This is a genomic window from Saccharothrix violaceirubra (assembly GCF_014203755.1).
Classification (GTDB): domain Bacteria; phylum Actinomycetota; class Actinomycetes; order Mycobacteriales; family Pseudonocardiaceae; genus Actinosynnema; species Actinosynnema violaceirubrum.
Genome location: NZ_JACHJS010000001.1, coordinates 7,272,624 through 7,326,754 on the forward strand (window position 1 = coordinate 7,272,624; position 54,131 = coordinate 7,326,754).

Annotated in this window: 67 protein-coding genes (2 of these 67 cut by a window edge); 44 read left to right on the forward strand and 23 right to left on the reverse strand. The window is 71.1% G+C overall.

All coding sequences use genetic code 11. The annotated features are described in order from the left end of the window. From F4559_RS33795 to F4559_RS33815, 6 genes are all read left to right on the forward strand, one after another. A protein-coding gene (locus F4559_RS33795) for an XRE family transcriptional regulator (RefSeq protein ID WP_184675114.1) crosses the window boundary here: on the forward strand, positions 1-295 show its 3' portion. Its footprint begins 833 nt before the window's first position; 295 of the gene's 1,128 nt are visible here — the last part of the coding sequence; its start codon lies off the left edge, out of view; the stop codon is at positions 293-295. Positions 296-348: 53 nt separating this feature from the next. Beyond that, positions 349-1,038, forward strand: coding sequence for a TtfA family protein (locus tag F4559_RS34660; protein WP_312865958.1), 690 nt, complete (start codon positions 349-351; stop codon positions 1,036-1,038). Beyond that, entirely contained in the window at positions 1,035-1,814 is a 780-nt protein-coding gene (locus F4559_RS34665) for an SDR family NAD(P)-dependent oxidoreductase (RefSeq protein WP_312865959.1), read from the forward strand. Before F4559_RS34660 ends, F4559_RS34665 begins: the two co-directional genes overlap by 4 nt. Before the next feature lie 63 nt (positions 1,815-1,877). Beyond that, positions 1,878-2,231: a hypothetical protein gene (locus F4559_RS33805; protein WP_184675116.1), complete on the forward strand. Its 354-nt coding sequence runs from the start codon at positions 1,878-1,880 to the stop codon at positions 2,229-2,231. Continuing rightward, positions 2,228-3,112: a WXG100 family type VII secretion target gene (locus F4559_RS33810; protein WP_184675117.1), complete on the forward strand. Its 885-nt coding sequence runs from the start codon at positions 2,228-2,230 to the stop codon at positions 3,110-3,112. The genes F4559_RS33805 and F4559_RS33810 overlap by 4 nt, the downstream gene beginning before the upstream one ends. Further along, positions 3,109-3,531 carry a hypothetical protein gene (locus tag F4559_RS33815; RefSeq protein WP_184675118.1) on the forward strand — a complete coding sequence of 141 codons (423 nt, stop codon included), beginning with the start codon at positions 3,109-3,111 and terminating at the stop codon, positions 3,529-3,531. The genes F4559_RS33810 and F4559_RS33815 overlap by 4 nt, the downstream gene beginning before the upstream one ends. 1 nt (position 3,532) lies before the next feature. On the opposite strand, the gene F4559_RS33820 is transcribed toward F4559_RS33815, so the two are convergent. After that, the gene (locus F4559_RS33820; RefSeq protein WP_184675119.1) at positions 3,533-4,090 is read right to left on the reverse strand and encodes a hypothetical protein; all 558 of its coding nucleotides are present in this window, start codon (positions 4,088-4,090) and stop codon (positions 3,533-3,535) included. Between the two features lie 41 nt (positions 4,091-4,131). Here F4559_RS33820 and pyrE point away from each other — a divergent pair, with 41 nt between their 5' ends. From pyrE to F4559_RS33845, 5 genes are read left to right on the forward strand one after another with little or no spacing between them, the layout of a single operon-like run. Continuing rightward, entirely contained in the window at positions 4,132-4,698 is a 567-nt protein-coding gene (gene pyrE / locus F4559_RS33825; RefSeq protein ID WP_184675120.1) for an orotate phosphoribosyltransferase, read from the forward strand. Position 4,699: 1 nt separating this feature from the next. Then, complete coding sequence (locus tag F4559_RS33830) at positions 4,700-5,392, forward strand: hypothetical protein (RefSeq protein ID WP_184675121.1); 693 nt, start codon at positions 4,700-4,702, stop codon at positions 5,390-5,392. Between the two features lie 58 nt (positions 5,393-5,450). Beyond that, positions 5,451-5,822, forward strand: coding sequence for a DUF2784 domain-containing protein (locus tag F4559_RS33835; protein WP_184675122.1), 372 nt, complete (start codon positions 5,451-5,453; stop codon positions 5,820-5,822). Positions 5,823-5,833: 11 nt separating this feature from the next. Further along, a complete protein-coding gene (locus tag F4559_RS33840; RefSeq protein WP_184675123.1) occupies positions 5,834-6,532 on the forward strand; it encodes a TrmH family RNA methyltransferase in 699 nt (232 codons plus the stop codon). Positions 6,533-6,566: 34 nt separating this feature from the next. Continuing rightward, positions 6,567-7,622: a glycoside hydrolase family 76 protein gene (locus tag F4559_RS33845; RefSeq protein WP_221448750.1), complete on the forward strand. Its 1,056-nt coding sequence runs from the start codon at positions 6,567-6,569 to the stop codon at positions 7,620-7,622. Here F4559_RS33845 and F4559_RS33850 read toward each other — a convergent pair. Beyond that, the gene (locus F4559_RS33850) at positions 7,619-8,986 is read right to left on the reverse strand and encodes an FAD-binding oxidoreductase (RefSeq protein ID WP_184675125.1); all 1,368 of its coding nucleotides are present in this window, start codon (positions 8,984-8,986) and stop codon (positions 7,619-7,621) included. The two genes, F4559_RS33845 and F4559_RS33850, sit on opposite strands and share 4 nt — an antisense overlap. 102 nt (positions 8,987-9,088) lie before the next feature. Between F4559_RS33850 and F4559_RS33855 the strand changes: the two genes are divergently transcribed. Continuing rightward, positions 9,089-9,763 (forward strand): DedA family protein, encoded by a 675-nt coding sequence (locus F4559_RS33855; RefSeq protein WP_184675126.1) that lies wholly within the window; start codon positions 9,089-9,091, stop codon positions 9,761-9,763. Here F4559_RS33855 and F4559_RS33860 read toward each other — a convergent pair. Together F4559_RS33860 and F4559_RS33865 are read right to left on the reverse strand one after the other, a co-directional pair. Continuing rightward, positions 9,760-10,353, reverse strand: coding sequence for a nucleoside/nucleotide kinase family protein (locus tag F4559_RS33860; RefSeq protein WP_184675127.1), 594 nt, complete (start codon positions 10,351-10,353; stop codon positions 9,760-9,762). The two genes, F4559_RS33855 and F4559_RS33860, sit on opposite strands and share 4 nt — an antisense overlap. Continuing rightward, complete coding sequence (locus tag F4559_RS33865) at positions 10,350-11,150, reverse strand: PfkB family carbohydrate kinase (RefSeq protein WP_184675128.1); 801 nt, start codon at positions 11,148-11,150, stop codon at positions 10,350-10,352. Before F4559_RS33865 ends, F4559_RS33860 begins: the two co-directional genes overlap by 4 nt. An 80-nt stretch (positions 11,151-11,230) precedes the next feature. Here F4559_RS33865 and F4559_RS33870 point away from each other — a divergent pair, with 80 nt between their 5' ends. Further along, on the forward strand, positions 11,231-12,178 hold the full coding sequence (locus F4559_RS33870; protein WP_184675129.1) for a LacI family DNA-binding transcriptional regulator: 948 nt from the start codon (positions 11,231-11,233) through the stop codon (positions 12,176-12,178). Between the two features lie 72 nt (positions 12,179-12,250). Here the strand turns inward: F4559_RS33870 and F4559_RS33875 are convergent, their stop codons facing one another. The 6 genes from F4559_RS33875 to F4559_RS33900 all read right to left on the reverse strand — a co-directional run bounded on the left by F4559_RS33875 (position 12,251) and on the right by F4559_RS33900 (position 17,229). Beyond that, the gene (locus F4559_RS33875) at positions 12,251-13,408 is read right to left on the reverse strand and encodes a glycoside hydrolase family 18 protein (RefSeq protein ID WP_312865960.1); all 1,158 of its coding nucleotides are present in this window, start codon (positions 13,406-13,408) and stop codon (positions 12,251-12,253) included. 43 nt (positions 13,409-13,451) lie between these two features. Beyond that, a complete protein-coding gene (locus F4559_RS33880) occupies positions 13,452-14,159 on the reverse strand; it encodes a DedA family protein (RefSeq protein WP_376774699.1) in 708 nt (235 codons plus the stop codon). 12 nt (positions 14,160-14,171) lie between these two features. Further along, complete coding sequence (locus F4559_RS33885; protein ID WP_184675132.1) at positions 14,172-14,360, reverse strand: hypothetical protein; 189 nt, start codon at positions 14,358-14,360, stop codon at positions 14,172-14,174. A 5-nt stretch (positions 14,361-14,365) separates the two neighbouring features. Next, a complete protein-coding gene (nagA, locus tag F4559_RS33890) occupies positions 14,366-15,523 on the reverse strand; it encodes an N-acetylglucosamine-6-phosphate deacetylase (protein ID WP_184675141.1) in 1,158 nt (385 codons plus the stop codon). Then, positions 15,520-16,428 (reverse strand): ROK family protein, encoded by a 909-nt coding sequence (locus F4559_RS33895; protein WP_312865961.1) that lies wholly within the window; start codon positions 16,426-16,428, stop codon positions 15,520-15,522. Before F4559_RS33895 ends, nagA begins: the two co-directional genes overlap by 4 nt. Before the next feature lie 225 nt (positions 16,429-16,653). Then, a complete protein-coding gene (locus F4559_RS33900) occupies positions 16,654-17,229 on the reverse strand; it encodes a SigE family RNA polymerase sigma factor (RefSeq protein WP_184675143.1) in 576 nt (191 codons plus the stop codon). A gap of 68 nt (positions 17,230-17,297) precedes the next feature. Here F4559_RS33900 and F4559_RS33905 point away from each other — a divergent pair, with 68 nt between their 5' ends. Then, positions 17,298-17,579, forward strand: a complete 282-nt coding sequence (locus F4559_RS33905; RefSeq protein WP_184675145.1) for a YciI family protein — start codon at positions 17,298-17,300, stop codon at positions 17,577-17,579. A gap of 129 nt (positions 17,580-17,708) precedes the next feature. Here the strand turns inward: F4559_RS33905 and F4559_RS33910 are convergent, their stop codons facing one another. Next, entirely contained in the window at positions 17,709-18,635 is a 927-nt protein-coding gene (locus F4559_RS33910; protein ID WP_184675148.1) for an aldo/keto reductase, read from the reverse strand. Positions 18,636-18,744: 109 nt separating this feature from the next. On the opposite strand from F4559_RS33910, the gene F4559_RS33915 reads away from it, so the two are divergent. Further along, positions 18,745-19,566, forward strand: coding sequence for an LLM class F420-dependent oxidoreductase (locus F4559_RS33915; RefSeq protein WP_184675150.1), 822 nt, complete (start codon positions 18,745-18,747; stop codon positions 19,564-19,566). Here the strand turns inward: F4559_RS33915 and F4559_RS33920 are convergent. Continuing rightward, entirely contained in the window at positions 19,563-19,850 is a 288-nt protein-coding gene (locus F4559_RS33920) for a DUF427 domain-containing protein (RefSeq protein ID WP_184675152.1), read from the reverse strand. The two genes, F4559_RS33915 and F4559_RS33920, sit on opposite strands and share 4 nt — an antisense overlap. Positions 19,851-19,946: 96 nt before the next feature. Between F4559_RS33920 and fbaA the strand changes: the two genes are divergently transcribed. Continuing rightward, positions 19,947-20,981: a class II fructose-bisphosphate aldolase gene (gene fbaA, locus F4559_RS33925; RefSeq protein ID WP_184675154.1), complete on the forward strand. Its 1,035-nt coding sequence runs from the start codon at positions 19,947-19,949 to the stop codon at positions 20,979-20,981. A 192-nt stretch (positions 20,982-21,173) separates the two neighbouring features. On the opposite strand, the gene F4559_RS33930 is transcribed toward fbaA, so the two are convergent. Next, positions 21,174-22,307 carry a hypothetical protein gene (locus F4559_RS33930; protein WP_184675156.1) on the reverse strand — a complete coding sequence of 378 codons (1,134 nt, stop codon included), beginning with the start codon at positions 22,305-22,307 and terminating at the stop codon, positions 21,174-21,176. A 280-nt stretch (positions 22,308-22,587) separates the two neighbouring features. On the opposite strand from F4559_RS33930, the gene F4559_RS33935 reads away from it, so the two are divergent. Both F4559_RS33935 and F4559_RS33940 read left to right on the forward strand, forming a co-directional pair. Continuing rightward, a complete protein-coding gene (locus F4559_RS33935) occupies positions 22,588-22,995 on the forward strand; it encodes a DUF3151 domain-containing protein (RefSeq protein WP_184675158.1) in 408 nt (135 codons plus the stop codon). An 18-nt stretch (positions 22,996-23,013) separates the two neighbouring features. Further along, the gene (locus tag F4559_RS33940) at positions 23,014-24,090 is read left to right on the forward strand and encodes an FUSC family protein (protein WP_312865963.1); all 1,077 of its coding nucleotides are present in this window, start codon (positions 23,014-23,016) and stop codon (positions 24,088-24,090) included. A gap of 6 nt (positions 24,091-24,096) precedes the next feature. Here F4559_RS33940 and F4559_RS33945 read toward each other — a convergent pair whose 3' ends face one another. Continuing rightward, positions 24,097-24,717, reverse strand: coding sequence for an HNH endonuclease family protein (locus F4559_RS33945; RefSeq protein ID WP_184675163.1), 621 nt, complete (start codon positions 24,715-24,717; stop codon positions 24,097-24,099). Positions 24,718-24,827: 110 nt separating this feature from the next. Next, a complete protein-coding gene (locus F4559_RS33950; RefSeq protein WP_184675165.1) occupies positions 24,828-25,493 on the reverse strand; it encodes a hypothetical protein in 666 nt (221 codons plus the stop codon). Positions 25,494-25,561: 68 nt separating this feature from the next. On the opposite strand from F4559_RS33950, the gene F4559_RS33955 reads away from it, so the two are divergent. Together F4559_RS33955 and F4559_RS33960 are read left to right on the forward strand one after the other, a co-directional pair. After that, positions 25,562-26,854, forward strand: coding sequence for an adenylosuccinate synthase (locus F4559_RS33955; protein ID WP_184675168.1), 1,293 nt, complete (start codon positions 25,562-25,564; stop codon positions 26,852-26,854). An 82-nt stretch (positions 26,855-26,936) separates the two neighbouring features. Beyond that, entirely contained in the window at positions 26,937-28,028 is a 1,092-nt protein-coding gene (locus tag F4559_RS33960) for an LLM class flavin-dependent oxidoreductase (protein WP_184675170.1), read from the forward strand. A 31-nt stretch (positions 28,029-28,059) separates the two neighbouring features. On the opposite strand, the gene F4559_RS33965 is transcribed toward F4559_RS33960, so the two are convergent. After that, entirely contained in the window at positions 28,060-29,157 is a 1,098-nt protein-coding gene (locus F4559_RS33965) for a glycerophosphodiester phosphodiesterase (RefSeq protein ID WP_184675172.1), read from the reverse strand. A 185-nt stretch (positions 29,158-29,342) separates the two neighbouring features. Here F4559_RS33965 and F4559_RS33970 point away from each other — a divergent pair, with 185 nt between their 5' ends. The 15 genes from F4559_RS33970 (at position 29,343) to F4559_RS34040 (ending at position 42,332) form a co-directional block, all read left to right on the forward strand. Next, the gene (locus F4559_RS33970) at positions 29,343-31,262 is read left to right on the forward strand and encodes a TRAP transporter permease (RefSeq protein WP_312865965.1); all 1,920 of its coding nucleotides are present in this window, start codon (positions 29,343-29,345) and stop codon (positions 31,260-31,262) included. Then, positions 31,255-32,223, forward strand: coding sequence for a TAXI family TRAP transporter solute-binding subunit (locus tag F4559_RS33975; protein ID WP_184675176.1), 969 nt, complete (start codon positions 31,255-31,257; stop codon positions 32,221-32,223). Before F4559_RS33970 ends, F4559_RS33975 begins: the two co-directional genes overlap by 8 nt. Before the next feature lie 28 nt (positions 32,224-32,251). Further along, positions 32,252-33,505: a phosphoribosylamine--glycine ligase gene (purD, locus tag F4559_RS33980; protein WP_184675178.1), complete on the forward strand. Its 1,254-nt coding sequence runs from the start codon at positions 32,252-32,254 to the stop codon at positions 33,503-33,505. Positions 33,506-33,712: 207 nt separating this feature from the next. Beyond that, positions 33,713-34,303, forward strand: a complete 591-nt coding sequence (locus tag F4559_RS33985) for a DUF3558 domain-containing protein (RefSeq protein WP_184675180.1) — start codon at positions 33,713-33,715, stop codon at positions 34,301-34,303. Positions 34,304-34,374: 71 nt separating this feature from the next. Next, complete coding sequence (locus tag F4559_RS33990) at positions 34,375-34,953, forward strand: DUF3558 domain-containing protein (protein WP_184675181.1); 579 nt, start codon at positions 34,375-34,377, stop codon at positions 34,951-34,953. Between the two features lie 184 nt (positions 34,954-35,137). Beyond that, on the forward strand, positions 35,138-35,587 hold the full coding sequence (locus F4559_RS33995; protein ID WP_184675182.1) for a hypothetical protein: 450 nt from the start codon (positions 35,138-35,140) through the stop codon (positions 35,585-35,587). Next, a complete protein-coding gene (locus F4559_RS34000; protein WP_184675183.1) occupies positions 35,580-36,176 on the forward strand; it encodes a DUF3558 domain-containing protein in 597 nt (198 codons plus the stop codon). The genes F4559_RS33995 and F4559_RS34000 overlap by 8 nt, the downstream gene beginning before the upstream one ends. Before the next feature lie 96 nt (positions 36,177-36,272). Continuing rightward, positions 36,273-36,833, forward strand: coding sequence for a DUF3558 domain-containing protein (locus F4559_RS34005; RefSeq protein ID WP_184675184.1), 561 nt, complete (start codon positions 36,273-36,275; stop codon positions 36,831-36,833). A gap of 8 nt (positions 36,834-36,841) precedes the next feature. Next, a complete protein-coding gene (locus F4559_RS34010; protein ID WP_184675186.1) occupies positions 36,842-38,089 on the forward strand; it encodes a hypothetical protein in 1,248 nt (415 codons plus the stop codon). Positions 38,090-38,095: 6 nt separating this feature from the next. Continuing rightward, complete coding sequence (locus F4559_RS34015) at positions 38,096-38,857, forward strand: ESX secretion-associated protein EspG (protein ID WP_312865966.1); 762 nt, start codon at positions 38,096-38,098, stop codon at positions 38,855-38,857. Positions 38,858-38,928: 71 nt separating this feature from the next. Next, positions 38,929-39,456 (forward strand): ESX secretion-associated protein EspG, encoded by a 528-nt coding sequence (locus tag F4559_RS34020; protein ID WP_184675188.1) that lies wholly within the window; start codon positions 38,929-38,931, stop codon positions 39,454-39,456. Positions 39,457-39,507: 51 nt separating this feature from the next. Beyond that, positions 39,508-39,813 carry a hypothetical protein gene (locus F4559_RS34025; protein ID WP_184675190.1) on the forward strand — a complete coding sequence of 102 codons (306 nt, stop codon included), beginning with the start codon at positions 39,508-39,510 and terminating at the stop codon, positions 39,811-39,813. Position 39,814: 1 nt separating this feature from the next. Then, on the forward strand, positions 39,815-40,963 hold the full coding sequence (locus F4559_RS34030) for a transglycosylase SLT domain-containing protein (protein ID WP_184675192.1): 1,149 nt from the start codon (positions 39,815-39,817) through the stop codon (positions 40,961-40,963). Between the two features lie 10 nt (positions 40,964-40,973). Further along, positions 40,974-42,161, forward strand: coding sequence for a pyridoxal phosphate-dependent aminotransferase (locus F4559_RS34035; RefSeq protein WP_184675194.1), 1,188 nt, complete (start codon positions 40,974-40,976; stop codon positions 42,159-42,161). 6 nt (positions 42,162-42,167) lie between these two features. Further along, positions 42,168-42,332 carry a hypothetical protein gene (locus F4559_RS34040; protein WP_184675196.1) on the forward strand — a complete coding sequence of 55 codons (165 nt, stop codon included), beginning with the start codon at positions 42,168-42,170 and terminating at the stop codon, positions 42,330-42,332. Positions 42,333-42,362: 30 nt separating this feature from the next. Here the strand turns inward: F4559_RS34040 and F4559_RS34045 are convergent, their stop codons facing one another. After that, entirely contained in the window at positions 42,363-42,956 is a 594-nt protein-coding gene (locus F4559_RS34045) for an HAD family hydrolase (RefSeq protein ID WP_184675198.1), read from the reverse strand. After that, entirely contained in the window at positions 42,956-43,972 is a 1,017-nt protein-coding gene (locus tag F4559_RS34050; RefSeq protein WP_184675200.1) for a threonine aldolase family protein, read from the reverse strand. The genes F4559_RS34045 and F4559_RS34050 overlap by 1 nt, the downstream gene beginning before the upstream one ends. 145 nt (positions 43,973-44,117) lie before the next feature. Here F4559_RS34050 and F4559_RS34055 point away from each other — a divergent pair, with 145 nt between their 5' ends. Genes F4559_RS34055 through F4559_RS34085 form a run of 7 tightly spaced genes read left to right on the forward strand, consistent with a single transcriptional unit; the run spans position 44,118 to position 48,959 of the window. After that, positions 44,118-44,636, forward strand: coding sequence for a SigE family RNA polymerase sigma factor (locus tag F4559_RS34055; RefSeq protein WP_184675203.1), 519 nt, complete (start codon positions 44,118-44,120; stop codon positions 44,634-44,636). Between the two features lie 23 nt (positions 44,637-44,659). Beyond that, positions 44,660-45,367, forward strand: coding sequence for a hypothetical protein (locus F4559_RS34060; RefSeq protein ID WP_184675205.1), 708 nt, complete (start codon positions 44,660-44,662; stop codon positions 45,365-45,367). Positions 45,368-45,388: 21 nt separating this feature from the next. Continuing rightward, on the forward strand, positions 45,389-45,973 hold the full coding sequence (locus F4559_RS34065; RefSeq protein WP_184675206.1) for a TetR/AcrR family transcriptional regulator: 585 nt from the start codon (positions 45,389-45,391) through the stop codon (positions 45,971-45,973). Positions 45,974-46,008: 35 nt separating this feature from the next. Continuing rightward, on the forward strand, positions 46,009-46,536 hold the full coding sequence (locus F4559_RS34070; protein ID WP_184675208.1) for an RNA polymerase sigma factor: 528 nt from the start codon (positions 46,009-46,011) through the stop codon (positions 46,534-46,536). Beyond that, entirely contained in the window at positions 46,533-47,222 is a 690-nt protein-coding gene (locus F4559_RS34075; RefSeq protein WP_184675210.1) for a hypothetical protein, read from the forward strand. The genes F4559_RS34070 and F4559_RS34075 overlap by 4 nt, the downstream gene beginning before the upstream one ends. Positions 47,223-47,238: 16 nt before the next feature. Continuing rightward, positions 47,239-48,666 (forward strand): adenylosuccinate lyase, encoded by a 1,428-nt coding sequence (gene purB / locus F4559_RS34080; protein ID WP_184675212.1) that lies wholly within the window; start codon positions 47,239-47,241, stop codon positions 48,664-48,666. Positions 48,667-48,671: 5 nt separating this feature from the next. Continuing rightward, positions 48,672-48,959: a cyclic-phosphate processing receiver domain-containing protein gene (locus tag F4559_RS34085; RefSeq protein ID WP_184675214.1), complete on the forward strand. Its 288-nt coding sequence runs from the start codon at positions 48,672-48,674 to the stop codon at positions 48,957-48,959. 15 nt (positions 48,960-48,974) lie between these two features. On the opposite strand, the gene F4559_RS34090 is transcribed toward F4559_RS34085, so the two are convergent. Genes F4559_RS34090 through F4559_RS34105 form a run of 4 tightly spaced genes read right to left on the reverse strand, consistent with a single transcriptional unit; the run spans position 48,975 to position 51,824 of the window. Then, on the reverse strand, positions 48,975-49,370 hold the full coding sequence (locus tag F4559_RS34090; RefSeq protein ID WP_184675216.1) for a hypothetical protein: 396 nt from the start codon (positions 49,368-49,370) through the stop codon (positions 48,975-48,977). A 32-nt stretch (positions 49,371-49,402) separates the two neighbouring features. Further along, positions 49,403-50,149, reverse strand: coding sequence for an amino acid ABC transporter ATP-binding protein (locus tag F4559_RS34095; protein ID WP_184675218.1), 747 nt, complete (start codon positions 50,147-50,149; stop codon positions 49,403-49,405). Beyond that, a complete protein-coding gene (locus F4559_RS34100; RefSeq protein WP_312865969.1) occupies positions 50,146-50,976 on the reverse strand; it encodes an amino acid ABC transporter permease in 831 nt (276 codons plus the stop codon). Before F4559_RS34100 ends, F4559_RS34095 begins: the two co-directional genes overlap by 4 nt. Further along, positions 50,973-51,824: an ABC transporter substrate-binding protein gene (locus tag F4559_RS34105; protein ID WP_184675222.1), complete on the reverse strand. Its 852-nt coding sequence runs from the start codon at positions 51,822-51,824 to the stop codon at positions 50,973-50,975. The genes F4559_RS34100 and F4559_RS34105 overlap by 4 nt, the downstream gene beginning before the upstream one ends. Positions 51,825-51,888: 64 nt before the next feature. On the opposite strand from F4559_RS34105, the gene F4559_RS34110 reads away from it, so the two are divergent. Both F4559_RS34110 and F4559_RS34115 read left to right on the forward strand, forming a co-directional pair. Further along, on the forward strand, positions 51,889-52,770 hold the full coding sequence (locus tag F4559_RS34110; RefSeq protein WP_184675224.1) for a phosphoribosylaminoimidazolesuccinocarboxamide synthase: 882 nt from the start codon (positions 51,889-51,891) through the stop codon (positions 52,768-52,770). Positions 52,771-52,949: 179 nt separating this feature from the next. Next, on the forward strand, positions 52,950-53,657 hold the full coding sequence (locus tag F4559_RS34115) for a DUF2334 domain-containing protein (protein ID WP_184675226.1): 708 nt from the start codon (positions 52,950-52,952) through the stop codon (positions 53,655-53,657). On the opposite strand, the gene F4559_RS34120 is transcribed toward F4559_RS34115, so the two are convergent. Continuing rightward, positions 53,579-54,131: the 3' portion of an MBL fold metallo-hydrolase gene (locus tag F4559_RS34120; protein ID WP_184675228.1), read on the reverse strand. Its footprint extends 59 nt past the window's final position; 553 of the gene's 612 nt are visible here — the last part of the coding sequence; its start codon lies beyond the right edge, outside the window; its stop codon occupies positions 53,579-53,581. The genes F4559_RS34115 and F4559_RS34120 overlap by 79 nt on opposite strands.

Sequence of the window (54,131 nt, forward strand, 5' to 3'; positions counted from 1 at the left end):
CGACGGCGGGCTGTCCGCGCACGTCACGGGCGTCGCGGTCAACGCGCTCAGCCTCGGAGCCACGATCTGCACGGTCGTGGTGTTCGAGCCCGAGGTGTTCGACCGGTTGTTCCGGGATCGGGTCATCGACAACACCGAGGGACGGGTCGTCGAGGCGCTTCCGTTCGACGTGCCGACCGTCCGCCGCTTCCTCGACAGGGAGCCGCTGGGGGCGACCAGCGCGGCCTGTCTCGCCCTCGCCTGGGCGCATCGGGAGCGGTTGGTCGGCGGTAACGGGTTGGTGGCCGTCTCGTAGCGCGGCCGTGCTGATCTTCGATCCGGGCCGGTCTTGCCGCTACGCTCGCACCCGTGGGCATACCGGCGTGGGTCTGGTTCACCGTCGCCGCGGTCGCGGGCGTCGCGGGGTTCGCCCTGCTCGCCACCGACCGGGCGCAACGAACCGCGCGTAACCGCGAACGGCGGCGATGGGCCGCGTTGCGCGGCTGGCAGTTCGAGGAGACCGACCACGTGCTGCCCACCCGGTGGGAGAGCGGCGCGATCGCGTACTACGGCACGGGCACGGCCAAGGACGTCGTCGCCGGTTCGACCTTCACCGCCGACGGCCGCCGCCAGGTCTACGTGCTCGACCACGAGAACGGCGGCAAGGTCAACTCCGTGCTGGTCGGCGTGCGCTGCCGCCGCTCGGTGCCGGTGGTGGTCGAGCTGTGGCTGCCGACCGTGCCGTTCCAACGCGACCAGATGCCCGACCTGCTCGGACCGGTCGGCTCGCGGTACGCGTTCGTGGGCGACGTGCCCGCCGCGCGCAAGCTGATCACTCCCGACCTGGTCGACGCCGCCGAGGAGATCGGCGGCGACGTGACCGTGGTGTGGCTGGAGGACGACTGGGTCCTCGCCGCCGCCCCGCCCAACTCCTCGCCGACCCGCATCGAACGGCTGCTGCGCGACCTGGGCGAACTCGCCGACGTGGTCGACCCGTTCGACGCCGACTCCGAGCCGGAGGCCGAGATCCACCGCCCGCAGTTCGGCCGCAAGCAGTGACCCCGCCGACCGCCCTGATCACCGGCGCGACCGCGGGCATCGGTGCCGCGTTCGCCCGCCGCCTGGCCGCCGAGGGGCACGACCTCGTGCTCGTCGCCCGGGACGTGGCACGGCTGGAGGAGAACGCCGCCGCGTTGCGCGCGAAGCACGGCGTCCACGTGACCGTGCTGCCCGCCGACCTCTCGACGTCCGAGGGGCGCGGCGCGGTCGAGGCGCACCTGGCCGCCGAGACCCCCGACCTGCTGGTCAACAACGCGGGGTTCGCGCACGCCGGCGAGTTCGCGAAGACCCCGGTCGACGGGCTCCAGGCGCAGCTCGACGTCAACGTCACCAGCGTCCTGCGGCTGACCAGGGCCGTCCTGCCGGGCATGATCGCGCGCGGACGCGGCGACGTGGTCAACGTGTCCAGCGTGGCGAGCTTCCTGCCCGGCCGGGGGTCCACGTACAGCGCGGACAAGGCGTGGGTGACGTCGTTCTCCGAGGGCATGTACCAGGCCACCGAGGGCACGGGCGTGCGTGTGCTGGCGTTGTGCCCCGGTTTCGTGCGGACCGAGTTCCACGCGCGTGCCGGTATCGACATGACCGAAACCCCCGAGGCGCTGTGGCTCGACGCCGACGACGTCGTGCACCAGGCGCTCGCCGACCTGCGCGCGGGAAAACCGCTGTCCATCCCGGGTGCCCAGTACAAGGCGATCGTGACCGGCGCCAAGCTCATGCCCCGGGCGCTGCTGAGGTACCTGGCGTCCCGTGCGGTCGGCGGTCGAGGCCGTACCTGATCCACTGGAACCCGTAGGCTCCCCGCGCCGTCCGATACCGGCGACCGGACGAAGGGGAGGCCCATGGGCGAGCAGTTCAAGGTGGAGCCGGGGGAGTTGCGTGGTTACGCGGAGTTGTTGGACCGCAACGCGCAGCACTTCCTCACCATCAAGCAGCACGCGGTCACCAAGGGCGGCGACACCGCCGGGTTCACCGGCGTGCTCTCGCTGCTCCAGCCCGTGGTGACCGGCGTCGCGAACCTCTACGGCGAGACGCTCGACTTCGCCAACAGCATGATGAAGCGCGAGGCGGGCAGCCTGAACCAGGCCGCCGACTACTACGAGCAGGTCGAAGCCCTGGCGGGCAGCATCCTCGACCGCGTGTTCGCGCAACTCGCCGCCGCGTCCGACGCGCCGACCCTGGGAGACGGGCAGTGACCACGTACGCCGATGTCGAAGACCCCGCCGTCGGGCTCCGGGCCGCGGCCGAGGACCGGCCGGGTCGGCAGACGACCCGCGAGCTGATCGAGAAGGCGGGCTGGAAGATCCAGGGCGTCAACTGGATCTACGAGCAGGTCACCGGCGAGAACCTGATCGAGGCGCTGATCAGCCCGTTGCTCGGGGACCACGAGAAGATCGACGCGAACGCGAACGCGTGGGACCAGGTCGCCAAGGCTTTGGATTCCGTGCGGCACAACGTGGGCGCGGGCGTCGAGCAGCTTTCGCCGCACTGGGACGGGGACGCGGCTCAGTCGTTCGAGCGGCGGCTGAGCACCATGTGGGTCGTCGCGATCGAGGCCGACTCGCAGATCGCCCGGATCATCGGCAACAAGTTCCAGTCGGTGGCCAAGACCTGTCGTACGGCCACCGGGTTGGCGTTGTCCTTGTTGGACAAGCTGGTCACGAAGTTGATGGAAGCCGCCATGACCGCGTGGATCCCCGTGGTGGGGTGGGGGCGTGCGGTGTGGATGGTGTACGACGCGGTGCAGATCGCGGATGCCATCCGCAAGATCATCATCGCCATTCAGACGTTGATCGAGGGCGTCAAGGGCATGGTCGACGGCATCAAGGCCATGGGTACCGCGTTGATGAAGCTCAAGGACGTCCGGGACGTGAACGGGCTGCTCGACGTGCTCGACGGGTATCAGGACGGGAAGCAGAAGTTCGACAACGGTGTGTCGGCGGTCAAGTCCGGGGCCATCGGTACCGTGTGGAACGGGTACAAGTTGGGCAAGGCGGGCAGTGCGGCCAACGGTCGGTACCAGCCCGCGCCCGCACCGGCCCCGGCACCCGAACCGTCGTCCGGAGGTTCCCAGTGACGTTCCCCTACGACCAGGCGCGGCTGAACGCCCTGGTGGCCGAGGTCGACGCGCGCGACGCCGCCGTGCTGGAGACCGCGCGCCAGTCGAGTCAGGTCGCCATGCGGTCGCGTGGTCTGTCCGAGGCCGACCTCGCGGAGATCGACCGGGCGGCCAAGGCTCCGGGGGCGCCTCGTGAGCTGCGGGAACTGGCTCGGCGGGTGGACGCCGGCGAGCTGTCCTGGAAGGACATCGCGTCCGGCAAGGCCGCCGACGACGAGGGCGTGCAGGGCGCGTTGCGGACCGGCATCCCCGACCTCAAGCGGGCCTACACCGCGCTGGAGGAGGGACAGGACCCCGAGGACGTCGCTTCGGCGGGTCGCCCGCGCACGGCGTCGGAGGACGACGGTCCGAGCGACTTCACCGAGGACGCCTGGTAGGTCAGGCCGGGAAGTCCAGGACACCGCCACTCGTGTGGGCGGTGCCGGTGCCCCTGACGACGTCGAACGCCAACGCGGTCGCGATGGCCAGGGTGCGAACCGGTTCGGGGACCCCTGGCCGCACGCGGAGCAGGTCCTGCCGGACCCGGCGCCCGTCGCGCTTGGTGATCGAGCCCGTCGAGAAGCCGACGACGTCGCCGAAGTGGCAGAGTCGCTGCCCGGCGGCGTCGAGCAGCGCGTAGTGGGCGCGGCCTTCCTTGCGCAGCGAGCCGATCGGCCTGCCGTCCGGGTACGAAACCGTCGTCGGCGGCCTGCCCGGGCCTTTCCGGATGCGAAGGATCGGCTGTCGGCCCTGGGTCACCACGAGGTCGAAGGTCGTCCGTCCGGAGAAGCCGGTGGCGCGCAGCGCCTTCCGGAGCGGGCCGAGCAGGCCGCGATCGGTCACCTGCGCGACCTGCGCGCCGTGTTCGGTGTAGACGTCGATGCGGTAGCGGGTGCCGAAGAGGTGGCGGCCCGCGCCCCACGGTTGCTCGATCAGGAGGGTGTCCGGGAGGGTCACGGTGTGCCAGCGTACGGCCGCGTGTGACAGTCTTGGCACCCGTGCGAACAGATGCTGTTGTCGATTCCGGTGCCAAGGCCGAGTTGGCCCGGTTGGTGAGCGAGTTGGCCGTGGTGCACGGCAAGGTGACGCTGTCCTCGGGCGCCGAGGCCGACTACTACATCGACCTGCGTCGGGCCACGCTCCACCACGCCGCCGCGCCCCTGATCGGTCGCCTTTTGCGGCAGCTCACGGCCGACTGGGACTACGTCGCGACCGGCGGGCTCACGTTGGGTGCCGACCCGGTGGCGACCGCGATGATGCACGCCGCGTCGGCGGCCGGTGAGGTCCTCGACGCGTTTGTGGTGCGCAAGGAGGCCAAGGCGCACGGCATGCAGCGGCGCATCGAGGGCATCGAGGTCGCGGGTCAGCGGGTGCTCGCGGTCGAGGACACGTCGACGACGGGTGGCAGTGTGCTCACGGCCGTGTCGGCGCTGCGTGAAGCCGGTGCGACCGTGGTCGGCGTGGCCACCGTGGTCGATCGCGGCACGGTCGCGCGCGAGGTCATCGAAGCCGAAGGCCTGCCCTACCGGTACCTGCTCGACCTCTCCGACCTCGGTCTGGCATGACATGACCGCCGGGCTGCTCCTGCTGGTGGTGGTCTTGGCGATCCTCGGTGTCGGGGTCGCCGTGGGGTTGTCGCGCCGCAAGCGCAACCCGTTCACGAACCAGGCTTTCGTGAACGAGTGGGAGCAGCGGATGCGCGCGCTGGAAGCCTCCCTCGGCTGGCGGTTCGTCGCCGAGGACCAGGGCTTCCAGGAACGCGTGCCGCAGATCGGCCGCATGCTCGAAGCCGACCGGAGTCGGGTGAAGTTCCAGCTGGTCGGCTCGTGGCGGAACGTGCCGGTGCTCGCGGTCGAGGTTGTGTTGCGCACGGACAACGTCGTGACGCAGGAGTTCCGGACCTACTCGGTGGTCGTGGTGCCCCGGCCGATGCCCGGACCGTGGGTGTTGATCTCGCCGCGCGCGGACAGCGTGTGGGGTCTGTTCGAGCAGTTCGTGCCCTCCGGTGACGCCGAGTTCGACGCGCGCTACGAGGTGCGGCGCAAGAACCCGGCGTTCGCGGGTGCGCTGCTCGGGTCCGGGTTGACGCGGGCGTTGCTGGTGGACCCCCGGGCGGCGGGGGTGGCGTTGGCGTTCGACGAGCACAACCTCGCCGCCGCGGTGCCCGTGCCGCTGGTGCGGGCACCGCTCGGGCACCTGGCCGACCTGCTGCTCGACGTGTCCGCGCGGGTGCCGTGGCAAGGGCTGCCCCGGGGCTGAACAATCCGCGCGCGTGGGGCACGGGCCGCGCCTACCCTGGGTGTCAGGGAGGTCGCCGATGGTCACACGGTCGCTCGCCGAACTGGTCATGGTGCTGCACTTCGCCGTCCTGCTGTTCCTGGTGGTCGGGGGTTACCTGGCCTGGCGCCTGCCGAAGGTGCTGTACGCCCACGTGGCCATGGCCGCGTGGGCGGTTTTGATCGTGGCGTTCCCGGTGTCGTGCCCGTTGACGTCGTTGGAGAACACCCTGCGCGTGGCGAGTGGTGCGGAGCCGTTGGCGCGCGGCGGGTTCATCGACACCTACATCGACGGCGTGCTCTACCCGGAGTCGGCGGCGCCGTTGGTGCAGGTGCTGGTGGGGTTGGCCGTGCTCACGTCGTGGGTCGGGTGGTTCGCGCGGCGTGCGGCACCGGCTCGCGCCTGCGGGTGATCCAATAGGGCGTGAAGGTTCTGCTGGAAGGGTTCCACGCGGTCAAGCACGCCCTGCGGTTCGGTGCCCACGTCGACCCGTTGCTGGTCCTGGACCTGGACGCCACGCTCGACCTGGCCCGGTCGCACGCGCCCGACCTGGTCGACGAGTTCGCCGCACGGGCCGAGCCGGCGACGTCCGCCGGGTTCGCGCGCGTCCTGGGGCACGCCCGGTCGCACCCGACCGGGGTCGTGGGCGTGGCGGACCGGCCGTCGGCCGCGGACCCGCTCGTCGGGCGGTCGACGCCCGTGGTGCTGTTGGACAACCCGCGTAACCTGGGCAACTTCGGCGCGGTGATCCGGGTGGCGGCCGGGCTGGGCGCGGGCGGGGTTGTGTCGACGGGCGAGGTCGACCCGTGGCACCCGAACGTGGTGCGCGGGAGCGCGGGTCTGCACTTCGCGGTGCCGGTGGGCCGGGTCGCCGATGTCGGGCTGATCCGCGGCGAGGTGGTCGCGTTCGACGCCGGGGGCGCGGACCTGCGGGACGTCCGGCTGCCCGACGACGCGGTGCTGGCGTTCGGTTCCGAGCGGCACGGGCTGTCGCCGGCGGTGCGCGACCGGGCCGACCGCGTGGTGTCGCTGCCCATGCGCGAGCGGGTGTCGAGCTACAACCTGACCACCAGCGTGGCCATGGCGCTGTACCACTGGGAGCTGTTCCGAACGACTTCTTGACCGGTTCAGTCGGCATGCTGGTGGGGTGACGAAGCTGTTCGCCGCACGGGCCGGGGTCGCCGAACGGGCCGTCAGGTCGCGGCACCTGCGCCGGGTCTGGGGTATTCCGCACACGGCCCTCGGTGCGGTCGCGTGGCCGTCCGGCCCGCGCCGCGGATTCCACTACTGGTGGCAGGCGCACCTGCTGGACTGTCTGCTCGACGCCCAGCTCCGCGCGCCGTCGGCGGACCGGAAAGCGTTGGTGCGCCGGGTGATCCGGGGCATCCGCGTGCGCAACGTCGTCGGGTGGACCAACCGGTACTACGACGACGTCGCGTGGCTGGGTCTGGCGCTGCTGCGCGCCCAGTACGGGGCGCGGATCGCGAAACCGCACGTCGTCGAGCTGATCGCGCGACGCCTGCGGTCGGCGTGGACCGAACACGGCGGCGGCGGGATCTGGTGGCGCACGGACGACGACTTCAAGAACGTGCCCGCCAACGGCCCGGCGGCGATCCTGCTCGCGCGGCTGGCGTTGGAAAGCGGCGACGGCACGGATCTCGGCCGTGCCAAGTCCATGGTGGACTGGATCGAGGAGCACCTGCTCGACCCGGACACCGGACTGCTGTTCGACGGTCTGCACGTGCACCCGGACGGCTCGGTCCGCGAGGTCGAGCGGACGCTGTTCACCTACTGCCAGGGCGTGGTGCTCGGCGCGTGCGTGGAGATCGACCAGTTCGGCGGGCGGCGGATCTGGGGCGACCGGGCCGCGCGGATCATCGAGGCGGTGGACGAGCACCTCACGGTCGACGGCGTGGTGCGCGGGTGCGGTGGCGGCGACGGCGGGCTGTTCGGCGGGATTCTCGTGCGCTACCTGGCGCTGGCGGCCGTGCGGTTGGCACGGCCCGCGGCGCGGCGTGCGGCCGACCTGGTCCTGCGGTCGGCGGAAGCGTTGTGGGACAACAGGTCCATGGTCGTGTCCGGACCGCTGTTCGGTCCTGAGTGGACGGTTCCGGCCGACTCGTCCGGTGGCGGGGCCGAGCGCGACCTGTCCGTGCAGCTCGGTGCGTGGATGGCGTTGGAGGCGGCGGCCCTGGTGGAACGCAACTCCTAGGCCGGGAGCATCGACGTCGGGTTGAACAGGCCGGTCGGGTCCAGGGCGTGCTTGATGTCGCGGTGGACGCGCAGGCCCACCGGCCCCAGCTCGCGGGCCAGCCAGTCCTGCTTGATCTTGCCGACACCGTGCTCGCCGGTGATCGTGCCGCCCAGCTCCAGGCCCAGGTCGAGGATGCGGTCGAACGCCAGGCGCGCGGCGGCCTCCTGCGTGGCCGGGTCGTAGACGATCGTCGGGTGCATGTTGCCGTCCCCGGCGTGGCCCAGGACGGCGATGCGCAGGCCCGTGTCGTCGGCGATCCCCTCGCAGCCGACGATCAGGTCGGCGATGCGGTCACGCGGCACGCACACGTCGTCGGTCAGCCACGAGCCGTACGCCTCCAGCGCGGGCAGCACCGAACGGCGTGCGGTCAGCAGGTCACGGCCCTCCGCCGGGTCGTCCGTGCTGTGCACCAGTTCGGCACCGGCCGCCTCGCACGCCTTCGCCACGGCGGCCAGCTCCCGGAGGGCGGCCTCGCCACCGGCGTCGGACTGGCAGACGAGCAGCGCGGCACCACCGCCGAGATCGGTCCGCAGGTGGCGTTCCACCGCCTCGACGCACGTCCGGTCCATGATCTCCATCAGGGACGGGACCACCCCGGCGCGCACCACGCGGCCCACGGCGTCGCCCGCCTGACGCGTCGTCGTGAAGGTCGCCACGAGCGTCATCGGCGCCTGCGGCAGCGGGCGCAACGCCAGCGTGGCCCGCGTGATCACGCCCAGCGTGCCCTCGCTGCCGACGAACAGGCGGGTCAGGTCGTAGCCCGCCACGCCCTTCACCGTGCGGCGCCCGGTGCGCAGCAGTTCGCCGGTCGCGAGCACGACGTCCAGACCCAGCACCGAATCCGTGGTCACGCCGTACTTCACGCAGCACAGCCCGCCCGCGTTCGTCGCGAGATTTCCCCCGATCGTGCACCAGTCGTAGCTCGACGGGTCCGGCGGGTAGAACAGGCCGTGCCGCTCCACGGCTGTGCGCAGGTCGAGGTTGACCACGCCCGGCTCCACGACCGCGAGCCGGTTGTCCGGGTCGATCTCGACGATCCGGTCCATCCGCGTCGTCACCAGGACCACGCACCCGTCCACGGCGTTCGCCGCGCCCGACAACCCGCTGCCCGCGCCGCGCACCACGATCGGCACGCCCGCGTCCGCGCAGGTCCGCACCACCCGGCACACCTGCCCGGCGTCGGCGGGCAGCACGACCGCCGCGGGCTTCCCGGCCGGAGCCAGCGGCATCATGTCCCGCCGGTACGCGGCCGTGACGTCCTCGTCGGCGAGCACGGCGTCGTCACCGACGGCCGAACGCAGTCGTGCGAGCAGTGGCCGCATGTGTCCCAGCTAACCGCCGTCCACGGCCGGACGCCAAGCCTTACGCAGCCGTTAGTCCGGAGTCGCACTGCGGAGGAGGTGAGGCGACGTAGGCTTCACGGCGTGGTGCTGTCCGCAACGTCCGAAGCCGTCGGCTTCTTCTCGCTGGAGACCGCAGGCCCCCTGGCCGTGTGGGTGATCACGCTCAGCTTCCTGTTCTTCGAGTGTGCGTTCATCTTCGGGCTCTTCCTGCCCGGCGACTCCCTGCTGTTCGCGGCCGGTGTCGTGCTGGCCGCGCACGACGGCGAGCTGAGCGCGTGGCTGCTGTCGTTGGCTGCCTTGTTGATCGCCGTGGTCGGCAACCAGGTCGGCTACTACATCGGCCGGGGCACGGGCACGAAGTTCCTGGCCAGACGAGGGGGCCGGGTCCTCAACCGGCAGAACCTCGACAAGGCCCGCGACTTCCTCGACCGCCGGGGCTTCTGGGCGATCGTGCTGGCCCGCTGGATCCCGTGGGTGCGCACGTTGGCGCCGTTGATCGCGGGCGCCGCGCGGATGGACTCCCGGCGGTTCATGATCGCGACGACGGTCGGTGCGATCGCGTGGGTGCCGACGTTGGTGCTCGCCGGGTACTACGGCGCGGGCCTGCTCACCGCCGTGCCGTGGCTGGAGACCGCGGCCGTGGTGATCAGCGTGGCGTTCTTCATCGGCGGCACGGTGTACGGCCTGATCCGCTACCGCCAGGAGATGCGCAAGCCGGTCGAGGTCTACGAAGAGGCCACCGGGGAGTCGGCCTAGTCGACGACCAGGTCCGCGTGCGGGTGGGCGGCGACCAGCACGGCGTTGTCGTGGTCCACCCCGTGCAGGACGCGGTGCCGGGCGTTCTCGGGGGTGCGGCCGTAGCGGATGTGCCGCTCGACGAGCCTGGTCCGGCGGACCTCCTCGTCGGGGTTCAGGAACCAGGTCTCGTCCAGCAGTGCGCGCACCTCGTCCCAGACGAGCAGGTAGTTGCCCTCGGTGATCACCAGCGGCACGTCCGGGTGAACCGGTAGGGCGTTGGCGATCGGCTCCTCGATCTCCCGGCGGAACTCCGGGGCGTAGACCGTCCGCTGCCGGTCCCTGAGCCTGGACAGCAGGTGGGCGTAGCCGTTGGCGTCGAACGTGTCGGGTGCGCCTTTGCGGTCGGTGCGGCCGAGGCGTTCGAGTTCGCCCTGAGCCAGGTGGAAACCGTCCATCGGAACCAGGGCGGCACGGCCCTCCAGGGCGTCGACCAGGCGTTTCGCCAGGGTGGACTTGCCCGAGCCGGGAGCACCGGCGATGCCGAGCAGCCGTCGTTCCCCGGTGGCCGCCAGGGCGTTCGCGCGGGCGAGCAGGTCGTCGAAGATCATGTGCGGCGTACCTCCGCGAGCCAGTCGCCGCCGCGTACCCGGAGGGCGGCGATCGTGTTGGCGAAGATGATCGCCGCTGTCAGGTCGGCCCGGTCTGCCACCGCGAACGCGCCGTGCCACACGTCGCCGGCGCCGTTGGTGTCGTGGGCCTCGACCCGGTCGACCGGGACCTCGCCCCGGACGTTCCCCGTGGACCAGGTCACGGGGTCGGGGCCGTGGGTGCGGGTCACGACCTTCACGCCTCGGGCGTGGAGTTCTTCGGCGGTCAGAGGGAACTCGGCGCCGCACGCGGCGGTGTGCGTCAACGGCAGGATTTCCGCCAGGACGGGCTTCCAGCTCCCGGCGTCGAGGAGGACCGGGCTCCGGGCGGCTCGTGCGGCGGCCAGGGCCAGGGGCGCGAGGTGGCCGTCGAGCAGGACCGTGTCGGCCCGGTCGACCAGGGCGGTGGGGAACGGGCGGGTGGGCGTGAACGTGGCCGCGTTGCGGGAGACGACGGTGCGTTCGCCGTCGTGCTCGCGGACGACGACCGTGCTCAGCGCCGGACCGCCGGGGCCGGCGTCGTGGACCTCGACGTCGTCGAGGTGGGCGCGGGCGACGTCGCCGAGTTCGTCGCCGAGGGCGGTCAGGAGAATCGCCTCGTGGCCCAGCGCGGCGATGGTGCGTGCCGCGTTCGCCGCCGGTCCGCCCACGTCCAGGCGTACGTCCGCGGACTGGACTTTCCCGCCCGGAGCGGGGAAGTCGGCCACGCGGTGGATCACGTCGACGGTCGTCAGACCCACGCACAACACGGTCGTCATGCCCGGACCTCCGTCGACGGGTAGATTCCGAACGCAATCGCTTGCGCACGCTCCGAACGGGGACGGGTCCATTGGTCACCATGCGGGACGTCGCCCAGCTCGCGGGCGTCTCCATCACCACGGTCTCACACGTGATCAACGAGACGAGGTCGGTGGCCGCCGACACCCGTGCCCGCGTGCTCAAAGCCGTGGAGGAGACCGGGTACACGGGTGACGCGATCGCCCGGTCGCTGGTCACCGGCGGCACGAAGTCGTTGGGGCTCGCGGTGTCGCTGGTGTCCCACCCGTACTTCGCCGAGCTGATCGCGGCGATCGAGTCCGAAGCCACGCTCGCGGGGTACACGTTGGTGCTGATCGACACGCGCGGTGACGCCGAGTCGGAGCAGGCGGCGGTCCGGATGCTGCGCTCGCGGCGGGTGGACGGCGTGCTGCTGACGCCGACGTCCGGCTCGGCGGCGCTGCCCGAACTGCGCCGGCTCGGCGTGCCGACGGTGTTGGTGGACCGGTTGACCGTCGCCCAGGACACCGACCAGGTGGGACCGGAGAACGTGCAGGCCACGTCCACTTTGGTGCGGCACCTGGCGGAGTTGGGGCACCGCCGGATCGGCCTGGTGACCGGTCCCGCCGGACTGGCCACGACGGACGAACGGGTCCTGGGTTACCGGCTCGGGCTGGGACGGGCCGGGTTGGCGTGGGACGAGGACGTGGTGACCGGCGCGCTGGAGCCGTTGCTCGGACAGGTGAGTGCGGTCGTGGTGTCCGATCACCAGGTGTTGGCGGACGTCGTGCGGGCGGCCCGGTCCGGCGGCGTGCGCCTCGGGACGGATCTCGCGTTGGTGACCTACGACGAGGTCGAGTGGGCCGAACTCGTCGACCCGCCCCTGACGACCATGGCCCAACCCGTCGAGGAGATCGGCCGCACCGCCGTGCGCCTGCTGCTGTCGCGCATCACCGACCCCGACCAGGCCCCGCGCACCATCCGCCTGGCCCCCGAACTACGCCACCGCTCCTCCTGCGGCTGCCCCTGACCCGCGAGTTATGCGTTCAGACACCGCGAGTTGTGCACTCAGGCACCGCGAGTTGTGCGTTCGGGCACCCGTTCAGCGCGTGAAAGGGGCCGACATCGCGGTCAGGAGGGTGTGGTCCGCGTCGTCGTGGCCTAGTTCCCACATGAACGTGCCCAACAGGCCCCGGCGCTTGGCGTAGTCGGCGCGCAGCCCGATCGACCTCGGGTTCTCGTAACTCACGAAGCGGCGCTCGGCCGCGTTGTACAGCCACGGGCTCTTGGCCACCGGGTGCCAGTGCTCGGTCCAGCCGGGGGTCTTGCGCAGCGCCTCCACCTCGTCGCGGCCGTCCACCCAGAACGCGTTCACGACCGGCTGGTACAGGCCGTGGTCCGGGCCTTCCGACGCGACGGTGAAGCCCCGGCCGTAGAACGGGACGCCGAGCACGAGTTTGCGCGCGGGCACGTTGTGCCGCGTGTAGTAGTCCACCGCGCCGACCGTGCTGTTCCAGCGCTTGTCGGCCCGGGGCAGCGGATCTTCGCGCACCTGCTGGAACGGGGCGTTGAAGGTCGACACCTTGGAGAAGCCCGTGCCCTGGTCGTAGGTCATCAACGTGATGAAGTCCAGCTCACGGCCCAGCTCCTCGAGTTCGAAGCTCTTCGCCGGGTCGTACGGGCCGTCGGTCTGCAACCGGCCGGTCGGCAGCGCGGCCGTGACCAGGCGTTTGCCGAGCTGGCGGCGGAACTCGCGCACGAGCAGCGTCGCGTTGCGCCGGTCCTCGGGCCGGTCCGTGATCTCGGTCGGCCCGCCGTAGACCGGGAACTCCCAGTCGACGTCGACACCGTCGAACACGCCGGGTGCCTGCTCGAAGAATCGGTCCACGCACGACGCCACGAAGTCCCGTCGCGACTCGCGGGTCAGGGCCGCGTCGGAGAAGCCGCCCGCGCCCCAGCCGCCGATGGAGATCAGCGCGCGCAGGGACGGCTTGCGGCGCTTGAGGTCCACGATGTCCGCGAAGTCCTTGGCCGCCGTGGGCGCGTTGAGCACGCACTTGCCGTCCTCGATCGTCGAGAACGCGTAGAACAGGTGCGTGATCGGGGTGTCCGACGGGATCGCCGAGATCGGCTTGGACCCGCTGAACCAGTTGCCGTAGTACGCGCCCACCACGTGCCCGCGGGGAGGGGACGCCGTTGCGGGTACGGAGAGTCCGGTCACCACAAGCAGGGCCGCGCACGCGGCGAGCAGGAGTCGCACCCCTTCAGTGGTACAGACCACTGAAGGGACGTGGCACCGCCGATCAGTCGATGCGCTTGAACTGCTGCGTGATGTCGTCGGCCTCCTGGCGCACCAGGGACTTGCGCTCACGCCGCGCCTTGATGACCTCGAAGACGATCGGCAGCACCGAGATCAGCACGATCAGGATCGCCATCATCTCGATGTTCTCGTGCACGAACGGGATCTGGCCGAGGAAGTAGCCCAGCACCGTCATGCCGGTCGCCCACAGGACGCCGCCGATGGCCGAGTACGTGAAGAACGACTTGCGGTCCATCCGGCCCACCCCGGCCATGGCCGTGATGAACGTGCGCACGATCGGCACGAACCGCGCCAGGACGATCGCCCGCGCGCCGTACTTGTCGAAGAACTCGTGCGTCTTGTCGACGTACTCCTTCTTGAAGATCTTCGACTCGGGCTTGTTGAACAACGACGGTCCCGCGCGGTGCCCGAGCCAGTAGCCCACGACGTTCCCGAGGAACGCGCACACCGTGAGGATCACGCACACCAGCCACAGCGGGTAGTCGATGAAACCCTTGGCCACGAACAGGCCCGCCGTGAACAGCAGCGAGTCGCCGGGCAGGAAGAACCCGATCAACAGGCCGCACTCGGCGAAGATGATGAACGCGAGGCCGACGAGCACGTACGGGCCGAGCGCCTCGAGAATCTTCTCGGGGTTCAGCCAGTCCGGACCGAGGGCAATCGTGGAGGCGAGTGCGACCGTCACGGGCACAACGGTACAGGGTTACCGCAGCGTGACGACGGCGACGACCGTTCCGGCGGCCAGTCCGAGCAGGACGGCCAGCAGCAGGACCCACCCGCGGCTCATGCCCGGTTGGTCCGGTTCGTCCTGGGCAACGGGTGGGTGGAAGCCCGAGCTGGTGGCCTGCGCACGCAGCGCGCCGACCACCAGCCGTTCCTGCTCGTCAGACACGGGGGTCAGTCTTTCACCCACGCACCCCGGCTGAGCACCTCACGGGGCCGGAACTCCTCGTCCAGCACGACGATGTCGGCCGCCAGACCCGCCGCCAACCGCCCGGTCGCGTCCGCCAGGCCCAGCAGTTCCGCCGGGCGCGTGGCCGTGGCGTGGACGGCGTCCTCGACGGACAGGCCGCACGACGTGACCGCGTTGCGGAACGCCGAATCCATGGTCAACGTGCTGCCGGCCAGCGAACCGCCGCCCGCGAGCGTGGGCACGCCGTCCACGACGCGCACCTCCAGCCCGCCCACGTCGTACACGCCGTCGCCCACGCCCGCCGCCGCGATCGCGTCCGTCACCAGCACGGTCCGCCCGGAACCGGCATGACGGGCCGCCAGGCGCACGGCCGTCGGGTGCAGGTGCACCAGGTCGCAGATCAGCTCGACGGTCACGCGCTCGTCGTCCAGCAGCGCGCCGATCGGGCCGGGCTCGCGGTGGTGCAACGGGCGCATGCCGTTGAACAGGTGCGTGGCAACGGTCGCGCCCGCCTCGATCGCCGGACGGATCTGCGCCTCGGTGGCGTCCGTGTGCCCGATCGCGGCGAGGACATCGTTGTCGACCAGACGGCGGATCGCCTCGACGCCGTGCTCCAGCTCGGGCGCGACGGTCACCATCCGCACCGTGCCGCGCCCGGCGGTCAGGACCGTCTCGACGGACGCCTTGTCCGGCGGGCACAGGATGGCCGGGTCGTGCGCGCCGCAGCGGGCGGCCGACAGGAACGGCCCTTCGAGGTGGATGCCCGCCACCACGCCGTCCTCGACCAGCTCGGCCAGTGCCGACACCTGGTTCGCCAGTTCCGGGATCGGCCGGGACACCAGGCTCGCCAGCATCGTGGTCGTGCCGTGTCTGCGGTGCGCGCTCGCCGCCTTGCGCACCCGCTCGGGGTCCGCGCTCGTGAACGCCTCGCCGCCGCCGCCGTGGCAGTGGATGTCGACGAAACCGGGCACCACCCAGCCGTTCCCGATGTCCGTCGTGGGTCCATCCGGAGGCGTGCCCTCGCCGACGGCCACGATCAGGCCGTCGCGCACGGCGACCCACCCCCGCGCGAGGACTCCCTCAGGCGTGACGACCCGACCACCGGTCAGCGTCACGTCCACGGGTCCACCCCACGTGCTCATCTCTCCTCCAGCATGTCGATGGCCAGCAGCGCTGCGCCGAGGCATCCCGCCTCGTCCCCCAGCGCGGCCAGCCGCAAGTCAGGTTTCCGCTGGAAGGTGATCAACCCGTCCAGTCGGTCCCGCAGCGGCTCGGTGAGCAGGTCGCCCGCCAACGCCAAACCGCCGCCCAGCACGACCGCCTCCGGACCCAGCAGTGCCGCGACCAGGAGGATGCCCCGGGCCAGTGCGTCCACGGCCTCGTGCCACACCGCCCCGGCGTCGGCATCGCCCGCCCGGACCAGCGCGGCCACGTCGGCGGCACCCCGGACCGGCTTGCCGGTCCGCTCGGTGAACCGCCGGGCGATCGCGGCCGACGACGCGCGCGCCTCGACGCAGCCCGTCTGCCCGCAACCGCACGGGTCGCCGTGGCCGACGTCCACGTGCCCGATCTCGCCCGGTGCGCTGCGCACCCGGCCGTCGATCAGCAGCGCGCCCGCGATGCCGGTCCCGATCGGGATGATCACGGCGTTCTCCAGACCGCGGGCGTTGCCCATGCGGTGTTCGGCCAGTCCCCCTGCGCGGACGTCGTGGCCGAAAGCCGTGCGGTAGCCGGTCCGTTCTTCGGTCGTGCGGACGAACGGGTAGTCCTGCCAACCGAGGTTGGCCGAGTACACGCCGATGCCCTCGATCTCGTCCACGATGCCCGGTACGACCAGGCCGATGGCGTCGATCGGGTGCTCGGACGCCGCGCGCAACTCGTCGACGAGCGAGGCCACCTGGTCGACCACGGCGTCCGCGTCCCCGCGTGCCGTGGAGCACCGCTGCTGCTTCACCGCCTGCACCTCCTGCGAGGTGCCGGTGACCAGTGCGGCCTTGGTCTCGGTCCCGCCGACATCGACGGCAATCACGTGTCTTGTGCGCGCCACGAGGTCCGATACTGCGGCATGGTGCCACCATTGGTCTATACCAAGTGCCGGATTCCCCCCTCCCGGTACAGCACGATGTCCGCCATGTCACCCGGTCGTACACCGTCGGTCGTCGGTGTGCCGGCCGCACGTTCAACCGGTCGTGTAACGCGAAACGGCCGGACACGCGGGGTGCGTGTCCGGCCGTGCGGTGGTTCTTGACAGCGGGTGCGGGGTTGGACCCCGTCAGCGTTCCGACATGAGTTTCTGCAACGCGTCGAGCGCACGGCTCGCCGTGCTCTTCACGGTTCCCTTCGAGATGCCCGTGGCCTCGGCGATCTCGGCCTCGGACAGGTCGCCGTAGTAGCGCAGCACGAGCACCTCGCGCTGGCGCGGCGGCAGCTTCGACAGCGCCGCCACCACGGCCTGGTGCTCGGCCGTGAGCATGGCCAGGCTCTCCGCGCTGCGCGCGTTGGCCACGTGCGGCGGTGTGTAGTCGCGGGCCGTCTTGCGCCGGCGCAGCACGCTGCGCGAGCCGTTGACCACGGCCGTGCGCAGGTAGCCGACGGCGGCCTGGGCGTCCCGCAGGTTGGACCAGTTGCGGTGCAGCCCGGTGAACGCCTCCTGCACGACGTCCTCGGCCGTCGCCGGTTCGTCGACCAGCAGCAGGGCCAGCCGGACCAACCGCATCCGGTGCTGTTTGTACAGGTCTTCCAGGGTCAGCGGGCCCGTGGGTTGCGGTGCCGCACCGTCCTGGATGCGAAGGTTCGTCAGCGTGCTCTGGACGCGCGCGACGCCGTTGTTCTGCTCCGGACCGACCACGGCGCAGACGTTACCCGGTCGAGGCGGTAGCTTCGGCGCGGCGCAGTACCGGAGCGAAGGGTGGTCACATGGCCAGGTTCGTCGTCGAGTGGGAGTACTTCGAGGACGGCGGCCCGCGTGCCGCCGCACGCCCGGCGCACCGGGACTACCTGGACACGCTCGTCGAGGCGGGCAAGGTGCTGGGCGCCGGGCCGTGGGTGGACGACTCCGGCGCGCTGCTCGTGTACGAGGTCGCGGACCGCGCCGAGTTGGACGCGCTGCTCGCCGCCGACCCGTTCACGACCGCCGGCGTGGTCGCCGGCACGCGGGTGCACGAGTGGAAGACGCTCAAGGGGCCCTGGGCGGGCTGACCGGTACCGGGCCTCCTCGGGTGCGGAGGCCCGGTCGCCGGCGTCGGCGGGTCGGGCCCGCGTCGGTGGGTGGTCGACTTCACGTGCGGGGTCGGACCTGCCCGGTCGGTGCCCGTCGCCGTTCGGACCTCACGCCGCGGCGAGCGCGTCCACCTCGGCGGCCGTCAGTTCCAGGTCCAACACCGGCAGCAGGTCGGTGAGCTGGGCGACGTTGCGCGCGGACGCGATCGGCGCGGCGACCGTGGAGCGGGCGGCCAGCCACGCGAGCGCGACGGCCGCGACGGTCGTGTTCCGCTCGGCCGCGATCCGGTCGAGGGCGGCGAGCACGCGCGGGCCGCGTTCGTCGTCCAGGTACTGCGACGCCGCCGCCGCGCGCGGGCTGTCCACCGTCGCGCCCGGCCGGTACTTGCCGGTCAGGAAGCCGCGGGCCAGGCCGAAGTACGGCACCGACGACAGGCCGCCGCCGCGCACGGCCGACTCCAGCTCGCCCTCGTAGTCGCGTTCCACCAGGTTGTAGTGCTGCTGGAGCGCGACGAACGACGCGAAGCCCTCCCGTGCGGAGACCTCCAGCGCGGACGTGAGCCGGTCGGCCGTGTAGTTGGACGCGGCGACGTACCGCACCTTGCCCGCCCGCACGAGCCGGTCGAACGCGGCGAGCGACTCCTCCTGCGGCGTGTCCGGGTCGTCGCGGTGCGCGTAGTACAGGTCGACGTGGTCCACGCCCAGGCGGCGCAGCGACGCCTCGGCGGCCCGTTCGATGGTGTCCGCCTTCAGGTTGTCCAAGCCCGGCAGCATGCCGACCTTGGTGGCGATCACCACGTCGTCGCGGCGGCCACGCCGGGCGAGCCACCGGCCGACCACCGCCTCCGACTCGCCGCCGGAGTGGCCGTCGATCCAGTGCGAGTACGCGTCGGCGGTGTCCACGAAGTTCCCGCCGGCGGCGGTGTAGGCGTCGAGCACGGCGAACGAGTCGGACTCGTCGGCCGTCCACCCGAAGACGTTGCCGCCCAGGCTCAGGCGCGAGACGTCCAGCCCGCTGGTTCCCAGTTTCGTCATGGCCCGAAGCTATGTCGTCGGCCGCGTCGGCGCCGAGGGGTTTCTCCCGGACTAAATGCACCGTGCCAAGGGTTGGGAAGATCGACCGATGATTTCGAGAGGGGTCGAAATGACTGTCAACCTGGGCGAATACGGCGCGTGGGGACTGGCCGACGTGTGGCCGGGCCGGGAGGAGGAGGCGGCCGAGCTGGAGTCGCTGGGGTACGGCGCGCTGTGGCTCGGCGGTCCTTCCGCCCGGACTCTGGACACTGTCCGTGAACTGATCGAGGCGACGTCCACCCTCACGGTGGCGACCGGCATCCTGAACGTGTGGGCCACGCCCGTCGAGCAGGTGAACGAGCGTTACCGCGAGTTGGCGTGGACCGACCGTTTCCTCGTCGGCGTGGGAATCGGCCATCCGGAGACCAACGGTGAGGTCTACCACAGCCCCTATCAGAAGCTGGTCGACTACCTGGACCGGCTCGACGTGCCGCGCGACCGGCTCGCGCTGGCCGCCCTGGGGCCGCGGGTGCTGCGCCTGGCCGCCGCGCGCACCAGCGTCGCGCACCCGTACCTGACCACGCCCGAGCACACCGCGCAGGCGCGGGAGACGATCGGCGCGGGCGTGTTGTTGGCACCCGAGCAGCACGTCGTGCTGGAGACCGACCCGGACGCCGCGCGCGAGATCGGCCGCGGGGAGCTGGAGTTCTACCTGGGCCTGGAGAACTACCGGGCGAACTGGCTGCGCGGTGGGTTCACGGCCGACGACTTCGCCGACGGCGGGTCCGACCGGCTGGTCGACGCGTTGATCGCGTGGGGCACGGTCGAGCAGGTCGTGGCACGGGTGCGGGCGCACCGGGACGCCGGTGCCGACCACGTGTGCCTCCAGGTGGTCGGTCAGGACGGCGTCCCGCTGCCCGCGTACCGGGAACTGGCCGCGGCGCTGTTCTAGCTCTCGGTCACCTCGACGCCGCGCCAGAACGCGATCCGGTCCTTGATGTTCGCCGCCGCTTCCTTGGGGGCCGGGTAGTACCACGCGGCGTCGGGGTTCACCGCGCCGTCCACTTCGAGCGAGTGGTAGGACGCCGTGCCCTTCCACGGGCACACCGTCGTCGTGTCGGAGGGCCGCAGGAACTCCCGGTCGACGGCGTCGGCCGGGAAGTAGTGGTTGCCCTCGACGATCTCCGTGTCGTCGCTGCGCGCGACGACCTGGCCGTTCCACGTTGCGATCACCATGCCACCGACTATGCCCATGATCGACTTCTCGCGCCGGGTGGTGCCCGTAGGATGCGATCCGACACCGCGTTCCGGGCACCCGAGGAGGACCCACAGATGCCCATCGCAACCCCCGAGGTCTACGCCGAGATGCTTGACCGGGCGAAGGCGAACGAGTTCGCCTACCCCGCGATCAACGTCACCTCGTCCGAGACCCTCAACGCGGCACTGCGTGGTTTCGCGGAGGCCGAAAGCGACGGGATCATCCAGGTCTCCACCGGTGGTGCCGAGTTCGCCTCGGGCACCAAGGTGAAGGACATGGTCACCGGCGCGGTCGCGCTGGCCGAGTTCGCGCACGTCGTCGCCGCGAAGTACCCGGTGAACATCGCGCTGCACACCGACCACTGCCCGAAGGACAAGCTGGACGGCTACGTCCGGCCGCTCATCGCGCTGTCGCAGGAACGTGTGGACCGGGGCGAGAACCCGCTGTTCCAGTCGCACATGTGGGACGGCTCGGCCGTGCCGCTCGACGAGAACCTGGTCATCGCCGCCGAACTGCTGGAGCTGTCCGCCAAGGCGCGGATCATCCTGGAGATCGAGGTCGGCGTCGTCGGCGGCGAGGAGGACGGCGTCGACAACGAGATCAACGACAAGCTCTACACGACGCCCGAGGACTACCTGAAGACGGTCGAGGCGCTCGGCGCCGGCGAGAAGGGCCGCTACCTGGTCGCCGCGACGTTCGGCAACGTGCACGGCGTGTACAAGCCGGGCAACGTGAAGCTGCGCCCGGAGATCCTCAAGCAGGGCCAGGACGTCGTGGCCGAGAAGCTGGGCCTGGCGGCCGGTTCCAAGCCGTTCGACCTGGTCTTCCACGGTGGGTCCGGGTCGCTGCTGGAGGAGATCCACGAGGCCCTGTCCTACGGCGTCATCAAGATGAACATCGACACGGACACGCAGTACGCGTTCAGCCGGCCGATCGCGGGGCACTTCTTCACCAACTACGACGGTGTCCTGAAGGTGGACGGCGAGGTCGGCAACAAGAAGGTGTACGACCCGCGCTCGTACCTGAAGGCCGCCGAGCAGGGCATGGCCGCCCGCATCGCCCAGGCGTGCGAGCACCTGAAGTCGTCCGGTCGCATGATCGCCGGCTGATTTCGGGGTTTCTCGGGGCGCCGCGGGCTTTGCTCGCGGCGCCTTCTTTTGTGCTTGGTGGGTGTCGTTCGGGGTTGCTGCTCCGCGGACGCGCGAGTCCTCCACTCGGGCACCCCGAGTTACGCGTCCAGACACCCTGAAATACGCGTTCAGGCAGGCTGGAATACGCGTTGGGGCAGGTCTGGGTCTGGATCAGGCGATGGGCGTGGTGGTGACCGGGGAGTGCCGCCGTGCCGCTTTGCGTCGCAGTAGTGCGTCCAGTGCGATCCACGTCGTTGCCAGGATCAGGAACGTTGCCGCTGCCGACGGGTACGAGACGGGTGGGGCCGCATTCAATTGTTGTTGCAGCCAGATTCCGCCGTATCCCAGGCCGGTGGTCGCGGCGGCGCCCAGGATCGCTGCCGGCAGTGCGGGCACGCGGCCCAGGTGGGCGGCGTCCACGGCCGCGCCGATCAGGATCAGGAACAAAGGGATCGCGGAGATCGGGAAGTCGATTCCCGCCAGCAGGGGCCAGATCAGGCAGCGGTAGCCGACGTAGGCCGCTGCCACGGCCGTCGCGGCCCAGGGCAGGGCGATCGTGCGGCGGGCGATCACCAGGACCGCGGCCGCCGCGATCAGGCCCCAGACCGGGTACACCCAGTCCGCGATGGGCAGGGAGAACCGCACGATCGACGCGCGGTCGACGGGGCGGCCGATCTGGTCGGCCGCGAATTGCAGGAGGCTTGGTTCCGCGTAGGGGTCGCCTCTGTCCCAGGAGGCGATCTCCAGGATTCCGTACTCCTGGTGCTGGTTGGGGAACCAGGCGTTCTCGAAGAAGAAGAACCACAACGCCGCCAGGCCGGGTACTCGCCAACGATCTGCCGGGAAGTAGCGCAGCCAGCCCCGGATCGCGCCGGCGAGCATGATCGCCGTGCCCAGGTACAGCAGGGCGTGCGAGCCGCTCCACGACGTGATGTCCAGGCCGTTGATCCGGTGGTTGATCAGGTCGATCGGCAGGGCCACCAGGAAGATCCCGGTGCCCCACTGCATCAGGCGCAGCGACGTGCGGTCCACGCCGTAGCCGGTGAACGTGTGGAAGATCGTCAGGCCGACCACGATCACCGTGCCGACCGTGTTGATCATGTGTGGGGGTGCCAGCTCGTCGCGCAGCCACTTGAAGTGCCACGCCACGTCCCACGACGAGCCGATCAGTTTCAGCAGCAGGCCCAGCAGCCACAGCCGGTACAGGCCGGACGTCAGCACCGCCGGCGTCTCCCGGCCCGGCTCGCCGCGCTCCCAGTACTGGTCGCGGAAGCGTGCGATGCGATCGGCAACCCCCGTTTTCACCCGCTCATGATGCGGGCCGGCCGCCCTGGTGAGAAGGGTTGCGCGGCCCTGGTGTTTCCCGAAATGTCCCCTAAGGGGTGCTCCTGACCTGGGACTACCCGTGATCGTCCCACCGAACGGGTGAAGTGTGTTGATCCTTACAGCCCAACGCGGGAGGGTTCTCGGCTGGGAAACGGCTGAGAGGGAGTCATGTCGCAGAGGGTCGTCGCCGGGATCGTCGTGTCCGCCATCGTGCTCGCGCTGGTCGCCGCCGCGGTGCGGGTCTTCCTATCCTGATCACATGACGAACCTGCTCGGCCCCGATCCGACGCTGCTGCCCGACCGTCCCGAAGCGCAGGCCGCCGCCGACGCGGGCACGGACCCGGCCAAGATCGTCCACGCGCACCCCGACTTCAGCGAGGCGTGGGCGCTGCTGGCCGAACGCGCGTTGCAGTCCGGCGACCCGGTCGCGGCCTACGCCTACGCCCGCACCGGCTACCACCGCGGCCTCGACCAGCTGCGCCGGGCCGGCTGGCGGGGGCACGGCCCGGTCCCGTGGTCGCACCGCCCGAACCGCGGCTTCCTGCGCGCGCTCGCCGCGCTGTCCCGTGCTGCGGACGGCATCGGCGAGACCGAGGAGTACGAGCGCTGCCGGAAGTTCCTCGCCGACAGCGACCCGGCCGCACCCGCCGCGCTCGGCCTGGCCTGAGCCGCCGCCGTGGGCGCGGTGCGCGACGAGGTCACGCGCAGAATCGACCGGTGGCGCGGTACGGCGTTGCCGATCGTGCACACCGCGCTCGCGGCCGGCCTGTCGTGGTGGGCGGCCATGGCCGTGGCGGGCCACGAGCACCCGTTCTTCGCCCCGATCGCGGCCGTGGTGTGCCTGGGCGTGTCGCTCGGGCAGCGGCTGCGCCGGGTCGTCGAACTGGTCGTCGGCGTGTCGGTCGGCGTCGGTGTCGGCGACGTCCTGATCTCGTGGATCGGCACGGGACCGTGGCAGATCGCCCTGGTCGTCGCGCTGGCGATGTCCGCGGCCACGCTGCTCGACGGCGGCGCGGTGATCGCGCTCCAGGCCGGGTCGTCGGCCGTGCTCGTGGCCACGCTGCTGCCGCCCAGCACCGGCGGCGGCCTGGACCGGATGGTCGACGCGCTGGTCGGGGGCCTGGTCGGGCTCGCGGTCACGGCGTTGCTGCCCGCGCACCCGTTGCGGGTCGCACACCGGCACGGGCGCGTGGTGCTCGGCGAGCTGGCGACGGCGTTGCGCGGTGTCGCGGACGCCGTGGCCGAACGGGACGCCGTGCGCGCGGCGAGCGTGCTGGCCCGGCTGCGCGAGTCGCAGTCGGCGTTCGACGAGTTCACGACCGCGTTGCGCACGGGCGGCGAGATCACGTCCCTGGCACCGCTGCGCCGCCCGGCCCGGCACGCCCTGGACCGGTACGCCTCGGCCGCCGCGCCGATCGACTACGCCGTGCGCAACACACGCGTGCTGGCCCGACGGGCGTTGGCGGCGTTGCGCGACGACGAGGAGATCCCCGAAGTCCTGATCGAGGTGCTGCGCGGGTACGCCGACGCGGTCGACCTGCTGCGCGGCGAACTCGCGCGCGGCACCGAACCGGTCACGGCGCGTAAGGCGATCCGTGACGCGGTCCGGTCCGCGACGGCGCACCGGCTCGGCGGCGACACCCTGTCGGTGAAGGTCGTGCTGGCGCAGGTGCGGTCGGTCGCCGTGGACCTGCTGCAGGCGACCGGGTTGACCCGCGCGGAGGCGGCCGAGGCGCTGCCTCCGTTGTCCCGCAAGGACTAGCAGGGGCTAGCAGCGGTCGAGAAGGCCCGTCAACGCGCTCTTCTCGGCCGAGTCGACCTTGAGGCCCCAGCGGTACTTCGAGTGCACCCAGATCTTCCCGTAGGTGCACCAGTACGAGGTCAGCGGCGGCTTCCAGCGAGCCGGGTCCTGGTCGCCCTTGGACTGGTTGACGTTGTCGGTCACCGCGATCAGCTGCGGGTTGCCCAGGTCGTTGGCGAACGACTGGCGCCGGTCGGTCGTCCACGACGACGCGCCGGACCGCCACGCCTCGGCCAGCGGCACGACGTGGTCGATGTCCACATCGGACGCCTGGGTCCAGGTGGCGCCGTCGTACGGGCTGTACCAGGAGCCCGAGGTCGCGGCGCAGGACGAGTCGGTGACGACGTTGGAGCCGTCGCGCTTGAGCACGGTCTCCCGGGTGTTGCAGGCGCCCGAGACGGTGATCCAGTGCGGGAACTTCTCGCGGCTGTAGCCGGTGAGCGAGCCCTCGGCGGCCACGGTCAGCGCGGCCAGTTCCGACTTCGCGGTGGCCGTGCTCGGGATGTTCGGCGGGGTGGCGCTCGCGGGCGCCGCGGTGGCGAGGCCCAGCGCGCCGACCAGGAGCAGGGAGGTGACGGTTTTTCGCATGTTTCCGACCTTCCTGGTGGGAAGTTGTCGGAGATCACCCTGGGTCAATTCTCCGGCCACCACAATGCCTTCGGGTGACCTCGTGGTGGCCGGCTGCCGAACGCTGCGTGCTAGTGCACCCCGCGCACGAGCCGCAGGTCCTCCGTGTGGCGGTACCACGTCCACTTGTTCAACGCGCGCGGGTGCGTGATCCCGTCGGACACCACGTGCAGCGGCAGGCAACCGAGCTGGAACGCCCGCCCCGCGGTCTCCCTGACCCGGTTCCCGAACAGTCGCTTGTGGATGACGCTCACGACCAGCCCCAACTCCCGATCGGGCCGGACCTCCAGCCGGCTCGCCTGGCCGCGCAGCACGACCGTGTCGTCCGCGTACCCGACGCCGCGCACCGGCCCGAGCACGCCGCGGCCGACCAGCACGCCGCCCACGTCGTCGCGCACCAGCGGCACCGGGTCCGGCTCGCCCGCCAACGCCAGGTCCAGCGCGCGACCCGGGTCGGTCGGCAGGCCCCAGAGGTCGGCCACGGCCGAGTCCTCCTCCAGTGGCACGTACCCGACGGGCACCTCGCCGAGCAGTTCGGTGCGCAGCAGCCGCAGGACCACGGCGTTGAGGTCGGCGTCCGTGCCCGCCACGACGAGACGCAGGTCACCCAGATCGGACAGAATCGAGTCGACGTCGGCTTTTCCCGGCCGCGAGGGCACCTCGCGCACCGTGAAACGGTCACCGTCAGTGATCAATGGCGACTGCGTGTTTCCGCAGGCCAGCACGATTCCGCGCACCATCAACTCCTGGTCTACCCTCAACCACCGGCATTCGCTCTTACCGATTCAACCGCAGGGAGTCTCACATGCCGGCCGTCGTGCTGATCGGTGCCCAGTGGGGCGACGAAGGCAAGGGCAAGGCCACCGACCTGCTCGGTGAACGTGTCCAGTGGGTCGTCCGCTACCAGGGTGGCAACAACGCCGGTCACACGGTCGTGCTGCCCGACGGCCAGAAGTTCGCCCTGCACCTGATCCCGTCCGGCATCCTCACACCGGGTGTGACGAGCGTCATCGGCAACGGCGTCGTCGTGGACCCGGCCGTGCTGCTCGACGAACTCGCCGGCCTCGAGCAGCAGGGCGTCGACACCTCCACGCTGCTGATCTCGGCCGACGCGCACCTGATCATGCCGTACCACGTGGCCATCGATAAGGTCACCGAGCGTTACCTGGGCAAGGCCAAGATCGGCACGACCGGGCGCGGCATCGGCCCGTGCTACCAGGACAAGATCGCCCGCGTCGGCGTCCGCGCCCAGGACCTGCTCGACGAGAAGATCCTGCGCCAGAAGGTCGAGGCCGCACTCGACTTCAAGAACCAGGTCCTGGTCAAGGTCTACAACCGCAAGGCGCTGGACGCGAACCAGATCGTGGACGGCGTGCTGGAGCACGGCGCCAAGTTCGCGTCCCGCATCGCCGACACCCGCCTGCTGCTCAACCAGGCGCTGGAGCGCGGCGAGACCGTGCTGCTGGAGGGCTCGCAGGGCACCCTGCTCGACGTCGACCACGGCACGTACCCGTTCGTCACCTCGTCGAACCCGACGTCCGGCGGTGCCAGCGCGGGCTCGGGCATCGGCCCCACCCGGATCACCACGGTGATCGGCATCCTCAAGGCGTACACCACGCGCGTCGGCTCCGGCCCGTTCCCGACGGAGCTGAACGACGACATGGGCGAGCACCTGCGCAAGACCGGCGGCGAGTTCGGCGTCACGACCGGCCGCTCGCGCCGCACCGGCTGGTTCGACGCGGTGATCGCCCGGTACGCCGCGCGCGTCAACGGCATCACCGACTTCTTCCTCACCAAGCTGGACGTGCTGTCCGGCCTGGAGAAGGTGCCGGTCTGCGTCGGCTACACGGTGGACGGGCAGCGCGTCGACGACATGCCGATGACGCAGACCGACGTGCACCACGCCGTGCCGGTGTACGAGGAGCTGCCCGGCTGGTTCGAGGACATCAGCGGATGCCGCACGTTCGAGGAACTGCCCGCGAACGCGCGGGCGTACGTCGAGTACCTGGAGTCGATCTCCGGGGCGCGGGTGTCGGCGATCGGCGTCGGTCCGGGCCGCGACCAGACGATCGTGCGCCACGACATGCTCGGCGGCTAGCACGAAAACCCCCGCCGCGGCGGCGTGTTCGCGATCCGGAACGCGTTGACCGCCGCCCGGCGGGGTGCCGAGACTCGCTCGCATGAGCGTGGTCACGCACTGGTTCCTGCCCACGTCCGGCGACGGTCGCACGATCGTGGAACGCTTCCACGCCAACCCGACACAGGGCACGCCCGCGTCGCGCGGCCCGGACATCGACTACCTCGCGGCCGTGGCGTCGGCGGCCGAGGTCAACGGGTTCACGGGCGTGCTCACACCCACCGGCACGTGGTGCGAGGACGCGTGGCTGAGCACGGCGGCGCTGCTCGCGCGGACGTCCCGGCTCAAGTTCCTGGTGGCGTTCCGGCCGGGCGCGGTCTCGCCGACGCTGGCCGCCCAGATGGCCGCCACCTACCAGCGGATCTCGCGCGGTCGGCTGCTGCTCAACGTCGTGACCGGCGGCGACGCGATCGAGCAGCGCCGGTTCGGCGACTGGCTCGACCACGACCAGCGCTACGCGCGCACCGACGAGTTCCTCCGGGTCGTGCGCTCGGTGTGGGGCGGCGAACCCGTCGACTTCACCGGTGAGCACTACCGGATCGCCGGTGCGACCCTGCCCGCGCCGCCCGACCCGATCCCGCCCGTGTACTTCGGCGGGTCGTCCGACGCCGCGCTGCCCGTGGCCGCCCGGCACGCGGACGTCTACCTCACGTGGGGCGAGCCGCCGGCCGACGTGGCGGCCAAGATCGCGCGGGTCCGGGCGCTGACCGACCGGCCGGTCCGGTTCGGTGTCCGGCTGCACACGATCAGCCGGGACACCTCCGAGGAGGCGTGGCGCGAGGCGGGTCGCCTGCTCGCCGCCCTCGACCCGCGACGCGTGCGGGAGGCCCAGGAACGGCTCGCGGCCAGCGAGTCCGTCGGGCAGCAGCGGATGGTCGCCTTGCACGGCGGCGCCTTCGACGGCGACCCGCGCGGCCTGGAGGTCCACCCGGCGCTGTGGGCCGGGATCGGACTGGTGCGCGGCGGCGCGGGCACCGCGCTGGTCGGCAGCCATGCCGAGGTCGCGGACCTGATCGCCGAGTACCACGCGCACGGCGTGGACGAGTTCGTGCTGTCGGGCTACCCGCACCTGGAGGAGGCGTACTGGTTCGGCGAGGGCGTGCACCCCGAACTGAGGCGGCGCGGACTGCTGTGAGGCCCCGGACGACGCTGTCCGGGGCCGTCGGTCAGCGGGACTTGCGGGCTTCCACGGCGGTGTCCGGGTTGTCGGCGAACACGCCGTCGAGGCCGGTCGCGAAGAACTTCGCGTACTCGTCGAACGCCCGGCCGTACGCGGCCTGGTCGGTGGACGAGCGGTAGTCGGCCGGCAGGAACGCGTTCTCGTTGCGGAACGTCCACGCGTGCACGATCAGCTTGCGGGCGTGGGCGTCGGCCACGAGCGTGGTCGGCTGCTTGAGGAACCCGTTCGCGTCGCGCGGGATGATCCGGTCCTTGGCCACGCCGATGCCCTTGGCGTAGGTCGCGATCTCCTTCAGCCCGGCCGGGGTCACCAGGTCGGCGTAGGTGCGCTTGTCGCCGGCCTTCACGAAGTCGTACGGCGCACCCGAGGCGTCGATCAGCTGCACCAGCGGCACGCGCAGCTTGCCGCGCAGCCACTTGAGGTTCGCGACCTCGAACGACTGCACGTACACGGCCGCGCCGGGCCGGTTGAGGCCCTTGCGGTTGAGCACGTCCACGAGCTTCGGCTCCAGCGCGAGGCCGATGTCCTGGAAGTACGTCGGGTGCTTGGTCTCCGGGTACACGCCGACGGTCCGGCCGAGGTCCCGGCTCAGCGACCGGGCGAGGTCGATGACCTCTTCGAGCGTGGGCACCGGGAAGCGGCCGTCGTAGAGCGTGTTGCGCGGCCGGATCTGCGGGATGCGTTCCTTGGCGCGCAACGACTTCAGCTCGGTGAGCGTGAAGTCCTCGGTGAACCAGCCGGTGATCGCGACGCCGTCGATCGTCTTCGTGGTGCGGCGGCCGGCGAACTCCGGGTGCGCGGCGACGTCGGTCGTGCCGCCGATCTCGTTCTCGTGCCGGGCGACGAGCCGGCCGTCCTTGGTCGAGACCAGGTCGGGCTCGATGAAGTCCGCGCCCATGCGCGCGGCCAGTTCGTACGAGGCCAACGTGTGCTCGGGCCGGTAGCCCGACGCGCCCCGGTGGCCGATCACCAGCGGCCCGCGCGCCTTCTCCCCGCCCTGGTCGGCGGACGCGGACGGCAGCGTCACCACCCCGGCGACGGCGAGCGCGGCCAGCGCCACGCCGACGATCTTCGACCGCAGCATCGGTCGACCTCCTCGAAGCGTCGTTACCGGACGCCGGGAGCCTTGTCGCGCTCCGCGACGTCCCCGCCACCGACGGTTGAAGAGCGGGTGAACAGTGCGCGCCCGCGTGGATTTACCGTCCCTTAAGCCGGACCTCCTGGGCTGTGACCGGGGGCACAAGTAGCGTCGGGTCACCGGAGGTGCCCGTGTCCGAGCCCATCCTGGAACAGGACGAAGAACGCCCGGTACGCGCGTTGTCGGCGCGTTGGGACCGGGCGTTGGCCGTGGCGGCGTTCCTGGTCGCCCTGCTCGTGCTCAAGCAGGTGTTCCGGCCGTTCGCGCAGGGCGGGCAGTTCTACCTGGTCGTGTTCCTGGCGGTGACGTTGCCGCTGGTGTTCCTGTCGTACGGGCGGTCCGCCGACCCCGGACCGCTCGACTGGGTGTTGGCGCTCCTGGCGTTCCTGGCCGGTGCGTACCCGTTGGCCGGTTTCGACGCGTTCCTCGACCGGCAGGGCCAACTGTCGACGCCCGACGTGATCGCCGGGACCGTGCTCCTGCTGCTGATCCTCGAAGCCGCGCGGCGCACGACCGGGTGGGTGCTGCCGGTGGTGTGCGTGGCGTTCATCGCCTTCGCCTACTACGGCGGGTACCTGCCGCCGTCGTGGGCGATCTCCCACGCGGGCGTGGACTTCGCGCAGATCGTGAACGGGTTCTTCAACGACGCCACGGGTTTCTACGGCACGCCGCTCGACGTCGCCGCGACCTACATCGTGCTGTTCACGATCTACGGCGCCGTGCTCAACGCGTCCGGCGCGGGCACGTTCTTCGTGGACATCAGCTTCTCGCTCTTCCGCCGGTCCCGCACCGCACCCGGTCGCACGGCCGCCACCGCCGGCTTCCTGCTCGGCACGGTGTCCGGCTCGGGCACGGCCACGACCGTGTCGCTGGGCGCGGTGACGTGGCCGATGCTGCGGAAAGCCGGCTACTCGAAGGAGAACGCGGGCGGCCTGCTCGCCGCGTCCGGCATCGGGGCGATCCTGTCGCCGCCCACCATGGGCGCGGCGGCGTTCATCATCGCCGAGTACCTCCGGGTCTCGTACCTCGACGTGCTCGTGTGGGCGATCCTGCCGACCCTGCTGTACTACCTGGGCATCGCGCTGGCCGTCGAGATCGACGCCCGGCGGTTCGGGGCCCGGCCGGTCGACGTGGAGGCGCCCCGGGCGTGGACCGTGCTGCGGCGCGGCGGCCACCACTTCCTGTCCCTGGGCGTGATCGTCGTCTTCCTCGTGCTCGACGTGCCGGTGTACTCGGCCGTCGTCTACGCCACCGGGGTGGCGGCGTTGTTCGCGCTGTCGTCCGACCTCAGGGGCTGGTCGCGGCTGGTCGCGACGTCCCTGGCGGTCGGGGTGCGCGGGGCGTTGCCCGTGATCGCGGTGTGCGCGGCGGCGGGCGTGATCACGTCGACCGTCACCAAGACCGGACTGGGGCAGGCACTCGCCTCGGCGTTGGTGGACCTGGCGTCCGCGGTGTCCTCGAACCCGGCCGTGGTGCTCGCGGTGACGGCCGTGCTCGCGGCGGTCGCGGTGAGCGTGCTCGGCCTGGCCGTACCGGTGACCGCGTCCTTCGTGATCTCGTGGGTGGTCGTCGGACCGGCGTTGGTCGAACTCGGTGTCGCACCGGCCGAAGCGGCGATGTTCATCTTCTACTACGCCGTGCTGTCCGAGGTCACGCCGCCGACCGCGCTCGCCGCGGTGGCGGCCGCCGCGATCACCGGCGGCGACGTGGTGCGGACGATGTGGCGGACGTGGCGGTACACGCTGCCCGCCTTCCTCGTGCCCTTGGCTTTCGTGCTCACCGACAACGGCTCGAACTTGCTCCTGCATGGCACCCTTCTCGACGCGTTGTGGGTGTTCGCGGTGTCGGCACTGGGCGTGGCCGCGCTCGCGGTCGCGACCGGCGGGTGGCTGGTGCGCCGTGCGGGCGTGGCCGAACGGGCGCTGTGCGTACCGGCGGCCCTGGCCCTGCTGTACCCGGACCCCCGCAGCGTCGCGATCGGCGCGGCGTTCCTGTTCGCCGCGACGGTCGTGCACGTGCTGGTCAACCGGAAGGAGAACCGGGATGCGTAGGCTCGGAATCGTCGTGGTGGCGGTCGCGCTGGTCGTCGCCGGCTGCGGCGGCAAGCGGGAACCGGCGGCCCGGCAGGCGGGCGCGGCCGAGTGCGAGGCGGCCGAAGGGCGGATCACCATCGCCACCGGCAACTCCGGCGGCGTGTACTACGTGATCGGCGGCGCACTGGCCCAGGTGATCAGCGCCAACACCCCGCTCAAGGCGACGGCGGCCGAGACCGGTGCGTCCGTGCAGAACGTCCAGCAGCTCGTCGACGGCACGTACGACATCGCGTTCTCGCTCGCCGACACGGCCGCCGACGCGGTCGGCGGCAAGGGGGCGTTCGAGGGCAAACCCCAGAAGATCCAGGCGTTGACCAGGCTCTACCCCAACTACACGCAGGTGCTCGTGCGCGGCGGGATCAACTCGCCGGCCGACCTGCGCGGCAAGCGGGTCTCCACCGGGTCGCCCAAGTCCGGCACCGAGGTGATCGCGCAACGGCTGCTGCGCGCGGCCGGACTCGACCCGGACAAGGACGTGCAGGCGCAGCGGCTCGACCTGACCAAGACCGCGGACGGCATGAAGGACGGCAGCCTCGACGCGCTGGTGTGGTCGGGCGGACTGCCGACCGCGCAGATCACCGACATCACCACGTCGTTGAAGGGCGACGTGCACTTCCTCGACCTGACCCCGCAACTGGAGGCGTTGCGGCAGGTCAACCCCGTGTACGACCGGGGCGTGATCCCGGCCGCCGCCTACGGTCAGCCCGCCGACGTGCCGACGATCATCGTGCCCAACGTGCTGCTCGTCAGAGACGACTTCCCGATCTCGAACGCGTGCGCCGTGACGAAGGCGATCTACGAGCACAAGGGCGACCTGGAGAAAGTGCACCCGGCGGCCCGCGACATCCTCCGCGACCAGGCCGGGCTGACCGACCCGGTTCCGCTGTCGCCCGGCTCGCTGGACGCGCTCGGCGGATAGCCGGACGGGTCAACTAGGCTGGCCAACCGTGCGTGTCCTGGTCATCGGGTCCGGAGCCCGTGAACATGCCCTTGTCCTCGCGTTGTCACGGGACCCCGCGGTGGTCGCCTTGGCCTGCGCTCCCGGCAACGCCGGCATCGCCGGACTCGCCGAGATCCGCGGCGTCGACGTGACCGACGCGGCGGCCGTGACCTCGCTGGCCGTCGAGTGGCGTGCCGACCTGGTCGTCGTCGGGCCCGAGACGCCGCTGGTCGCGGGCGCCGCCGACGCCGTGCGCGCGGCCGGCATCCCGTGCTTCGGCCCGTCGGCCGCCGCGGCCCGCATCGAGGGCTCCAAGGCGTTCGCCAAGGACGTCATGGCGGCGGCCGGCGTGCCGACCGCGACCTCCGAGGTCGTCGACAACCCGGCCCGGCTCGACGCCGCCCTGACCCACTTCGGCCCGACCTGGGTGGTCAAGGACGACGGGCTCGCGGCGGGCAAGGGCGTGGTCGTGACGGCCGACCGCGCGACCGCGCGTGCGCACGCCATGACCCTGCTGGACAACGGCCACCCGGTGCTCCTGGAGTCGTTCCTCTCCGGGCCCGAGGTGTCCCTGTTCTGCCTGGTCGACGGCGCGAACGTGGTGCCCCTGCTGCCCGCGCAGGACTTCAAGCGCGTGGGCGACGGCGACTCCGGCCCCAACACCGGTGGCATGGGTGCCTATGCGCCGCTGCCCTGGGCGCCGGACGGCCTGGTGGAGACCATCGTGGCGACGTGCGTGCAGCCCGTGGTCGACGAACTGGCCCGCCGCGACACCCCGTTCACCGGCCTGCTCTACGCGGGCCTGGCCCTCACCCCCACCGGGCCGCAGGTGATCGAGTTCAACTGCCGCTTCGGCGATCCCGAGACCCAGGCCGTGCTGGCACTGCTCGAGACGCCGCTGGCCGGCCTGCTGCTGGCCGCGTCCACCGGCGGCCTCGGCGGGATCGCCGACCTGGACTGGGCACCCGGCTACGCCGTGACCGTGGTCGTGGCCGCCGAGGGCTACCCCGGCCGACCCCGGACGGGGGACGTCGTCGGCGGCACCGAGGCGGACGGCGTGCTGCACGCCGGCACCCGCCGGCGTGACGACGGCGCCGTGGTGTCGACGGGCGGTCGCGTGCTGGCCGTCGTGGGTACCGGCGACACGCTGGCCGACGCCCGCACGTCCGCGTACGACCGCGTGAAGACCGTGCACCTGACCGGCTCCCACCACCGCTCCGACATCGCCTTGCGCGCCGCGAACGGCGAGATCGAATTCTGACTCGCACTTCTCCCGCAGTCGGAAGCCTCATGCCCGGATTTGTCGAATCACAGACTCGGCGCCCTGGTCGTTGATAGCCTGCGATCAGGGCGCCGGGCAGTCGCCGACCGTCCGGAGACATGGTCGATCCGGGATACGCAGCCATGTGATGTGGCACGCGGTACGGCTGCTTCGGGAAAGCCGTTCTCGTCACAATGGGGGCTGGTAGTGCGTAGTAGCGCTGTTCGCACGACCGCCCTGCTGACTGCCGTCGCCGCACTGACCGCAGCGTGCACGACCGAGCAGCCGGGCAAGGGCATGGCCGCCAGTCCGACATCGGCGGCACCGAAGACCACCACGACTGAGAAGAAGCCTCGCCCAGAGGAAATCAAGCTCGACGGGATCGACCCCTGCCAAGTGCTCACCGACGAGCAGATGAAACAGCTTTCGGTCAGCCGTAGAACCCGGATGAACCAGGACCTCGTCAAGGACGGCAGCGAGGACCCGGTCTGCAACTACGGCAACAACAGCTCGCCGCGGATCATCTACGGCGTCGGCCTCGTCATCGGGTCGGGCATCGACCACTGGACGGGAAACGGCAACGTCGATGTCAAGCCCACCACCGTGGGTGGCTACAGCGCGGTGACGCTGACCTTCAAGGGTGCGCCCGTCGACTGCGCGCTTGCGATCGACATCGCCGGCGGACAACAGTTCTACTTCGACTACGAGCCCGGTCAGGCGGCTGCGCAGGACGTCATGTGCCAGAACGCGGTCAAAGGTGCGGAACTCGCGCTGGCCACGTTGCAGACCTTGAAGTGAGATGCAGGTCGTGCCCAACGGCAATGGCAACCTCGTCGAGGACGAGATCCACATCGCGATAGGGGTCAGGCGTGAGTGAACGCATGTATCGGTGTGTCGCCATCGTCGCGTTGATCGGGGCTTTTTCGGCCGCGTGCGCATCGCGGGAGCCTGGGTTCGGTAAGCCCGAGGAAGCTCCGAAAGTCCATTTCACGACCTCCGCTGTGGAACGCCCTGTGGTGATCAAACTCGATGGCCTCGACCCCTGTGTTGTTTTCACGGCCGAACAGACGAAACAACTGAAGACGGCCCGCTCCAGCCGGCAGGACATGGATCTGCTCAAGAACGGCAGCAATACACCGTTGTGCAGCTATATGACCAGTTCGGCGCCACGGCACTCCTACGGTGTCGGTCTGGTGACCAGTGCGGGGATCGACTACTGGGATGAATCGGGCAACATCGATGTCAAGGCGGTCGAGGTGTCCGGCTACCGTGCGGCGACTCTCGGGCTGAGCGGTGTGGATGCCTTTTGCGCGGTTGTCGTCGATGTCGCCGACGGGCAACAGCTTTACGTCGACTATCACGTGGATGACCAAAGTCAAGACGTCATGTGCCAGAACGCGGCCAAGGGCGCGGAGCTCGCGTTGGCCACGTTGCGGACCCTGAAGTGAGAGGTGTCGGCGTCGCTGAGGCCACGCGATGGTGGCGACGGGCGGAGTCGGCCTCCGATCGTGCCGTGGTGCGGTCGGAACCGCCACGCCCTCGTTCTCGTCGAACCATGGGCCGGGCACGCTCGGACGTTGGTAGCCTGCGAACCGGGACCGGACCGTTACCGACCGTACGGGGGTAGGAGTCGTGGCAGAGGACAACGGCATCCTGGGCATGGCCGCCGGGGTCGGCGGCGCCGTCGGCGCGGCGGTCGGTGCGCTGATCACCGCGGAGAAGGCGCTCGGCAAGACCATGCCCGGGGCTTCGGCGTCGGCACAGCAGTTCGCCGTGGACAAGGAAACCGTCCTGCAGGCCGGCAAGATCGTTTTTGACCAGGCCCTCAGGTTGAACGATGCTCTTCGACGCGCGGAACGCGGCCTGCTCGTCAAGTTGGGGCCGAATGCCGATCCGGTGAACGAGGACGTCGCCGCCGCTTGGAACGCGCGACTCATCGAAGGTCCGGAGTCGTACGCGGGACGAGTCCGCCAGTACCGGACCAGCCTCTCCAATCTGGTCGACCAGTTGCGCGAGGTCGCCAAGCAGTACGGCTTCACCGAGGACGAGGTCGTGTCCGCGATGGGGGTCAAGAGTGCGTGACTTCCTGCGTCCGGGCATCTTGTGCGTCGCCCTTGTGGGGACGCTCGCGGTCGCCTGTACCTCGAAGGAGCCGGGCAACGGCACCGCCGGGTCCACGCCGACCGTCGGCGTGACCACGTCCGCGGCCGGGACGAAATCCGCCACGCCGCGACCCAAGGCGATCAAGCTCGATGGAATCGACCCGTGCACGGTTTTCACGCCTGCTCAAACCAGTCAGTTGAAGACCGTGCGCACCACCCGTGACGACAGTGACCTGCTCAAGAATGGCAGCCAAGCGCCGCTGTGCAACTACGGAACCACCGGCGCGCCGTGGCACTCCTACGGTGTCGGTCTGGTGACCAGTGCGGGGATCGACTACTGGGATGAATCGGGCAACATCGATGTCAAGGCGGTCGAGGTGTCCGGCTACCGTGCGGCGACTCTCGGGCTGAGCGGTGTGGATGCCTTTTGCGCGGTTGTCGTCGATGTCGCCGACGGGCAACAGCTTTACGTCGACTATCACGTGGATGACCAAAGTCAAGACGTCATGTGCCAGAACGCGGCCAAGGGCGCGGAGCTCGCGTTGGCCACGTTGCGGACCCTGAAGTGAGGCGCGGTGCATCGCCGGCGGCGGGGTGAACAGGGGCTCGGCGCCTCGGCAGCCAGGGGCGTGCGCCGCGGCGGCCGAACAGTGCGGGTCGGCGTCGTGCGTGCGGTCGCACTGCTCGGCGCTGCCACAGTGACGGGCGCGTGCGGCACGGCGGAGCCGACAAGAGGTGTGACGCTGCCGATCTCGCAGACCTTTACGACGAAGGCGGGGAGCGACCGGCCGACGACCGTCAAGGTCGACGGGGTCGACCCGTGTCGGTTGTTGACCCCCGGGCAGATGAAGCAGCTCAAGGTCGTCGAGAACGAGCGCAACGACAGCGACGTCGTCGGTGCGGGCAACGTTCCGACCTGTGAGTTCACCGGCGACCTCCAAACCAACTACGGCGTGTCGGTGATCACCGGCACCGGCGTGGAGTACTGGACCGGCAAAGGGAACACCGACGTCGGCGAGGTCGTCGTCGGTGGGTTCCCGGCGCGGACCATCAGTCTCAGCGGCACCGCGGCGGATTGCGCGGTCGCCGTCGACGTGGCTGACAAGCAGCAGTTGTACGTCGACTTCATCCCTATCGGGAGCGGCAAGCCGACCAAGGATGTCATGTGCCAGAACGCGGCCAAGGGCGCGGAACTCGCGTTGGCCACGTTGCAGACCTTGAAGTGAGGGGTGTCATGGGTTATCGGGAGATCGGGGACCACCGCTTCGAGGGGTACGACAACCATGCCCTCGCGGGACTGGTCGAGAAGTTCAAGTCCGGTGACGCGGCCCAGCGGTTCTCCGAGGCCTCGCACGCCCTGCGTGAACTCGCCGCCGGTCTTGCCGAGACCGACGAGGTGTTGCGGCGCGAGTTGGGCAAGCTCGGCATCGAGTGGCAGGGTGCGGCCGGCGACAAGGCCGGTGGCACGATCACCGCCCAGGCCGACTACGCGGGCAACGCCGACGAGACCGCCCAGCGCACCTCCAAGGCCACGGCCGAGCAGAGTGCGACCTTCAGCCAGACCCGGCACGTGCTGCCCGAGTCGACGTCCCTGCTCGGCGCCACCCAGCAGTCGACGTGGGACAAGGTCGCCGGGTTCGCCGGCTACGAGACCGACCACGCCGAAGAGGTCAAGCAGACCCAGGCGGCACGCGAGCAGGCCATCCGCGGCCTCGACCAGTACACCGAGGCGTCCCGTTCGACGCTCGACTCCTACCAGGGCCTGAACAAGCCGCCGAACTTCGACGTCACCGTGGCCTCCAGCGCGACCGCGACGGTCGCCCACGTCGCCACGCCCGCGGGTCACATCGGCGGCGTGCCGACCGGGCTGCCCGCGTCGGCGGGTCTGCCCGGCGGGTCCGTCGGCCTGCCCGGCGGCGCCACCGCCGGTATCCCGCCGCAGCTGCCCGCCGGCGGTCTCAGCGGCCAGTTGCCGGGCACGCCGGTCGGTCCTTCCGTGCCGATCCAGGCCAATCCGCTGCTGGGCCGCGTGCCGACCTCCAACATCGGGCTCGGGATCGGGCTGGGGTTGTCCACGCTCACCGGGCTCGGGATCGCCGGGTCGGTGCGGCCCGACCGCCTCGTGCGGGGCGGTGGGAAGGGCGGCACGGCGACGGGCAAGGCCCCGGAAGGCGGCGCCAAGGCCGTCGGCAAGGCGGGTGTCGCGGCCGGCAAGTCCGGGATCTCGGCCACGCTGGGTGCGATCGACCCCGACGAACGGCCGGTCGGCCGGGCGCCGGGTGCCGCGTCCGCCGCCACGGCGGCCGGCAACACGCGTACCGGCAAGGTCGGCACCGGCACGATGCTCCAGCCCGCCGCCTCGGCCAAGGACGAGGAGGACGCCGAGCACGTGCGCAAGTACGGCGTCGACTCCGACGACGTGTTCGGCGACGAGCGGATGGTCGTCCAGTCGGTCCTCGGCGACGACTCCGAGCGGAAGTAGCCCGCGGTGACCGTGGTACTGAGCACGCTGGAGTTCGACGTGGCGTGGGAGGCCGAGCGCCACCCCCGCCGCAACGTCGCGCTCGACGTGCCCAGCCCCGGCATCACGCACACCGAACGCGCGGCGTTCGTCGAGAACGCCTGGCACTCCCTGGAGGAGCGGGGTCTGGCGCACAACCGCCGGGTCACGCCCGAGATCGCCGACGCGTTCGCGTTGCTGGCCAACCCCAAGGTGTCCGTCGACCTGTGGATCTGGGTCGACGGCCGCAAGATCAGGGGCCTGGCGGCGGCCGGGTCGGACGAGGCCGTGCTCGGTGTCGTCGACGGCGACGAGGTGTGGCTGATCGAGTCGCGGGCCACCGCGCTGGCCGACGACGCGGTGTCGGTCACCGGTGAACGCCCGGCCGGTCGCGGCCGGTCCGTGAGCCTGCCCAACGACGTGTTCCGCGCCGCCGCCGACGAGGCCGGCCGGGACGCGGACAAGCTCGTCCTCTCGTTGGAGTACCACGGGATTCCACTGCACGAGGCCCAGGAACTCGCGGGCATGGTGGACGGCATGGGCACGCGGGGCCAGTTCGGCGTGGAACGCGCCCGGCCGGGCGGTCCGCCCGTGCGCGCGAACCGGGTCGTGGCGTGGCACGACACCCCGTCCGGCCGGTACCTGCACCTGGTGCGGCCGAGTTCGGACGGCCGTGACTGGAGCACGATCACGCCGATCGACAACCACCGGCTCGCGGTGTGCGTCCGGGAGCTGATGCAGGAGGTCTGAGGGGAACCGGCCCCGCGGGCGCGGCGTCCAACACCCACGCCTGCCCGCCGTCCTTCGGGAGTGACGTTCCGGTGACCAACGCGACGCTGAGCGCTGCCCAGTTCCGCACGGCGTGGGAGCACCTCGACCTAGGTGCCCTGCCGATCGTCTTACACGTCCCCGACGACCCGGCCCCGTGGTCGGAGCTGGTCGAGAACGACCTGGTCCGGGACGGTGACCTCGACCCGTGGCTCGGTTCCGCCCTGGAACTGGTCGCCCGTCCGCCGCGTGCCGTCGACCTGCGCCTGGGCATCGGCAGCGTGGCCGTGCGCGCGTTGGCCGTGTCCGGCGAGCGCGGTGCGGTGCTCGCGGTGCTGTCCGGCGGCCGATTGTCCGTGCGCGACCCCGACGCGGACCTCCCCGCCGCCGTCGTGTCGGTGTTGCCCGCCGATGGCGACCTGGTCGGCGCACAGGACCTGCACGGGCGGATCGGTGCGGCGGTGCTCGACGCGACCGGGCGGCGGTGCCGGTCCCGCGACGTGGTCGACTTCCACGGTCCGGTGCCCGCCGACGGTCTGCGTGAGCGGGTCGCGTCACTTCTCGCCCGGTTGTCCGGATAAGTCGTGTCGAGTTCCCCTAAAGTCTGTGCGTACGCGTCAAGGGGGCGGTAAATGCCAGTGGCCAAGTTCAACGCCGAGGCGTTGGAGCAATGTCGGAGCGCGGCTTCCGCGCAAGCCGGACAATTCGGGTCGGTGGGTGACGGCTTGTCCGGTGCCTACGTGGACGCGGGTGTTTTCGGAAAGCTCGGCACGTCGGGCGGACTCGCGTCGGCGGTGTCGGATTTCCAGTCGCGTGCGGGTGCCGAGTGCGCCGCCGCGGAGAAGCTGCTGGGCCAGGTGGAACGCGCGATCGACAAGGTCGAGAGCGCGGTCGACGACGTCGAGGCGGCCAACGCCGGCTCGTTCCGGGCGGTGTGAGATGAGCGCGAAAGACGAGGTCGCGGGCCTGCCGGGTGGTGCCGCGGTGGCCGCTTGGGCGGACAAGGTCGACTCGGCGCAGCCGCAGGCCGTGCGTGACGTGGCGACGCGGTGGCGTGAGGCCGCGACCAAGGCGGGCGAAGCCGGGAACGTGGTCCAGCGGACCGTCTCCGCGCTCGACGGCGCGTGGGAGGGCGGTTCCGCCGACGGATTCGTGACCTACATGTCCGGATTCACGAAAAGCGGTACCGCGTTGGCCGAGGCGTTGACGGCGGCGGCCGGTGATCTCGATTCCGCCGCGAACGCGCTCGAAGCCGCGAAAACGACGATGACACGTATCTGCGAGAACCTGCTCTCGCGCGCTCGACAGGTGCGCGAGCAGAACCGGCACATGCCGCAGGCCGATGTGGACGCCGCGATCTCCGGTTTGTGCGCGGAGGCCGCCGGCGACGCGGGTCCGGTGATCGAGCAGGCCGAGACCGCGGTGAACTCGGCGTTGTCCGCGCTGAAGGGCCGCGTCTTCACGCCCGCGTTCTCGAGCCTGCCCGACCCCGGCACGCAGTCGTTCGTGCCCGCGCCCGGCAACCCGATCGACTGGCAGCCCACGCCCGAGGCCGAGACCAAGCCGTCGTCCGCCACCGAGACCCCGCAGCACCAGCAGTCGCCGAGCCAGTCCACGGGCGGCTCCCACGGCGGCGGCGGCGGTGGAGGCGGCGGAGGAGGAAGCGCCGGCGGTGGCGGTTTCGGCGGTTTCGGCCCCAGCGGTCCGCCGCCCGCGAGCGGCCCGCCGCCCGGCAACGTCGAGCAGTGGATCCGCGAGGCGATCAAGATCCTCCAGGCCGCGGGCATCCCGGTCACCGAGGCGAACATCCAGCAGATCTGGACGATCATCGAGAAGGAGTCCGGCGGCAACCCGCACGCCATCAACGACTGGGACTCGAACGCGGCCAAGGGCACCCCGTCCAAGGGCCTCATGCAGTGCATCGACCCCACGTTCCAGTCCTACAAGCTGCCCGGCCACGACGACATCTGGAACCCGGTCGACAACATCATCGCCGGCGTCCGGTACACGTTCGAGCGCTACGGCGGCTTCGAGGGCCACCCGGGTCTGAAGTCGATGGCCCAGGGCGGCGGTTACCAGGGCTACTAGCCTGACGCCCATGTCCGGTGTCGCCGCACGCTCCGACGTGCCCCCGTTCCACGTGATGGACGTGCTCTCCGCCGCAGCCCACCGTCAGCGCACCCACGGCGACGTGGTGTCGCTGGCGGCCGGGCAGCCGTCGAGCCCGGCGCCGACACCGGTCCTGGCCGCCGCGGAACGGGCGTTGCGCACGCAGACCCTGGGCTACACCGAACAACTCGGCATCCTGCCGCTGCGCACGGCCCTCGCCGGCCACTACGCGCGGCAGTACCGGCTGGAGATCACGCCGGACGACGTGGTGGTCACCACCGGGTCGTCCGGCGCGTTCCTGCTGGCCTTCCTGTCCGCGTTCGACGCCGGCGACCGGGTCGCGCTGGCCCGGCCCGGCTACCCGGCGTACCGCAACATCCTGCGGGCGCTGGGCTGCGAGGTCGTCGAGCTGCCGTGCGGCCCGGAAAACCGTTTCCAGCCGACCGTGGAGATGCTCGACGAGGTCGGCCCGCTGGCCGGTCTGGTCGTGGCGAGCCCGGCCAACCCGACCGGGACCGTGCTCGCGCCGCACGAGCTGGCCGCGCTGGCGGACTGGTGCACCGCACGCGGAACGCGCCTGGTCAGCGACGAGATCTACCACGGCATCGCCTACGCCGTGCCGCTCACGAGCGCGTGGGAGACCTCGCGGGACGCGATCGTGGTGAACTCGTTCTCGAAGGCGTTCGCGATGACCGGCTGGCGGCTGGGCTGGATGCTGCTGCCGCCGGATCTGCGCGACGCGGCGGACCGGCTCACCGGCAACTTCACGCTCTGCCCGCCCGCGCTCGCCCAGCACGCCGCCGTGGCCGCGTTCGAACCCGAGTCGTACGCGGAGACGGCCGCGCTGGTCGACGGCTACCGGCGCAACCGGGACGTGTTGCTCAGCGGGCTCGCCGACCTGGGGATCACCAGGATCGCGCCTGCCGACGGCGCTTTCTACGCGTACGCGGACGTCTCGCACCTGACGTCGGACTCGATGGCGTTCTGCCGCCGGCTGCTCGACGAGACCGGCGTGGCGATCGTGCCGGGCATCGACTTCGACCCGGAACGCGGCCACGACTTCGTGCGGTTCTCGTTCGCCTCGTCGGCACAGGACATCGACGAGGCGTTGCGTCGCCTGAAAATGTGGCTGCCCACCCTCGGCGAACGGGAACCCGCAGGTCACGCCGCTCGTTGACCGGGCATGGTGCGCATCATCGTGTGGTTGCTCGCGGCGTGGGTCGTGATCTCCGTGCTGGGCGCGGTGGTCAAGGGCCTGTTCTGGCTCGCGGTCGTCGGCGTCGTGCTGTTCGTGGGCACGGCCGCGTACGGCGCGATCAAGTCCAAGGGGCGCAAGGAGATCAGGTAGCCGGACGGCGCACGCCGCCCGGCACCGTGATCACGGCAGGGACAGCCCGGCCAGGGCGGTGCGTGCCGTCAGCGTGCCCTGCCACAGCAGGCCGGTGAGTCCCGCGCGCAGCGCGCCGTCGACGTTCTCGACGCGGTCGTCGAAGAACACGCAGTCCCGAGGCCGGGCGCCGATCCGGTCGGCCAGCGCCGTCCAGATCTCCGGGTCGGGCTTGGCCGTGCCCAGGTCGGCCGAGAACATCAGGTGGCGGAAGTGCCTGGTCCAGGGCTGTTTCTCGGCCGCACGCCCGAACGTGTGCGACGCGTTGGACAGCAGCGCCAGCGGCACGCCCGCCGCGTCCAGCTCGGCGATCAACGCCACCGCGTCCGGGTCCGGGTGCAGCCACCCGGCCGTGTCCTGGTCCGCCAGCCGCCGCGCGAACTCCTCGGACACGTCCACGCCGACCCCGCCGCCGACCGCGCGCCAGTAGACCAGGTCCGAATCGCCCCGGTCGTAGGCGTCGCGGTGGGCCCAGTAGGAGGCCAGGAAGTCCTCCAGCGGCACGCCCATCGCCGCCGCCAGCCCCGGCAGGTCCACGTGCGGACGGCTCACGACCTGCCCGTAGTCGAACACCACCCAGCGCATCAGCTCACCGACCCGATCCGGTGCAACGCCTCGGCCACGTCGTCCGCGTCCACGTCCCGGTGCGTCACGAACCGCACCCGACCCGCCATCGGACCGGCCAGCACGCCCAGGTGCCGCAACGCCGTCAACGTCACCTCCAGGTCCGGCACGGCCGCCAGCACGACGTTGGTCTGCGGCTCGGCCACGACCCAGCCCAGGTCGGCCAGGCCCTTGGCGAACGCCCGCGCGTTGGCGTGGTCGGCCGCGAGGTCGTCGATCCGGTCCAGGCCGACCAGCCCCGCCGCCGCCAGCACGCCGCCCTGCCGCACGCCGCCGCCCAGCATCTTGCGCAGCCGCCGGGCCTCCTCGACGAACGTGGTCGTGCCGCCGACCAGCGACCCGACCGGCGCGCCGAGCCCCTTGCTCAGGCACACCTGCACGGTGTCCACGCCCACGGTCAGCGCGGCCGGCGGCACGCCCAGCGCGACGGCCGCGTTCCACAGCCGGGCGCCGTCCAGGTGCACGCGCAGCCCGGAGTCCTTGGCCGCGGCCACGAGCAGGGCGTGCTCGTCGGGCGGCGTGACGGTCCCGCCCGCCGAGTTGTGGGTGTTCTCCAGGCACAACAGTGTGGTGCGCAGCGTGTAGTACGGGCCGTCGGCACCGGCTTCGGCACGGACGTCGTCCGGGTCCGGCCGGCCGGGACCGGCCCAGTCCAGTGCGTGCGGCAGACCGCCCGCGAGCCACGCGGCCGTGCCCAGTTCGTGGTCGAGCACGTGCGCGGACCGCGGTGCCAGGAACCGGTCGCCCCGGCGCAGGTGCGCGGTCAGGGCGATCAGGTTCCCCATCGAGCCCGACGGCACCCAGAGCGTGGCGTCGACGCCGAGCAGGTCGGCGGCGCGCTCCTCCAGCAGTCGCATCGTGGGATCTCGGTCGATCACGTCGTCGGCGACCTCGGCGGCGGACATCGCCAGCCGCATCGCCTCGTCCGGTTGGGTGACTGTGTCCGAGCGGAAGTCGATCGGTGCGTGCAGGGTCACGAATGGATCACATCACATCCGGCAAGGGTCCACCGGGCAGGCGACGCGGTACCACGATGGCAACGAAACCCGCCGGGTCCGTGCAACCGCACACGGCACCGGCACCGTCCAGCAGGTGCAAGCACGACGAGCGGAGAGAGTCCGCGTGGATCAGCGCGACGAGCAGGAGTTCGCGGAGTACTTCGTGGCTCGCCGGGAGGCCGTGCGCCGAACGGCGTTCCTGCTCTGCGGTGACTGGCACCGCGCGGACGACCTCGCGCAGACCGCGTTCGTCGCGTTGCACCGCAGGTGGCGCAAGGTCCGGGACAAGGGAGCCCTGGACGCCTACGTCCGCCGGACGCTGGTGCGCGCGGTGATCGACGAGTCCCGCCGGCCGTGGCGCCGGGAGCGGTTCGTGGACGAGGTCCCGGACGTCCCGGCCGACGACGGCGCGCTCGCCGACGCGGTCGTGACGCGCGAGGCGCTGGTCGCGGGCCTGCGGCGGGTGCCACCCCGGCAACGGGCGGTGCTCGTGCTGAGGTTCCTGGAGGGCCTGGACGTCGCCGGCGTGGCGGTGGCGCTCAACTGCTCCGAGGGGACCGTGAAGAGCCAGACGTCACGGGGGTTGGCCGCGTTGCGCGAAGCACTGGGCGACTCGCTCGACGACCTGAAGTCGGCGTCCTGACCGGGGAAACGGGGGTGTGGTGAGTGGACGAGCAGAAGCTCTCCGAGCTGTTCCGCGAGGCGGCGACCGACGTGCCGCCCGCGTCCTTCGACCTCGGCGGCGTCCGTTCGGCGTCCTACCGGGCCACCGCACGGCGGCGGTCGGCGATCGCGGCGGGCACCAGCCTGGTGTTCGTTTTGCTCCTCGGTGGGGGATTCGTCCTGTCCGGCGGCGCCTCGCATACCAGCGGTACCGCTCGGCAGGACGCATCTCCTGGCGCGGCGGAGTCCACCGTTCCTATGATCGCGCAGGAACCAACGGTTCCGAACACGGGCGGCACGTCGCCCTACAGCCTTCCCAGGGACTCGTCTACGCAGGGGGACGAGTTGCCGGGGAGCGCCGGCACAGCTGATGCCGGCAACGCCTCACGCGGGTGCGTCGAGGTGGACCGGGAGCTCGCCGTCGCCCTCGCCGACGAGCTCCCGGTCGCGACGCCTCCCGCCGTGCCCGCCGTGGCCCAGTGCCCGGAGGGTGCGCGCGGCGCCTCCTACCCGGTCCGCGACGGCGCCGACCAGGGCACGGTGACGGTCGTGTTCGTGCCCGACGGCGTGGCCGTGCTGCCGACCGGCGCCTCGGCGCCCGCACGCGGCGGCACGGTGTACGTGTTCAGCACCCCCGCGGCCGGCACCGGCACGGGACCGTTCTCGTCCCGGCTGGCCGACATCGCGGTGGGAGTGGCCGGGCGGCTCTGAGTACCGGGGTAGGTTCGCGCAATGACAGCGGCGACGCCCAAAGGGGAGCGGCGACGACAGGCGTTGGTCGAGGCGGCGGCCGGACTGCTGGTCGACGGCGGTTTCGACGCGGTGCGCCACCGCGCCGTCGCCGAACGCGCCGGCCTGCCGCTGGCGTCCACAACCTACTACTTCTCGTCGCTGGACGAACTCGTCGTCGCCGCGCTGGAGTTCCACGGCAACGTGGAGTACGAGAACGGCAAGGCCCGGCTCGCCGCGCTGGACGGCGTCGAGGGCGACGCGGCGTTCACCGACCTCGTGCTGGACCTGCTGCTCGGACCGCCGACCGAGGAGGGCGACGCCGAACAGGTCCTGCTGCGCTACGAACGGCTGGTCGCCACGGGCCGCAGGCCCTACCTGCGGCCGTTGATGCGCAGGCTGTCGGGGCAGTTGCACGCGTTGCTGCTGGAGATCTTCCTCGCGTCGGGCCGGACCTGGACCGCCGAACGGGTCGAGGAGATCATCGCGCTGGTCGACGGCGCCGTGGTCAACGCGTTGATCGAGATCTCGCCGGACCCGCGCGCGGCGGCGCGGCGCATGCTCGACAAGGCCATGCAACCCCGCTGACCCCCGGCCCGTAGAAGGGGCGAAGGGGTGACGCCATGCGCGAGGCCGACGAGTCGGCGTTCCGGGAGTTCGCGGTGTCCAACGCCGCCGCGCTGCGGCGTACCGCGTTCCTGTTCTGCGGCGACTGGCACACGGCCGAGGACCTGATGCAGGCCACCCTGCTCAAGCTCTACCAGGCGTGGCGGCGGGTCCACCTGGACACGCCGGCCGCCTACGCGCGCAAGATCCTCTTACGCACGTGGCTCGACGAGCGGCGCCGTCCGTGGCGCCGGGTCGAGATCGGCGACGGCGACGTGCCCGAGGTCGCTGACAGTTCGGCCGACCCGGATCTGTCCGACCACCGGCTGTGGGCCCGTGACCTGGTGCGCACGGCGTTGCTGGAGGTGCCGGAGAGACAACGGGCGGTGCTGGTCCTGCGGTACTTCGAGGATCTGCCGGTGAGCGAGGTCGCGGTGGTGATGGGATGCGCGGAGGGCACGATCAAGAGCCAGACCTCGCGTGGGCTCGTCGCCTTGCGTGCCGCCGTCGAAGCGCTCGGCCAGGGTTCGGTGATCGCTTCATGAGGGACGTCGACCTGCGCACGGCGTTGCACGCCGCCTTCGACGACGAACCACCACTCGACTTCGACCCGGACGTGCTGATGGACCGCGCCAAGCGCGGGCGCACCCGGCGGATGGCGCTGTTCGCGGTGGTGGTGCTCACCCTGATGGCCTGCGGGTCCTACCTGGCGCTTCCCCGCCTGCTCGCGAACGACCGCAGCGGAGACGTGCGCGTACTGGGTTCCGGGAACCTCGTGCCGATACCGCTGATCGAGGAGCACGTGTCCGCGCGGATCGCCATGGCCATCCCCGGCGCGCGGGACGTCACGGTGTCGATCTCGGGCACGGGGCTCGGTCCCGAGGACCAGCTCGACCTGGCGATCAGGTTCACCGACGACCTGGGCGTCGCGTCGGCCGCCATGCACATCGCCGGTCTCGACCGGGGTTTCTCCCGGGGTTCGTTCTGCGCGAAGTACGGGTGTGTGCGAACGCTCGACCAGCCGGATGGCAGCGTGGTGGAACTCGCCGAGAAGCGCGACGCCACCGTCCGGCGATCCGCCGCGCACTTCCGCAAGAGCGGGATCATCGTGCTGGCCGTCGCGTACGCGTACGACGTGACCGACGGCTCCGACCACCGCCCGTCGGAGCCGTCGCTGTCCTTCGACGTGCTCGTCGCCCTGGCCACCGATCCGGACCTCGCCCAGGGGTGAAGGCTAGGCTGCACGGGTGAGCAAGCCCCGCATCGCCAACGTCCTCGCAGGTCGGTACGCCTCCACCGAACTGGCCACGCTCTGGTCCGCCGAGCACAAGATCGTCCTGGAGCGCCGGCTGTGGCTGGCCGTCCTCCGCGCCCAGGCGGGCTTGGGGATCGACGTGCCCGCCGGTGCCGTCGAGGACTACGAGCGGGTCGTCGAGCAGGTCGACCTGGCGTCGATCGCCGACCGCGAGAAGGTCACCCGGCACGACGTGAAGGCGCGCATCGAGGAGTTCAACGCCCTCGCCGGCCACGAGCACGTGCACAAGGGCATGACCTCGCGCGACCTCACCGAGAACGTGGAGCAGCTCCAGGTGCTGCGCTCGCTGGAGTTCGTGCGCGGCAAGACGGCCGCCCTGCTCGCCCGCCTCGCCCGCCTGGCCGCCGAGTACACCGACCTGGTCATGGCCGGCCGGTCGCACAACGTCGCCGCGCAGGCCACGACGTTGGGCAAGCGGTTCGCCACGGCGGCCGACGAGGTGCTCGTCGCGTTCCGCCGGCTCGAAGAGCTGATCACGCGCTACCCGCTGCGCGGCATCAAGGGCCCGGTCGGCACCGCGCAGGACATGCTCGACCTGCTCGGCGGCGACGAGGACCGGTTGGTCGAGCTGGAGCAGGCCGTGGCGTCGCACCTGGGCTTCGAACGCGTGCTGACCAGCGTCGGCCAGGTCTACCCGCGGTCGCTGGACTTCGACGTCGTCTCCGCGCTCGTGCAGCTCGCGGCCGGGCCGTCGTCGCTGGCCAAGACCATCCGGCTGATGGCCGGCCACGAGCTGGTGACCGAGGGCTTCAAGGCCGGCCAGGTCGGGTCCAGCGCCATGCCGCACAAGATGAACACGCGGTCATGCGAGCGGGTCAACGGGTTCGCGGTGATCCTGCGCGGCCACCTGGCCATGGTCGGCGAGCTGGCCGGCGACCAGTGGAACGAGGGCGACGTGTCGTGCTCGGTGGTGCGCCGGGTCGCGCTGCCGGACGCGTTCTTCGCGTTCGACGGGCTGCTGGAGACGTTCCTGACCGTGCTGGACGAGTTCGGCGCGTACCCGGCGGTGGTCGGCCGCGAACTCGACCGCTACCTGCCGTTCCTGGGCACGACCAAGGTGCTGATGGCGGCCCTGCGCGCGGGTGTCGGCCGGGAGACCGCGCACCAGGCGATCAAGGAGAACTCGGTCGCCGTGGCGCTGGCCATGCGCGAGCAGGGCGCCGGGAACGACCTGCTCGACCGGCTCGCCGCCGACGACCGCCTCCCGCTCGACCGGGCCGGGCTCGACGCGCTGCTGGCCGACCGGCTGTCGTTCACGGGCGTGGCCGAGCGCCAGGTCGCGGACGTGGTCCGGCAGGTCGAGGAGGTCGTCGGCCGCTTCCCGGAGGCGTCCGGGTACGCGCCCGCGCCGATCCTGTAGCCACCGTGCGCAGGCTCTGGGTCGACGACCTGCGCCCGGCGCCCGACGGGTGGCTGTGGGCGAAGACGAGTGCCGAGGCCGTCCGCGTGTTCGAGGACGGCCCGGTCGACGCGGTGTCGTTCGACCACGACCTGGGCGGTGACGACACCACGCGTCCCGTCGTGCTCTGGTTGTGCGAACGGGACGTGTGGCCACCGGTCGTGCACGTGCACACGGCCAACCCGGTCGGCCGGGACTGGCTGGTCGGGATGAGCCGGCGCTACGGGCCCGGGGTCACGGCACGTCCGGCTTGAGGGTCCCGCGTGTCGTCACGGTTCGACCCACCTGAGGCGACCCCGGGTGCCCGGCGCGCAGGTCAGGTCCCGGCCCGTCGGGTCGACGCCGGGTGCGCCCTCGTCACCGCACGGCAGGCCCTCCAGCGCGATCACCGTCGGGTCGGGGCGCGGCAGCGGGGTGGGTTCCACCGTGGTGGTCCGGGCGACGACCGGCCGGGCGGTGGTCGTGACGACGACCGGCGGCTCGGGCGGGTCCGCGGTGGTGGTGGTCGTCGTGGTCGTGGTCGGCCGCACCGAGATCGCGGTGACCCGGGGCACGGGCACGCTCGACGACGTGCTCGGCCGCGGCGGTGGCTGGGGTGCGGCTTCGGGTGTGCCGCAAGCACCGCACAGCAGTAACGCGAGGATGACCGTCGTGATCCTGGGCACGCCGTGCAGAGTAGGGCGTTGCGCCGAACGGTCTACAGTCGCCCGGCGTCCACGATCCGGGCCAGGAACCGGCGGGTCCGCTCGTGCTCGGGATCGCCCAGCACCTGCTCCGGCGGTCCCTGCTCGATCAGACGACCGCCGTCCAGGAAGCACACCCGGTCGGCGACGCGGCGGGCGAACCCCATCTCGTGGGTGGCCATCAGGATCGTCCGCCCCTGTTCGGCCAGTTCCCTGACCAGTGCCAACACCTCGCCGACCAGCTCGGGGTCCAGGGCGCTGGTGATCTCGTCGAGCAGCAGCAGGCGCGGGTCGTAGGCCAGCGAACGCGCGATCGCCACGCGTTGCTGCTGGCCGCCGGACAGTCGGTCCGGGTAGGCGTCCGCGCGGTCGGCGAGCCCGACCCGGTCGAGCAGGTCCCGCGCCCGGCTTTCGGCGGTCTCCCGGGCGACGCCGTGCACGTGCCGGGGCGCGAGCGTGACGTTGTCCAGCACGGTCATGTGCGGGAACAGGTTGAACGACTGGAACACGACGCCGATGCCACGCCGGGCCACGTCCGGGTCGACCCGGGGGTCGGACACGTCCACGCCGTCGAGCAGCACCTGCCCGTCGTCGATCTCCTCCAGCAGGTCGACGCACCGCAGCAGCGTCGACTTGCCCGAACCGGACGGGCCGATCAGCACGACCACCTCGTGCTCGTGCACGTCCAGGTCGATCCCGTCCAGCGCGGTGCGGTCGCCGTAGCGCTTCACCAGGCCGCGCACGCCGAGAACCGGGTTCACCGGGCGCCCTGCCGGGTCGCCGCGCGGCGCGTCACCGCGTCGGCCAGCCGCGCCGACGGCACCGCGAGCAGCACGAACAGCAGGCCCGCGACCACGTACGGGGTGAAGTTGTACGAACGGGCCTGCTCGATCTGGGCCGCGCGCACCGCGTCGACCGCACCCAGCACGGAGATCAAACCGCAGTCCTTCTGCATGGCGACGAAATCGTTGAGCAGCGCGGGCGTCACGCGGCGCACGGCCTGCGGCAGCACGACCAGCCGCAACGTCTTGCGCCGGCCCAACCCGAGTGAACGGGCCGCCGCGAGCTGCGACGGGTGCACGGACTCGATGCCCGCGCGGAACACCTCGGCGACGTACGCGGTGTACGTGAGGATCAACGCGATGCCGCCGAGCACCACGTAGTCGTTGGGGATCCCGGTCAGCCGCAACGCGGGCAGGCCGAAACCGACCAGGTACAGCGTGATGATCAACGGCAGGCCGCGGAACAGGTCCACGTACGCCGTCGCCAACGCGCGCACCGGGAACCACATCGGGCCGGGCAGCGTACGCAACGCGGCCACCACCAGCGCCAGCACGAGGATGATCGCGCCGCACACGACGAGCACGCGGACGTTGAGCCACAGTCCTTCGAGGACGCCGGGCAGCGCGCGCCACGCCACGTCCGCGTTGAAGAACGACTGCCGGACCCGCGGCCAGCCGGGCGAGCCGGTGACCGCGAACCAGGCGACGACGGCGAAGGCCACCGTGGACAGCAGGGCGACCACAGTGGACCTTCGCGCGCGGGAGCGCTTGTACGCCAAGCGCTCCCGTCCGACGTCGCTCGTCACTTCAGCTCGGGAGCCGTGCCCTGGGCCGCCAGCCACTGCTGCTCGATCTCCTTGAGCTTGCCCTTGCCGCGCAACGTGTCCAGGGCCATCGACACGCAGCCGGTCAGCGGGCTGTTCTTGTCCAGCACGATGCCGAAGTGCTCGCGCCGACCCTGGCCGCCGGGCACCTGGCCCAGGATCGCGGCATCGGTCAGCTCGGCGGAGGTCACGTACAGCGCGGTCGGCAGGTCCAGCAGCAGCACGTCGATCTGACCGGCGGTGAGCGCGGCCTTGGCGTCGTCGTTGGTGTTGTAGACCGCGACCTGCTGGGACGGCACGATCCGGGTCGCCGCGTCGAAGCTGGTCGTGCCGACCTGGGCGCCGATCTTGTACTGGGCCAGGTCGGCGAGCGTCTTCACGCCCGCGGCCTTGCCGGTCTTGAGCGTGACCGCGGCCTGCGCGACCTCGTAGTACGACGCGGAGAAGTCGACGGCCTGGCGGCGTTCCTCGGTCATCGAGAACTGGTTGATGTCCGCGTCGTAGGTCTTCTTGCCCGGCTGGATCGCCGCGTTGAACGGCACGCGGGTCCAGACGACCTCCTCCTTGGCGTAACCGAGTTCGCCGGCGACCGCGTAGGCGATCGCGGACTCGAAGCCCTTGCCGTTGGACGGGTCGTCGTCGACGAACCACGGCGCGTACGCGGGCTGGTCCGTGCCGAAGGTGATCTTGCCCGCGGTCAGGGTCGCGAGCTTGTCCTTCGTGCAGGGCAGACCGTTGACCAGGGTCTGTGAGGGCGGACCGGCCTCGTCGGCCGGAGCGCAGGCGGCGGCGAGCAGGGCAGCCGCGGCGATGAGCAGGGGAGCACGCATGGGGGCATCTTGCCCCAGGGTGGGATGCGCTGCCCATGAGCTGGGAACGGTTACGCTGCGGCCCGTGCCTACACTCGCCGACTACCCCGTCGTCGCCACCGGCAAGGTCCGGTCGATCCACGAGGTCGACGACGACCTGCTGCTGTTCGTCGCCTCGGACCGGATCTCCGCGTTCGACCACGTGCTGTCGACCCCCATCCCGGACAAGGGGCGGGTGCTGACCGCGATGAGCGTGTTCTGGTTCACGCAGCTGGCCGACGTGGTGCCCAACCACCTCGTGGCGTGGGACGACGCGCGGATTCCCGAGGAGGTGCGGGGGCGGGCGCTGCTCGTGCGGAAGCTGCGGATGCTCCCGGTGGAGGCCGTGGCCCGGGGGTACCTGACGGGATCGGGGCTGGCCGAGTACCGGGTTTCGGGGTCGGTGTGCGGGGTTTCCCTGCCCGCTGGTCTGTCGGAGGCGTCCGAGTTGCCGTCGCCGATCTTCACTCCGGCGACCAAGGCGGCGGTCGGTGAGCACGACGAGAACGTGGATTTCGCGCACGTGGAGTCTCTGCTGGGCGCGGACCTGGCCGCGCGCGTCCGTGACATGACTTTGGCCGTCTACGAGGCCGGGCGGGAATTGGCCCGGTCGCGCGGGGTGATCCTGGCCGACACCAAGTTCGAGTTCGGTCTGGCTCCCGATGGCACGCTCGTGCTGGCCGACGAGGTCCTGACGCCCGATTCTTCGCGGTATTGGCCTGCCGAGGGGTATTCGGCGGGGGTGGTTCAGCCTTCGTTCGACAAGCAGTACGTCCGGGACTGGTTGACGTCTCCCGCGTCGGGTTGGGACCGGGCCTCCGATACTCCACCTCCGGCTTTGCCCTCGGATGTGGTCTCCGCGACCCGTTCCCGCTACATCGAGGCGCACGACCTCATCACCGGTTCCCCCTTCACCTCCTGGCCCTAGATTTCGCGAGTTATGCGTTCGGACACCGTGAGTTGTGCGTTCAGGCACTGCGAAATGTGCACTCGGGCACCGTGAGTGATGTGTCGGGTACGGGGTGTGCCTTGGTGTTCGTGCGATCCGCATCAAGGCGTCATCTCGCTGTCAGGCGGTCGCCATGACGGTGGGGCGCACTGGGGGCCATGGTCGCCCAGCTCGCGGTTTCGCTGTCCGGCATCGGGCCCGCCGTGCTTGCCCGGTGTGTCGACCTCGCGCGGGAACTTGATCTGCGGGGTGTTCCGCTCTCCCTGCTCTTGGCGCCGCGCAAAGCCGTCGAAGGGGCGGCGTTGGACTGGGTGCGTGATCGGCTTTCCGGGCGGGACGTGCTGGTCATGCACGGGTTCGACCACAGTGCCGATCCGTACTCGCTGCGCCGGCGTGCCGAGTTCTCCGCTCTGCCCGCCCACGAGGCCGGGCTGCGGCTGGTTGCCGCTCGTGCCGCTCTGCACCGGCTCGGGTTGTGGACGGAAGCGTTTGCGCCGCCCGGGTGGCTTGCCTCGCCGGGGACGTTGGTGGCGTTGCGTCGGCATCGGTTCGCCGTGTGCGCGGACATGTCGGGTGTGCGTGATCTTCGTACGGGTGTCGTCGTGGCCGGGCGGGTGCGTCCGGTGGCCGAGCACTGGAGCTACCTGCTCGGTGTCGGGCGGGCCGCGCGGCGGGACGGGCTGGTGCGCCTCGGCGTCGACGCGGCCGGTCTGGACCGGCTCGCGACGCGCGAGGTGCTGCTCGAGGCCGTCGACCTCGCGCTGCACCACGGCGCGTCGCCGGTCACCTACAGCGCGACGGACTCGCCCTCCGGCAGCACCCTGAACTCGGCGCCTTCGGGTGCGGTCGCCGACAGGAACCCGTAGTACAACTGCGTGCGGGCGAGAAGTTTTTCGTGGATCGGGAATCCGAGTCGCGGCTTTACGGCGCCGAAGAAGTCCGTCGCGTCCGAGAGTTTCATCCACGGTGCGGCCACGGGCACGCCGAGCACGTCGACCCGCTGATCGGGCACGTACAGCGAGTCGCCCGGGTGGTAGAACGCGCCGTCGTCGACCAGGAAGCCGACGTTCGCGGGCATCCGCACGCTCGGGTGGATGTCCTCGTGCGGAGCGTCGAGCACGTCGACGCGCGTGCCGCCGAACTCGTGCACCTGTCCGGCCTCGGCGGTGGTCGCGTCGTCCAGTCCACCGGCCACGATCAGGCGTGCCGACGGGTTGGCCTTGCGCAGGCCGGGCAGTTTGTCCGCGTCGATGTGGTCGACGTGCTGATGCGTGATCAGGATGGCGTCGAGGTCGGTCAGGTCCTCGAAGCCGGCCGAGAACGTGCCCGGGTCGAACAGC

Excerpts from the sequence above, each read along its gene's own strand:
- F4559_RS33805 (WP_184675116.1), top strand. The coding sequence starts at position 1,878 with ATGGGCGAGCAGTTCAAGGTGGAGCCGGGGGAGTTGCGTGGTTACGCG.
- F4559_RS33830 (WP_184675121.1), top strand. The coding sequence starts at position 4,700 with ATGACCGCCGGGCTGCTCCTGCTGGTGGTGGTCTTGGCGATCCTCGGT.
- F4559_RS33835 (WP_184675122.1), top strand. The coding sequence starts at position 5,451 with ATGGTCACACGGTCGCTCGCCGAACTGGTCATGGTGCTGCACTTCGCC.
- F4559_RS33850 (WP_184675125.1), bottom strand. The coding sequence starts at position 8,986 with ATGCGGCCACTGCTCGCACGACTGCGTTCGGCCGTCGGTGACGACGCC.
- F4559_RS33860 (WP_184675127.1), bottom strand. The coding sequence starts at position 10,353 with ATGATCTTCGACGACCTGCTCGCCCGCGCGAACGCCCTGGCGGCCACC.
- F4559_RS33865 (WP_184675128.1), bottom strand. The coding sequence starts at position 11,150 with ATGACGACCGTGTTGTGCGTGGGTCTGACGACCGTCGACGTGATCCAC.
- F4559_RS33870 (WP_184675129.1), top strand. The coding sequence starts at position 11,231 with ATGCGGGACGTCGCCCAGCTCGCGGGCGTCTCCATCACCACGGTCTCA.
- nagA (WP_184675141.1), bottom strand. The coding sequence starts at position 15,523 with ATGAGCACGTGGGGTGGACCCGTGGACGTGACGCTGACCGGTGGTCGG.
- F4559_RS33905 (WP_184675145.1), top strand. The coding sequence starts at position 17,298 with ATGGCCAGGTTCGTCGTCGAGTGGGAGTACTTCGAGGACGGCGGCCCG.
- F4559_RS33910 (WP_184675148.1), bottom strand. The coding sequence starts at position 18,635 with ATGACGAAACTGGGAACCAGCGGGCTGGACGTCTCGCGCCTGAGCCTG.
- F4559_RS33915 (WP_184675150.1), top strand. The coding sequence starts at position 18,745 with ATGACTGTCAACCTGGGCGAATACGGCGCGTGGGGACTGGCCGACGTG.
- F4559_RS33920 (WP_184675152.1), bottom strand. The coding sequence starts at position 19,850 with ATGGTGATCGCAACGTGGAACGGCCAGGTCGTCGCGCGCAGCGACGAC.
- fbaA (WP_184675154.1), top strand. The coding sequence starts at position 19,947 with ATGCCCATCGCAACCCCCGAGGTCTACGCCGAGATGCTTGACCGGGCG.
- F4559_RS33935 (WP_184675158.1), top strand. The coding sequence starts at position 22,588 with ATGACGAACCTGCTCGGCCCCGATCCGACGCTGCTGCCCGACCGTCCC.
- F4559_RS33945 (WP_184675163.1), bottom strand. The coding sequence starts at position 24,717 with ATGCGAAAAACCGTCACCTCCCTGCTCCTGGTCGGCGCGCTGGGCCTC.
- F4559_RS33955 (WP_184675168.1), top strand. The coding sequence starts at position 25,562 with ATGCCGGCCGTCGTGCTGATCGGTGCCCAGTGGGGCGACGAAGGCAAG.
- F4559_RS33960 (WP_184675170.1), top strand. The coding sequence starts at position 26,937 with ATGAGCGTGGTCACGCACTGGTTCCTGCCCACGTCCGGCGACGGTCGC.
- F4559_RS33965 (WP_184675172.1), bottom strand. The coding sequence starts at position 29,157 with ATGCTGCGGTCGAAGATCGTCGGCGTGGCGCTGGCCGCGCTCGCCGTC.
- F4559_RS33975 (WP_184675176.1), top strand. The coding sequence starts at position 31,255 with ATGCGTAGGCTCGGAATCGTCGTGGTGGCGGTCGCGCTGGTCGTCGCC.
- F4559_RS34010 (WP_184675186.1), top strand. The coding sequence starts at position 36,842 with ATGGGTTATCGGGAGATCGGGGACCACCGCTTCGAGGGGTACGACAAC.
- F4559_RS34025 (WP_184675190.1), top strand. The coding sequence starts at position 39,508 with ATGCCAGTGGCCAAGTTCAACGCCGAGGCGTTGGAGCAATGTCGGAGC.
- F4559_RS34030 (WP_184675192.1), top strand. The coding sequence starts at position 39,815 with ATGAGCGCGAAAGACGAGGTCGCGGGCCTGCCGGGTGGTGCCGCGGTG.
- F4559_RS34035 (WP_184675194.1), top strand. The coding sequence starts at position 40,974 with ATGTCCGGTGTCGCCGCACGCTCCGACGTGCCCCCGTTCCACGTGATG.
- F4559_RS34040 (WP_184675196.1), top strand. The coding sequence starts at position 42,168 with ATGGTGCGCATCATCGTGTGGTTGCTCGCGGCGTGGGTCGTGATCTCC.
- F4559_RS34045 (WP_184675198.1), bottom strand. The coding sequence starts at position 42,956 with ATGCGCTGGGTGGTGTTCGACTACGGGCAGGTCGTGAGCCGTCCGCAC.
- F4559_RS34065 (WP_184675206.1), top strand. The coding sequence starts at position 45,389 with ATGACAGCGGCGACGCCCAAAGGGGAGCGGCGACGACAGGCGTTGGTC.
- F4559_RS34070 (WP_184675208.1), top strand. The coding sequence starts at position 46,009 with ATGCGCGAGGCCGACGAGTCGGCGTTCCGGGAGTTCGCGGTGTCCAAC.
- F4559_RS34075 (WP_184675210.1), top strand. The coding sequence starts at position 46,533 with ATGAGGGACGTCGACCTGCGCACGGCGTTGCACGCCGCCTTCGACGAC.
- F4559_RS34105 (WP_184675222.1), bottom strand. The coding sequence starts at position 51,824 with ATGCGTGCTCCCCTGCTCATCGCCGCGGCTGCCCTGCTCGCCGCCGCC.
- F4559_RS34115 (WP_184675226.1), top strand. The coding sequence starts at position 52,950 with ATGGTCGCCCAGCTCGCGGTTTCGCTGTCCGGCATCGGGCCCGCCGTG.